The organism is Dulcicalothrix desertica PCC 7102, from assembly GCF_003991905.1.
GTDB classification, from domain to species: domain Bacteria; phylum Cyanobacteriota; class Cyanobacteriia; order Cyanobacteriales; family Nostocaceae; genus Dulcicalothrix; species Dulcicalothrix desertica.
This window is the reverse complement of the sequence record NZ_RSCL01000005.1, coordinates 376920-434590: the sequence shown is the minus strand read 5'-3', so window position 1 is coordinate 434590 and position 57671 is coordinate 376920. Positions and strand designations below refer to the sequence as shown.

Genomic DNA, 57671 nt, shown 5'->3' with positions numbered 1-57671 from the left:
AAGTGGATATTCTTGTGACTTGTGCTGGTGCAGCAATTTTTGGTGCAGTTGATACGGTACCAATGGAACAAGCAAAATCTCTTTTTGAAGGACGGTTCTTTGGTCAACTAGCAGCAGCGCACTATGCAGTACCTAAAATGCCACCGGGGAGTGTTATTATCTTCTGCTCTGGAATTGCAGCCAGAGTCGGGCTGCCCTACTATAGTGCAGGTTCTGCCCTTTGTGGTGCTGTTAACTCAATGGCACGTGCCCTTGCAGTTGAGCTAGCTCCTAGAGGCATCCGTGTAAATGCTATCTCACCGGGATACATCGAAGACACAAACATCCAATCTAATTTGTCAAAGGAAGAGTTGGAAAATTTTGTTTCCTCAATCAAAGCCACAGTTCCGCTTCAGCGCTCAGGTAAAAGTAATGAGGTGGCAGATGCAGCATTTTTCCTTGCTACATGCGGTTATGTGACAGGGCAAATAATTGAGGTTGATGGCGGGTGGACAGCATCTTAGAGGTATTTTATGACAGAGAAACTAGCAGGTAAGGTTGCACTCATTACTGGAGGCAATAGCGGTATTGGACTTGCCACAGCCCAACGGTTTGTTGAGTCAGGCGCCTACGTTTTCATCACTGGTCGTCGTCAAGATAGTCTTGATGCTGCCGTAGAGAAGATTGGTAAGAACGTCACCGCTATTAGGGGGGATGTCTCAAACCTGACAGACCTAGATCGGGTGGTTGCTATAGTCGAGCAAGAGCAAGGGCGCCTTGATGTGCTTTTTGCTAATGCTGGCAGTGTAGAATTTGCACCGCTCGGATCGATTACCGAAAAACACTTTGACAAGATTTTCAATACTAACGTTAAAGGTTTACTTTTCACCGTGCAGAAAGCGTTGCCTCTATTAACAGAGGGTGCTTCCATAATCCTGAATGCCTCGATTTCTTCCATCAAGGGCGCCCAAGCTTTGAGCGTGTACAGTGCCACCAAAGCCGCCGTGCGCTCATTTGCACGCAACTGGACACTCGACCTCAAAGAACGCAAAATTAGGGTTAACGCCATCAGCCCTGGCATAGTGCCTACTCCTGGCTACAATCTCATGGGACTGAGCGAGGAGCAGGTACAGAAATTCGTGGAAAGCCAAACTAGCAAAATTCCACTCGAACGAGTAGGCACGCCCGATGAGATCGCCAAAGCCGTTGTCTTTCTCGCCTCAGACGACAGTAGCTTTGTGAACGGTATCGAACTGTTTATTGATGGTGGCATGGCGCAGATTTGAAGCGTCTCAACAGTATAAAGTTGATTTTGCTATTATCAGCACTGGGTAGTATTGACATTTTAGCTAATAAAGCCCTCTGCATATCGTAAGATGCATAGGATTTGGAAGAAAGTTACAATCGCCCTATACCAAAGTTATGACTTCTGCTAGAGGAATGATTACCTTTTTACAACTAATCTTAAGAAGTATTTAAGAATGAACTAACGGAGTCAAGTCATGGCGAATTTAATTTCAAGCACAATCTCTCACATCAACCACGTGCTTAAACAATTTCAAGTAAAGCGTTTTCTAGCTGTTGCTCTAATTGGGTTTGTACTACTGACAACAAACGTCGCTCCTCAAAATAGTAGCAAAGCCATAACCAATAAGATTAACGAAATAGTACATCAAGATGATTCCGAAAGACCTAAAACAACCGGAGAGTGGAATAAAGAAGCTCGCGAAACCGAAGACGCTCCTGGTGAAAGAATTCAAAGAATAGGCAAACAATCCGCAGAAGCTGTAAAAGATTTCGGCTCAGTATACCCTGACACTGCTGAAAGAAGTGCTAATGCCGAACAGTAATAGTTAACATCCGATTCAATCTCTAAATCTGCACTGAGTGAAATCGGTGCAGATTTTTGTAATTTGGAACGCGCGCTAACGTTTTATCTAAATAATTTGTAAAAGCCGATTTGGAAGTTCCTGTAACACCCTTTCAAACGGAAGAGTGCTATTAAGTCCCCGCGTTAAAACTAAGGCGCCTTGAATTTGCATCACAGCATCTTCTGCTCTTTGACGTGCCTGTGTTTCTGACAATCCTGCTTCTTGTAGTACCTGCGCTAAACTATCAATCCAAGCATTTAATGCCTGACTTACCTGCTTGTGAAATAAATCATCTGACTCACCAAGACTAAACACCGCTAATAAACACGCATCTTGCCCACAATTGTAAAACTGTTTGAGGCTAGAGTTCATCGCCTGAATACGTTCTAGTGGTTCACCCCCAACGCGCAGAGGATTGAGAACTGTTTCATTAAACCACTGGTTTACATACTCTAATACCGCCTCTGCCATCCCTTGTTTTCCATTAGGAAAGTGATGGTAAAGACTTGCACGACCTAACCCCGTTGCTTTTGAGATGCGGGATAAAGTTGCACCTTCGTAACCGTACTGGCGAAACACGTTTACTAACCTTCGCGATGCTTCAATTTTATCCATTGATTTTTTTCCTCTAACCTATTGACATTGTACCAAACGTTCGGTAAATTAAATTGTATCGAATGTTCGGTACAAAGCAGCAATTAAAGGACGGGCGGGACGCCCATCCCACAAGATAGGTAATTCATTCATTCAAGATGGGTGATTTATTTATTGGAATATTTTTGTTGTGCCTTTCTATTGTACCGAATGTTCTGTTTAGTTGATTGAAACAAGGAGAATTTGAAGTGAAGGTTGCGATTGTGATTCTTTCAGACCCAAAAGCAGGTACAGAAGAAGCGCTTGGACGCTTGTTTAATGCATTTGCTTCTGCCTACGATTTTAAGCAAAATGGCGACGATGTTACCCTGTTATTCCAAGGTGCGGGTACTCGTTGGATTGGAGAGGTAAGTAAACTTGAGCATCCAGCGCATGATTTATTTGAGGCAATAAAAGACAACGTTGCAGGTGTATCCTGTGGTTGTGCGGATGTTTTCGGCGCCACCGAAGATGTTGTGAAATCGGGTTTTGACCTGATTAAAGATAATGCTGTACCAGGTACAACGGGGTTGCCGAGTCTGCGAAATTTGATTGCAGAGGGTTATCAGGTTCTTACGTTTTAGCAATCCAAAATCTATTCATGTCCGCAGGAAAATCCAACGGAGGCAATATCAATGTTAATTGCTAATCCTTTCCATGATGGTGAACGACTGGTGCAACAGCGCTTTGGTGAGTCAGAAACTGCCGAGCGCAATGGACGTATAATTGCTGACACAATTATGGAAGGCGCCTTGAAGTTTATTCAACAACAACCAATGGTGGTGTTAGGCAGTGTGGATGAGCAGCAAAATGTTTGGGCTTCAGTAATGTTTGGTTCTCCAAGCTTTATGACCGCAGTAAATCAACGTAGTGTTGAGTTTGATTTAACCATTGCTGCCCCTAATTGGCAAGACCTTTTTTGGGCAAATATTGACCGTAATTCTCAAATTGGGATGTTGGTAATTGAACTTGCAACTCGGCGCCGTCTTCGCATTAATGGTAAAGCGACTTGCCCATCAAAAGAAAGATTATATGTGGATGTCGCTGAATCATATCCAAATTGCCCAAAGTATATAACGCGGCGCCACATGACTCGCAACCAAGGAACTGTTAATAGCTTAGAAGAACCACGAACTGGACGAACGTTAGAACCTATTCAACGAGCATTTATTGCTACTGCTGACATGTTTTTTGTTGCCAGCGCGCATCCAAGTCGTGGTGTTGATGCATCGCACCGAGGTGGTAATCCTGGTTTTATTCGAGTTTTAGATGATAGCACTCTTAGAATTCCTGATTATACAGGCAATGGTATGTTTAACACTTTGGGCAATTTTGTTGAAAACCCTCGTGCAGGTTTAGTTTTTTTGGATTTTGAGCGCGGTCGAAGTTTGCAATTAATCGGGCGCCCAGAAATTTTATGGGAGTTAGACGACTCAACGCATGAAACGGGTGGTACTCAACGTTACTGGAATTTAAAAGTCGAAAAGTGGATAGAAACAAGTTTACCACAGTTGTTTGAGTGGGAATTGCTTGATTACTCACCCTACAACCCATCTTAGGGACTTCCAAATAAAAAAATATCCACTCATTTCTTGTGGCATTCGCATCCTTGCCCGTCCTACAGTTGGAACGGGCAAGGATGCCCATTCCACAATACAGCTCCGGTAGAGACGTTACATGTAACGTCTCTACACCTATGTTCTAAATAATCAAATTCAAATCACCAAACTCATGCCACAGGTAACGTTCTTTCACTGCTTGTTCATAAGCTGACCGAATTACTTGTTTCGGCAAAAAGCCAGTAAGTAAATCAAGATGGCTTGCTTCCGGTTCATGTAGTCCAGTTAATAAACCATCTACTGCTTTTAGCTTATGTTCGCTAGTTACATGAAGTCGCGTATAACCGTGTCCTGCATGTACCTTACTACTCAAATCAACTACTGATTCTAAAGCACGTACTACAGTAGTTCCTACAGCAATAATTCGTCCTCCAACAGCGCGCGTTTGGTTAATCTTGTTTGCTGTACTCTCACTAATCAAATACTCTTCTTCAGAAGCAGGATGTTTTGCGTCAAGCTCATCATCCATGTAAGAAGATAATCCAGTATGCAATGTAATATAAGCTGTTTGGATGAGTTGACGTTTGAGGCTAAACATTAATTCCCATGTGAACGCGCGTCCAGCAGAAGGCATTTCTGCCGAACCAGGTTCAGTAGCGTAAACAGTTTGATAATAATCTAAATCCCAAGGCGCCGACACATACTCATACCTGATTGGTTGTCCCAATTTATAAATTTTGTCAATTAACTGTGTTCCTCCTACAGAAAACCGCAGTTTCCAAAGTCGTGGAATATTATTGTCGCGCTCCAAGACAACTGCGCTTAATTCTGGACTAAATTTAATTTGCATTCCACTTTGTAAGGGGCAAGCAAAGTTTTCACCCGGTTGACAAAGCAAGAGTGCAAGCCAGTTATCATCTGGTAAATGTTGCGCTAAACGAACTTGTACTAATTGTCCGTGTGTTACTTCATACCCATCAATAGCAGCAGGTAACGTGCGGCTGGAATTAAACACCAACAAATCGTTAGGACGTAAAAAGGCGCCCAAATGATTAAATTTTGAATGTTCAACTTCGTAATTGTCTCTGTTAATAACCATTAGTCGCACATGGTCACGAGCAATACCTCGCCGTTCTGGTGGTAATGAAGCAGCTAGTTCATTTGGAAGTGTAAAAGAAAAAGGCGCTTTCATAATTAATTCTCAAACAACAAAGGTTTTTGATTAGGCAGCTTGTGATAATTCTTCTTCAACTTGTGCATGAAAGCGCTGCCCGTTTACATCCTTAGATTCATCCGATGCTAGATATACAAAAATTTCTGTCACATCTTCAGGATTAGCCCATTGTGTTGGGTCTTCCAAAGGTTCTGCTGCACGATGCATTGCAGTATTCATATTGCCTGGGTCTACCCAATTAACACGAACATTACTTTCTTCTAGCTCTGCTGCCCAGGTTTGTGAAAGTCCTTCTAACCCAAATTTAGAAATACCATATGCGCCCCAACCAGGATACCCAGTAATACCTGCATCACTTGTGACATTTATAATCGAGCCACCGTTTTCAATCATGGCTGGTAACACTTTCTTAATTAACAAAAACGGTGCAATCAGGTTTGTATTCAACACGTTGCGGAAATCTTCCAATGGATAATCAAGCAAAAATGGCATCGGGGATGGGCCAATAGTAGAAGCATTGTTCACTAATATATCTATACGTCCGCCAAATTCATTTAACGTAGTAGCCACAACCCGCTCAATATCTTGCGCTTGGCTCACATCAGCGGCAATTGCTAGTACACGAATCGGCGCCACTTCTTGAATTCTGACGCGCGCAACGTCCAGTAATGCTTTGTTACGTGCGACAATCGCAATTCCTGCTGCTCCAGCACGCGCGAATGCAATCGCTAGCTCAAAACCTAATCCCTGTGAAGCACCCGTAATTAATACGTATTTTCCTTGTAATCTGTTCATTTGTACTCGGTTCAAAATGAATAGCTGATCTTCTTAATCATAGTCGTAATGAATATGAGTTTCAACTATTTTTGAGATTATTTTTTGTTTATGTACCTTAAAATCTCTTAAAAAGGTTGCTGTGTAAAGGGATTGCTAGATATATGCACACATACTATTATTTACAAATCATAATATATTGCATTAAGTTTTTTTAGTCTTTAAATGGTTTATGCAAGTTTGACACATTGTTGTCATTTTTGTTCGCTATAGCTGAAAGGAGCTTGCTAATACCAATTTAATGTGAAGCTGCAAATAATTAAATCCCCCCCAGCCCCCCTTAATAAGGGGGGAGTAAGAGTAATAAAGCGCATCTTCATATAAAAATGGTATAAGACTAAATTTTATCGATTCTGGAAGCAACTAGTGTAGAAGTTGTCTCAATGCACCACCAATCAATACGTACTTTACCTACTGGATGGTGCCTTGCCGCGCGCGCACTTAAAATTAGAAATCAAAACAAACGCGCTTCTGAATATTTGCTTCGAGGTGTAAAATAGTTGTAGTCTCAGGAATTACTACAATAAAAATTATATTCTTTCTTTAGTTTGGCTGATATATACCTACGGCATGAAGTTTAACTATTGCAAATAAAAAATAATGTAAATGTATTCTAGAAAATTGTGATACAAGTAAACTTAGATTATGCAAAATACAGAAAGTACATTGTTTGATAAATTCTTCCGTGATAGCAATGGTAATATTGTTATAGCTCAACCACCTAATTTACCTATAATTATTTGGGGTGTTGTTAGTTTACTGAAATTAATTGTTACAAGCGGCCAAATAAACGTAGGTTTAGATGTAGTAGCTTTTGGCATCATATTTACCTGGGCATGGTTGGAATTATTTCAAGGAGTTAATTATTTTCGCAGAACGTTAGGTCTTATCGTGTTGGTTGGAGTTACTGCTTCAAGAATTTACGCACTAGCATATTAAAAGCACAGTAAAACAGAATATCTATGTTAATCTCTCTTATTGCTGACTATGGTACTGGCGACCCAGCTTTTACTGAGGTAACACAACGCTTATTGATGACGTTACCTCAAGCCCAAGTTCATCTGCTCTCAGTGCCAGCATTCAGTACACTCGCTACGGGTTTCTGGGTTGCTCAATTAGGCTTAAATCCAGGCCCTAAAGAACGATTGATCTATCATAATTGTGCCCCCCGTAAGGATGACCCTCAAGCTCGACGAGATAATGAAGGTGAGGGTTTGACTTATGCATTATTACCAAATGACACGAAGGTGGTAGGTGTATTTGCTGGGTATACATTGTCATTTATCAAGCACCACGCTAAAGAATTGAGAAGAGTCAACGTTTCACGCTCTGGTTCTCAATTTCGCTCGCGCGATGTGTTTCCAAGCGCTGCAACAGAATTAGCTTCTGGTGACTTTAGTTTATTAGGGGAAGAATTGAGTATAGAAGAAATTCCTGACCCTCCAAACGACCGTATTGCTTGGATTGATGGTTACGGAAATATTAAAACTACTATCCCAGACTATTCAGTTAACTTAGAGCCGCAAACTAAATGTGTTATTCGCATTGGTGGTGTAGTGAGTGACGCTATTTATTCAGATGGTAGCTTCCAAGTTCCCGAAGGCACTTTGGCTTTTGCTCCTGGTAGCGCTGGTTGGGTAAGTGCTGATGGTAAAGAACGAGTTCGTTGGATGGAACTATTTCTCCGAGGAGGCAGCGCTTGGGAACGATTTGGTAAACCACGAGTAAATGAAGTAGTTTATAAATAATTACAACTTATACAAAAATCCGTTCAGTAATTTTCAAAAATTGTCTACGTAGAGATGCGTAAACCGAAGGTTTTGATTTCAGCTTAAACTACGTCTTACCATACCACAACAGCATGTGTTCCTTTACCAACATCAATAATCTGGTTAGTTCGTTCGAGTCCAAACTTAGGTGAACGTGCTACACGCCAAATTTCTATTGCGCCGGTTTTTTTCGGTTTAAAGTAGTCAGATACCGCTATAGCCAAATGGTCTCCAGCTGCATCAAACTCAATTCCTTTGGACAATATTCCCTGCGCGCTCTGTTCAGCAACTTTGCTCAAGTGACCTGTTTGAGAGTCAAGCTTAAATAAGGATATAGAAAAATTTTGACTAAAACCCTTGGTATTTTCAGGATACGAACTAACAAGCTTATTCACTGTAGCTACCAAATCACTATCAGCACTTATAGCCATACCTTTTGGGGAATCTGCTACTGCCGTAGACACAATTTGGTGTTTGGCATTAGATGAAATATTTTTCTCCTTAGCAAGCTGTATAACAGATAGTGTTCCCTTCGGTTGTTTTTGAGTGCTTAACACCTGAGCATTATTGGTGATGAAAAAGCGACCATTTGGTGTGAATTTACCTGAAAATGGTTTGCTTCCAACTTCCACTGGTTTGCCCCATGCAACCAGCTTGATATCTGCATGATTCCGTTGCACTTTGTAGAAAACTACTTGGTTGCGAGCTTGCATAACTGCGGCAATATAACGACCGTTCGGATGCCATTCTATATGTGTAATTTCCGAGCCTGCTTTACAGTCTGCTTGAATACCAATTGTCCATGATTTTGGTACGCCAAATTGATTATTTTGTACGGGAACGAAAGTAATTTTTTGACCGATTTGGGTCGGAATTGCTAGTAAATCACCATTCGGATTTACACTGACTGATTTGGGATTTTGACCTAATTGGATTGTATCAGTAACTTTGGGAAGACCTAAGTCAGATAAGTCTATTGCTGTCAGCTTATTTACTGACGGTATCTGCTTCACATTTAAGGCGCCTTTTGCCTGCCCAAGTGTCTCAACAATAAATACAGTTTTTCCATCTGGGGAGGTAGCAAGAGGGGAAGTAGAAGTTTTCGCTGTGTTAGAAACATTAATTTGCGCCGCAGGCTTTTTTAAACCATCTAAAGGTAGGGGAATTATAGATAGTTTATCTGTGGCACGTTCTGAAGTTCTTGGGAGCTTTCCATTAATGTCGGTGCTGGTATAATCACCATCAGAAAGCGCAGCTATATAGCGTCCTGCAAAGTCGATGCTGCCAAATTTGTATTCCTCGTTAGAGGAGCGCGTTTGCCCAGAGGTAGTAAGCCCTACGACTGATAGCGCCATACTTCCAATCAGAGGAGTTAGAAAATTGGTGCAGAGTTTTCTGGATTTGTGTGTCATATAAAGTTAAGTTTAATATACATTAGACCTCTACAAAAGTTAAGTTATTTCAACGCTATTCTTGAGTATTAACACGTAATGGGGCAAAGCAAATTCAACGTTCGCGGCAAAAAATTGAATGTGCAAAGCTATAATCAGCCTTCGATGCAATCATGCTAGGTAAATACCAATATGGTAGTAAGTACTGAGCGTAATCATCATAACTATACATTAAAAATCGTCAAAAATTGAGAAATTAGTTGATTTTTTATCCAATTCTCAAATTTAGTTTACCTCAATTATTAAATTTTAATGTCAAGGATATTACATCATCTATCTTTAGTTAGACAAAGCTAGTTTATATACTTCAGTAAATATCTATCGTAGGTCAGATTGAAAATTTATAATTTTATTAATGATTATGACAGCAGTACCAAGTTTTGCGCTGCTATTGATGCTTCAATAGGCAAGGAATGAATTGGCGAAGTACGGTTTTTCAAAAAACCAGCATTGCGGTTAGAGAGTACTGCTTGAACTTCAGCAATAATTGCCATTGCTATTTGTTCTGGAGTTTCTGCCCCAATATCAATACCAATTGGAGCGTGTAGTTTTTCTAACATATCATTTGTATAGATTGCTTCTACTGAGCGTAAGTCAGTCAATAACCGTTCAATACGTTGCCTTGAACCCAAAACTCCTATATAGCGATTAGAAGATAAAAGCAACATCTTAACTATTTCAATGTCGTCAAGATAATTATGCGTCATGACAACAGTAGCTGTACGTTCAGTTATACATACTTGATGGATAGTTTCTCGACGTGCGAGAATTATTTCGTCAGCCATTGGGAAGCGTTCATAAGTCGCATTACTTGCACGGCAGTCAACAATTGTAACATGCCAGCCAAGTGTTTTTGCATATTCTGCTACGGGTACAGCGTCACGACCTGCACCAAAAATTACTAAGTGAGTAGGAGGTTGAATAACTTCGATGAAAACTTCTACAGAACCCTCACCTAACTGATATTTGTTAACTTTACATTTTTGATTGATAAGAGAAGTTTGAGCGTCAGTAATTAAAGATTTAGTTAGATTTATATCTTGAATATCAGTGTTAGTACTACCATTGTCATAAACAAACAAACGGGCGCCAGTTTTAATATTTACCTCACCTTCAATATGAAAAACAGTAGCGATAATACCAAAATGGTTATTATTTAAGCACTCTTTGATAAAGGATAATCCATTTATTGTATTATTTGTATCTAAAGATTCAATGAGAACTTGCACTACACCATTACAACCTAAACCAAAACCCCAAATAATATCTTCTGGCGCCGTGTTATCGTAGGTAACAACAATAGCTTTTGAATTTGACATTGATTGTCGAGTATGCTCAAACACATCATTTTCTAAACAACCACCGCTAATTGTTCCTACCATTTTACCTGTAGAAGTGATCAACATTTTGGCGCCTGCTCTACGGTAGGTTGAACCTTGAGTTTTAACGACAGTCGCTAAAAAAGCAGTTTCGCCACTTTTTTGACTTTCATCAAATGCTTCTAAAATTGCTTGTAACTCGTTCATATTATAGTTACCTTATTTGTAATCTAATTCTAATACCCGTTAAAATAGGTGTCTGGCCTGTCCGTGTGAATTTAGGACAGGCTTTCCATCCTATCCTACGAGTGTATCGGGTGTAATTGGTAACGAGCGAATCCGTTTACCTGTGGCGTGGTAAATAGCATTAGCAATCGCTGCGGCAACTCCTGTAATACCAATTTCACCTACACCCCGCGCGCCTAAAAGGCTAATGTGAGGGTCAGGTATATCAGTAAATAACACCTCTATATTGCCCATATCGGCATGTACTGGCACATGGTAATCTGCTAAATTACGTACTACAAGGCGCCCTGTTTGCTCATCAACAACAGTTTCTTCCATTAATGCCATACCCATACCCATAATGACACCACCCATAATTTGACTACGCGCGGTTTTATGGTTGAGAATTCTTCCTGCATCAATGGCACTTACTACACGACTTACCTGTACTCGACCTAAACGCTTATGCACGCGCAGTCGCCATATTTCGCAACTGTGCGCTGGCGCACAGCGCATCAAGTAAAGTTACACGCGGGTCTAGTTGCAATTTCTGTTCTACATTGTTGATACGTAATGTTACGGAAATAATATTGGCAACAGGAATAGAAGAGGTAAAGCTAGAGTTAGGTAAAGGTATTTGTTCTAATATTGAGACACGCGCTTCTTGGGAAGGACTACCGATATTTATGTTTTCCATACTCTTAGTCGCTTGATATTTTTTATACAAATATGTCAAAATAATCTTTTTTAAACGGCAATCCTCCCATTACAACAATGAACGCTCTTTAATTGGGTATTTTTTAAAAGATTATTGACATGATAAGCAGAATATAAGCCAAAGGGTTTATAAGTCTTCTAACTATAGAGTTAAGTCTTTTTATCTAGCCCTAAAGATATAATTTACAAATTATCATCAAATATCAGTCTATAGCTAGATGGTAATACTTGTTATTTTATTTATGTAACTCGTGATAATAATAATCGTTAACACTTATATTGCATTACATCCTTTCTAATACATAAAAAAAAGCCTGATATTAGACAAAATAAGAATCAACTTAGCCGCAAAGTTAATTTAATATACATAGTGTTGGTAAATATGGCGATTAAAAACGACATCAAAGGCTGCGGTGTATACCGCTGCCCTAAGTGATGTCTTGGATATAGGCGCCGAACGTTATTGCCGATAACATCAGCAATAACGTGCTTTACCAAATATTAATAGTACCTAAATTTATTTTTGAATAACTTTATGTATAAGAAAAAAAGTATAGCAAAAGACAAGTATTTATACTTAAAAGATCAGTATAACTTCGATTAATAGCTATATGGTAGTTATTAAAAGTATCTTTAGCGTAGTTTTATAAGCAGTAGGATATAAAATGCATTCAGATTTTTCTCTAGTATCGGTAATAATTCCTGCTTACAACGCAGAGGTGTTTATTGGTCGAACTTTAGAATCAGTTATCTCTCAAACCTACAAGAATCTTGAAATTATAGTAGTTGATGATGGCTCACAAGATAGAACTGCGTCCATTGTAGAGTCATTTATGGAAATAGATAGTCGTATTGTTTTATTCAAACAAGCTAATGCAGGAGTAGCAGCAGCACGTAATTTAGCGATAGCCAAATCTAGTGGTGAATTTATTGCTCCAATTGATGCTGATGATATTTGGTATCCAGAAAAAATAGAAAAGCAAGTGCAATGCTTGTTGGCGAGTCATCCAAACGTTGGCTTAGTTTATAATTGGTCAGTGTTACTTGATGAAAAAGATGTAATTTTAGGTCAATACGAACCTCAGCATTATTTCAAATTTTTAACTGCGGAAGGTAATGCTTATCCAGCATTGCTGTATATGAATATTGTTGGTAATGCGAGCGTACCTTTGATTCGCAGAAGTTGTTTTGAAAAAGTTGGAGGTTACAATTGTGAGTTAAAACAGCAGAATGCTCAAGGTTGTGAAGATTGGGATATTTACTTACGTATAGCTGATTTTTACGAGTATAGAGTTGTACCAGAATTTCTAGTTGGTTATCGTCAAGTTAAAGGCAGTATGTCAAGAGCAACTAAATCAATGGCTAAGTCTTTTGAGTTAGTCATAACAGATGCTCGGCAACGTCGTCTAGAATTCCCCCAGGATACATATCAGCAAATATATAACTGGTCTGCTAGTTCCTTTTTCGTTTACCTGTTAGTAAATTGTTTTGAGTGTGGTGACTACTGGAGTACTTTAGTCTGGTTGTATAAAGCAATACAAAAAGATTACGTTATTCTATTGCGTCGTAGTACATATCAAATTATTGCTGTTTGCGCTCTTAATATTCTTGGCTTACCAATAATATCTTCAATTGTAAATCTTCGTCTTCGGCGCCGTCATCAAAACAAAATATCTGAACCAATATCAGCACCAATAACGATTAATGAAATTAATCAAAGAATGCAAAAGCCGCAAAAAGTGGTAACATGGAAGCCATATGAAAAGTTAACATGGCAAAGGTGGCTAACAATTTTGCAACATTGTAACAGTACATCATTATTATTAAACTCATCTGAGCGCCAAATAGCTTATTTATCATCTGGTTCATTGCTTAAAAAAGGGGTGAATTAATGAAAAATAAAAATGTTATTACCAGTCTGTTACCACTCCTCAAGCTATATCCTTGGGCAATACCCACAATTATAATTCTTGGAATTATTTCCTCATTTTCTGAAGGGTTAGGAATAAGCTTATTTATCCCTTTACTGCAAAGTGTTTCTGAGCCAAGTTCCCAGTTATCAAATCAATTAGGACATTCAAATTATTTAGTAGATACTTTAAATACGTTGTTTGTAAATTACTCTTCGCAAACGCGGTTACTAATTATCGCTTTGTGTATTCTTGCCAGTATCATAATTAAAAATGGTCTGTCCTATATTAATAGCATTTTATTTTCTTGGTTTAATGCTCGCATCGGTCATCGACTACGGTCAAAAATTTTTGAACAGCTTTTAAATGTCAGCTACAGTTTTTTAGAAACGAACGAATCAGGCAAGTTAATGAATACGCTGGCAAGCGAAACTTGGCGTACTAGTCAAGCTTTATCTACGTTAGTCGGTTTAATTATTACTACTTGTACAATTACTGTTTATGTATTTTTATTAATACTCATTTCCTGGCGATTGACTTTATTAGTTACTGTTTGCATGGCGTTGATATCGTTTGTAATTCAATTATTAACGCGGCAAATAAAAACTTTAGGAGAACAAGCGGTAGAAGCTAATTCTAATTTAGCTATTCGGATGTGGGAAGGGTTTTCGGGAATGAAGACAATTCGCGCGTTTGGAAGAGAAAGATATGAGCAAAGGCAATTTGATGAGACATCAAATAAAGTGCGTACTACTTTTTTCAAGCTTGATATTCTCTCCGGTATTGTTAGTCCATTATCAGAAGTTTTATCTGCCGTTTTATTATTGTGTATTCTTGTAGTGGCGTTACTGCAAGACAAAACTGCTTTACCAACGCTATTAACTTTTATCTTCATTTTATATCGTCTTCAACCACAGGTAAAACAATTAGACGGCGCCCGTGTTGGTTTAATGGCTTTGACAAGTGCAGTAGACGAAGTAATCTCACTTTTAGATTGTTCTGATAAACCTTACATTCGTTCTGGGTCGATTCGTTTTCCGAGTTTAACACAAGGAATTTGTTTAAAATCGGTAGACTTTTATTATAATCCTGACGAAAAGCCTGCCCTTGAGGATATGTCGCTTTCTATACCAGCGTGTAAAACTACTGCGATAGTTGGCCCTTCCGGCGCCGGTAAATCAACTTTAATAGGTTTGATTTGTCGTTTTTATGATGCGACATCAGGAGAAATCTATGTTGATGATTACCCGATACAAGAATTAAAGCTTGATGACTGGCGCCATCAAATCGCCATCGTTAGTCAAGATGTACATATGTTTAGTACAACCGTGTTAGAAAATATTGCTTATGGTAGATTAGACGCAACAGAAAAAGAAATAATAGCAGCGGCAAAATTAGCGAATGCTCATAATTTTATTACTCAACTACCTCAAGGTTATGACACAAAAGTTGGAGACCGTGGTATTCGGCTTTCAGGAGGACAAAAACAACGTATTGCCTTAGCAAGAGCAATTGTCCGTGACCCACAAATTTTAATTTTAGATGAAGCAACCAATGCCCTTGATAGTATTTCTGAACATTTAATTCAAGAAGCTTTAAATACCTTAAGTCAAAATCGTACAGTAATTGTCATTGCTCACCGTTTATCAACGATTGAACAAGCTGACCAAATTATTGTACTCAATGAAGGACGTGTGACTGAACAAGGTAACTTAAAACAACTACTTAAATTAAACGGACTGTTTGCTCGTCTTTATAATTTACAACACCGTAATGTACATAATTAATTTATAATTTCAAAATATCTATGTCTTATATTATTCAAGATATTGAAGTAACGCAGCCATTACCGACTATCTCACTCAGTGAAAATGACACAGGTCTTGCATTGATTTTACGTCGGAAAGATAGACCTATTGGTTTTGTGATGCAAGCGCTACCAGAAAAAAGCGTATTCACATCAGATGAGCTAACGCAAATCATTACTAAAGAGGTAGGAAAAAAGCTAGTTGAAGAAAGTTTGAAAGAAGAATTAAAAGTTAAAACTGCTAATCTAGCAGATTTTCCCTCACTGACTGTTGCTATTTGTACTAAAGACCGTCCAGATAATTTAACACGCTGTTTAAATTCTTTACTTAAATTACAAGAAAAATCTTACTTTGAAATTTTAGTAGTAGATAATGCACCTTCTGACCAACGTACTCAAGATGTCGTTGCTGCACTACCGACAGTTCGTTATGTCCGTGAACCGAAACCAGGATTAGATTTTGCGCGGAATTTAGCTATATCATCTGCTACAGGTGAAATTCTTGCTTATATTGATGATGATGTCGTTGTAGACCGTCAATGGTTAGATGGACTAAAGGAAGCATGGGGAGAAAACCCAGATGCTTCGGCATTCACTGGATTAATATTACCATTTGAATTAAATACAGAAGCCCAAATTCTGTTTGAGCTTGCTGGAGGTTTTCGACGCGGTTTTGAAAAAATTCGCTACGGTCAAGTTTTACCAGGTAATGAATTGTATCCTTGTGGTTCCGGTATCTTCGGCGCCGGATGTAACATGGCATTTCGTCGCGACATGTTAATTAAGCTGGGTGGTTTTGATGAAGCGTTAGATACAGGCGCCCCGCTTCCTGGTGGTGGTGACTTGGATATTTTTTACCGCGTAATTCGTGCAGGTTATGTACTTGTATATGAGCCACGTTATTTAATTTATCACCAACATCGCCGAGAAACAGCAAAATTACGTCATCAGTACTGGACTTGGGGTTTGGGATTAATGGCTTTTATCATAAAGTCTTACCAAAGTGATTTACCACAACGTGCAAATCTACGACGGTTAATATTGTGGTGGTTTCAGTACGAATTCGACCGCTTAAAACAATCTATAAAGGGAAAACACCCACTGCCAATATCTATGTTGTTGGCGGAATTATGGGGTGGAATTGTAGGACTATGGGGCGAATATCCCCGTTCGGTAAAACGCATTGAACAAATTCGGAGGCAATACTCATGAGTTGGAAAATAGTTCATATAGATTTAAGTCAAGATATTCCTGCGCTGTCGAGCGATAACAACATACATGTTGTGTTTTGGTGGCGCCATATTCCTTTAGCTCACACCGAGATTTTAGCCACTCAGTTACCAATGCCCGCAACGCAGGTAACAAATTTAGCAGCATCTGCCATTACGCCGACAGTTGGCGCCTATGTGCTAAAACAAAATTTATTAGAAGATACACTAATTGATTTTGAGGCTTTAGTTGGGTTAACACACCCTTTAACGAAGTTAGAATATATTTCTCAACAGCCTAATAATAAAACAGTTTCTATTGTCATTTGTACAAGAAATCGTCCTGAACAACTCGCGCGCTGTTTGCACTCTCTACAAAACTTATCTCAACCTCCTCACGAAATTATAGTTGTAGATAATGCTCCAACGAACGATGCAACAATGCAAGTCGCAAAAATGCCAGGTGTAAAATATGTAAAAGAACCACGTCCTGGTTTGAGTATTGCTCGAAATACAGGTATTCGTCACAGCACAGGTGAAATTATTGCTTTTACTGATGATGATGTGGTTGTTCATCCTGATTGGATTATGCGCTTACAGCAAGCTTTTGATGACCCCAAAGTTATGTCTGTAACTGGATTAGTATTACCTGGTGAGCTAGAAACAGAAGCGCAAGTTGTGTTTGAAAAACATCTTGGCTTTTTTAACTTTGGGTATCAGCCAAAAACCTATGATAGTGCATTTTTCCAATCAACGAAAGTTTTCGGCGCCCCAGTTTGGCGTATTGGTGCGGGTGCTAATATGGCGATTTTACGTCAAGCTGTTAATTTGGTGGGTGAATTTGATGAACGTCTTGGCGCCGGAGCAGCTGGTTGTAGTGAAGATTCAGAATTTTGGTATCGACTTTTAGCAGCAGGTTGGATATGTCGTTATTACCCTGCATCTGTAGTATATCATTACCATCGCGGCAGTGTGGATAGTTTGAAACAGCAAATGTATTGTTATATGCGCGGTCATGTAACGGCGTTGTTGGTGCAGTACGAAAAGTATAATGACCGGGGCAATTTACGCCGATTATTCCGAACTATGCCGAAGTGGTATATCAAGACTATTATTAAAGGTAATAAGTATAAGCATAATACTTTAATTGCAGAAATAATAGGCTGTCTTTCAGGTGTTATTTATTATATTCAGAATTATAAATCCCCCCAACCCCCCTTAATAAGGGGGGCTAAGAATAGGCTCTTGTCCCCCCCTTATTAAGGGGGGCTAGGGGGGATTAAACCACAAAGTACGCAAAGAAAGAGGAAGAAGAGATTATTATATGAAAGTATCTATTATTATACCAGCTTACAATGCGGCGCCGACAATTAGTGAAACACTGTTGTCTTTGCAGGCACAAACTTATTCTGATTGGGAAGCAATTGTAATTGATGATGGTTCGAGTGATGATACGTTTACAGTAGCGTCGGAATTTGCGATACAAGATTCACGTATTCGAGTAATTAATCAACTAAATCAAGGTGTAAGTGCTGCGCGCAATTTTGGAGTTAAAGAAGCTTTGTTTGATTGGGTGTTATTTCTTGACGCTGATGATTGGATTTTACCTCAACATTTAGAAAAATTAACAGATGTTATTAAGCAAGATGCAAATGTTGATGCTGTTTACTCAGGTTGGGTAAGAGTTACACCTGATGGTAAATTTATAAATTACGACTTTTCTAACCAAGCTAGTCAGATGTTCGCTGCATTTGCTGGTAGCTGTGTGTTTGCAATTCATAGTTGTATTGTTCGCCGTAATATTATATTAGATGTTGGTGGATTTGAGGCTGAATTACCAACTTGTGAAGAATGGGATTTATGGCAAAGAATTGCTCGTACTGGCGCCCGTTTCGCTGCAATACCTGAGAAGAGCGCGTGTTATCGAATGCGTCCAAATTCGGCTTCTGCAAATACACGCCAACTTTTATATGATGGGTTAAAAGTAATTACTCAGGGACATTCTCCTGACTCACGAGTTAAAAATCCATCTGTTGCTTATGCTACTGGAATGCCATTTCAGGAATTATCTGGCGCCAAACTTATATTTGTTTGTTGGGTAGCTGGACTTGCACTCGGTTCGGGTGGTGACTTTTTGCCAATACTTTCTGCTGTAGAAAACGAGCTTGAACCTGGACTCAACCCAGAAATTGTTGCTCTATCAATTTTTTGGTCTACATTTTTACCTACTGGTCAAACACCATCAGATTGGTATGAGTTATGGTTGAAACTAGAATCAAAAATTACAGAATTCTTAACAGCATTAGAGAAATTATCTCTGGCGCCTGCTTTAACTATTCGTGCATCTAAAAAATTACAAGATTTAATTTTAGAACACACAACTGCCACAAAACCATTGACTTTAGGCACTACTTATGCAATAGAGCAAGAAGTTACGGAATCTTTTACAGATATTGTGGCGCCATCTGAAACAGAACGCTTGCATTGTTCCGTTACCATACAAGGTAAGTATTTAGGAAATGTTATTTTACCTATCTGTGACGGAGTTGTTTCTAGTCACGTTCTCAAAGATGCTATTGCTGTAAAATTTGCTTGGGAAATTCTAAGGAGTTACTTTAACAACACAGTATACCGTCAACTCACCACTAAACGCACTTCCACAGGGTTATCAATTTGGCGGGGTAATATTCATCTTGCCTCAATGCCCGAAAATGAAGTATTACACAACCACATCGGATGGATAGTTTTTCTCCAAGAACTTTGGGGAGTTAACTGGGAGCAAAGCTATTTTTATAACCCAATGACAAAGCTGCAACAACTCAAAGCAGTTGTGAAGAGTTTACAGCAAAGCAATATTAAGTCGATAGCAGAAAATTTTATCCCGACTATAAAGCAAGTTGAAAATTGGGTAACAGTTGAAGTTAGTCAAAAATTACCTACGCTGAGAACTAGTGCAGATAAACTACAAATTATTCCTACTGTTGGTGGAGTTGCTTTAGGGACAATAGCTTATCAAGTACTAGATAACAAAGTCACATCTCAACAACTACGAACCGTTATCATACAGGAAGCTCGGTATGAACTAGCTGTTGCTGCTGTCCGAGAAGGATTACTAGGAATGCCGCTAACTGGTAATTTAAGAGAACGGTTAGCCAAAAAACCATTGCTTCAAAATCATGATGATACTAATATAATGCTTGGGCGCCGTACTGGAGCAATCGGAACAAGTAGCTCACGACTAGCGACTCTCCCGCAAGCTGCAAAACAAGACTTACTTGTAGCAGCATTACATACAGATGAAAAGTTAGTAGCAAAAAATAAGAGTGAGCATGCACAGCAAAAAATTAACCTGCGCTCGAATTTTGAAACACTGTTTGCCAAAAACCCTGACCCTTGGAAATATACTAGCCCATACGAACAGACAAAATATGAGCAAACTTTAGAATTGCTACCAAATGTCAAATTTGAGCATGTGTTGGAATTAGCATGTGCAGAAGGACATTTTACAGCACAACTGGCGCCGAAAGTTGGTAATTTACTTACAACAGATATTTCTCAAATTGCTTTAGAAAGAACAGCAGAGAGATGTAAAGAATTAAACAACATTAGCTACGAGCGTCTTGATGTAATTACAGAGTCAATTAAAGGTAAATACGATTTAATTATTTGTAGCGAGGTTCTGTATTATACCGAAAAAGTTGAAATACTTTCTTTAGTTGCAAACAAAATAGCTAATGCTCTCAAACCAGGTGGTTACTTTATTACAGCACACGCTAACTTAGTTCGAGATGAACCAAACCGACCAGGTTATAATTGGGGTTATGCATTTGGAGCAAAAGTTATTGGTAAAACGTTTGCTAACACTCCACCACTACAATTAATTAAAGAGCTACACACCCCTTTATATCGAATTCAACTTTTTCAAGCTTTAGCTAATTCGGCACCGATAACATCAGAAATAATCGAAATACCTCAACCCACACCACCGCCTACTAAGGTAGCAAATACTGTATTATGGCATGGTGGCAAGCCGCAAGATTACTGGCACGAAGAAATCGTCACCGAAAAACTACCAATTCTCATGTATCATCGTGTATACCCAGAAGGAAAAGCAGAGACTGCACGTTGGCGAGTTACACCCGATGCATTTGAGCAACAACTAAAATATTTACAAGAAGCTGGGTATTACAGTGTCAGTTTAGCAGACTGGGGTGAAGCAATACTCAAAAAGAAACCGCTTCCAGGTCGAGCAATTTTAATTACGTTTGACGATGGTTATCAAGACTTTTATGACTACGCTTTTCCTTTATTAAAGCATTATGGTTTTTCTGCTACCGTCTTTCTCGTTGCCAATAACATCGGAAAAACTAATACTTGGGATAGTTTTTATAACGAAGAATTATCTTTAATGGGGTGGGATAGTATAAAAGAACTCCAATCTCAAGGCATTGAATTCGGCGCCCATACAGCTACACATCCGCATTTAACAGCACTTTCACCCCTTGAAATTGTCACTGAAGCCTTGAGGGCACGAATCATATTACAACAAGGTTTAGGTAGAACACCTCTAACTTTTGCTTATCCATATGGCGATACAGATACAGTTGTACAGCATTTAGTTGGCGCCTGTGGTTATATATATGGTGTTTCCTGTAAATCTGGGTTAAGCAGCTTTCAAGATTCTTTACTCGCACTGTCAAGAGTTGAAGTTACAGGAAGTGATACTTTGAGAGAATTTATAGCCAAACTAAGTTAAACATTGTAGGTTGGGTGTCCGATTGGAACCCAACATTAAACATTAATTAATAAGAGTGTTGGGTTATGTAAAGCCTCCAGCCAACCCAATACTGCTCGGCGCGCGCAAATTACGAAACGTCAAACCCTTGTAGAGACCGTACATGTACGGTCTTTACATCCGTTAACTCACCGGAATGCACGAGTCCGAGAAACCGGGCTTCTTTACGATAAACTAGGGTTTTTAGCAAAATCTTTATCAAGAAGCCCGGTTTCTTTGAGCTTGCCCTTGAATGGTGCAAGATATAAGTTAACCGAGCAGTATTGCCACCCAACCTACGTTTCATGTACTTGTATGCGACAACTGAGATTTAGGAAGTTCATTTACATTTTGTTTCGCCAAAGAATGATTGTCAAAGCTATTTAAAACATTTTCCAAAGTTGGTAGTAAGTGATTAACTTGCTTTAATCGTATTAGCATGTCCCATATCGGTTCAGCTTTTTTCCAGGCGCCAGTATAAGCTAAATGTCGTAAACGGTCGGCTAAATTATCTTTTGTCCAGACGCCTTTAAAAATAGAACTCCACCGATAAAAGTCTCGATATGAACGCCAATATCCGTTTTCTAGCGTTTCAACACTCATCTGTGTAGGACTATATACAGCATGACGAGTATCATATAAATCCCAATTGTGAATCGTAATTCGATTTTGCGCTAACATTCGCTTATATAAAAGTGTACCAGGATAAGGAGTTAGAATGTGAAAAGTAGCCGTTTCTATTCCTTGTGTAATAGCCCATTCAATAGTTCGGTCAAATACAGTATCATCATCGCTATCCATACCATAAACAAAACTACCATTAACCATTACGCCAAATTCTCGTAAACGCTTAATGGCGCCGCTATAGTCTCGATTTAAATTATGATATTTGTGTTGCTCTCTTAAATTATGAGGGTTAAGCGTTTCAAACCCCACAAACATACTTCGTAGTCCAGCTTCCGCAGCTTTTTCTAAAAGTCCAGGTTTAAAAATTGACTGTACAGTTGCTGCAGCTTGCCATACCCTACCCATCCCTTTCATTCCCTCAAATAACTCCGCAGCAAAAGCTTCATGTCCAAAAATATGGTCATCAAGGAAGTATAGATGTTTACCTGGTAATCTTTCAATTTCCGCAAGAGCATCATCAACAGGTTGGGTATAAAAAGACTTACCACCTTTATAAAAAGCATCTTTATAACAAAAGTCACAATGATGCGGGCAACCTCTAGAAACCACTATAGAATTAGGAACAAGATAATGATGTCGCTTAATTAAATCCCTACGAATTGGCGGACTACCTACTAATGTACGAATTTTAGACTCATACATTTTAGCAGGATGTCCCGTGCGGAAATCTTGAAGAAACTGGCGCCAAGTATCCTCACCTGGGCCCAAAAATATAGTATCCGCATGTTGAGCAGCTTCTTCAGGCAGGGATGTAACATGTAAACCACCCAAAGCAATATAGGCGCCTTTGCTTTTATAGTGGTCTGCCAACTCATAAGCACGGTAAGCCGAAGTAATATAAACCTGAATCACTACCAAATCAGGTTCATCATTAAGATTAAGAACTTCCACATGTTCATCTTGTAAATCAATTTCATCATCTTCATCAAAAAACGAAGCAATAGTAGCTAAACCTAACGGTGGAAAAAGATGATACTTGATTGGGCGCCAAAAAGGACTAAGAGCTTCAGTCAAAGCAGGCAAAATCATTTTTACTTTCATACAAACTCTCCATCTTGTGGAATGGGCATCCTTGCCCGTTCTTAATTCTCTGTATATATAATGACTTCAGCCACACGGCTAATATTTGTTGTAAATCAAAATAAACATGTAAAGCAAAGTTTCTATATATTAAATTTGATTAAATTACAAATCAAAATTCCACTCTTTAGGTAAATTGCTATCGCACACACCACAATAAAACCAATCATATTTAACAATATTTGTCGTACTACAAACTTCACATTTACGAAAAACAAACTTACTAGTAAAGTCAAATGGATACACTAAATTAGCTTCTGCTAGTGCAGATGCAACCACTTTCCATGATTCGCTTTCAGGACAATAACCTGTAGACTGATTTGTTATTGCAGAAACTACCAAACTTAATAACGTAAGCGTAAAAGTTATTTTTCCAGCAGACAACACTGCTTGACCACGCGCGCATTGTACATGTTCAGAATGTCTATCAGCTATCCACAACTGCTTATCAGTATCAACAATAAAAGTTGCAAAAATGCGGTGCCTGTAATTGGATAAAATTATGTAAGTTAGCTGACTTGTTGAGTTGTGGTTTTGTCTTCCCAAGGATCTTCGTCAACATTTACAGGCTCACCCGTGTAAACAAACGCTTGTTCAACTTCGTATGCATGGGGTTGTGGAGTTTCTGTTGCTGGGGATGGCGCCTTTTCTGGTGTAGGGGGTGGTTCAACGGGTGGGGCAAGTTGTACAACTGCTTGTTCGAGTTGCGCTAACATAGCTTGGCACGAAATTTTTTTGTATTTGTAGGTGACAATTATAGATTCAGCTTGGGGGTTTATCCGAATGTCTGTGACAAAGTTTATGGATTGAACTAAGCTTTGAAGTTTATCGTTATAGTTTGTTTCTTCTGCTAATAAAGGTATCCGAATACGTATTCGCCCTTCGATTGCATGAACGATTTGATAATCCATAATTGTAAAGGTATTTATAAAATTCAATTTGAACATGCCGTGGAGACCGAATATATCCGGTCTCTACATAATTTGCAAAATGTGTATTATGCTGCTATTGGTACAAATGCATTTCTAATTAAAGCGATTAGCTGCACGAATAGTTTTGATACTACTTCCATTATCCACTCGGCGAGTATGGCAGCTACGAATTCTACGAAGAAGGTCACAAATGCCTCAGCTAGTACTTCAATCACCCACTTGGCAACGTATTCGGCAATGAATCCGGCAATTACCTCTGTTAACGATACAATTAAACAAACCATAAGTTTACCCTAATATGAATGATTAGAGAATAATCACTAAGATGTTGGATTCCCCCGAAGCTAACTTACGAGTTTTAATGTTTAGTTTATTTTTGTTGCTTTTGCTAATAGTACCAAACTTGGTTGGCTTTGATTGTCACAGTTTGTAACAATTTTTGTTGTAGGACATCTCAGACAGATATCCTACAGGGGTTTGACTAGTAGTTCGTGTCATTAGTTTTGATGTGTTGACGCAGATTTTTGATCCCCCCTAACCCCCCTTAATAAGGGGGGAACAAGAGAGCTATTCTTAGCCCCCCCTTATTAAGGGGGGTTGGGGGGATTTAACTCTTTCTTAGTTCAGGCGCCGGGTCGGTTAATAAACGTTTTGCTACATAGGGATATGCGGATACTAAAACTTTAAAGTCTGGGTCTATTTTCATAGCAATTCCTTCTAATGCTACCAGCGCGCGGATGATAAGGGCGTAGTATGCTGGTACTTGGAAGGAGTGTTCGTACATTAACTCAGAAAGTTTTTGGATAATAACTTGAAAATTTAGCTCGGCTACATTGGAGGTGAGTGCATCATTAAATAATGTGGTCAAGGCGCCACGAACGGGAGCTACATCTACATCGGGTGGTAAAAAATCTAAGTCGATATAATCTTGAATTAGGGCTGTAAAGTCTCGATTAACTATATGAACTAGGGCATTTATTAAAGCATATCGTTGATATGGTTCTATGTAGCTCATCATGCCGAAGTCTAGATAAGCTAGTTTACTGTTTTCCATCGCTAGTAAATTACCTGGGTGGGGGTCTGCGTGGAAAAAGCCGTGTTCTAGTAGTTGCCGTAGGGTACATTGGATACCAACTTCAACTAAATGACGCGCGTTTATACCTTGAGCATTAATTTCTGATATGTGAGTTAATTTAGTTCCTTGTATCCATTCCATCGTTAATACACGACGGTTGGTATATTGCCAATAAATTTTTGGCACATAAATATCAGTAATATTACTATATAAACTGGCAAATTTTTCGGCGTTGTTACCTTCCTGAATATAGTCCATTTCTTCAAATAAACGGGCACCTAATTCATCTAAAATAGCAACTAAATTAGTGCGAATTTTACTGAAACGTTTTTCTAACCAGACAGTTAATACTCGCAGAATGTACAAATCTAAAGCTATCTTGTCTGCTAAGTCGGGTCGTTGTACTTTTACGGCAACTATTTCTCCAGTTTTTAATTTGCCTTTATATACTTGTCCTAGGGATGCTGCAGCTATAGGTAGTTCGGTTAATTCGGCGTATATTTCCTGTGGTGCGGCGCCTAATTCTTCTAGTATAAATTGATGTGCTATTTTTGTAGGAAACGCTGGTAATTCATCTTGAAGTTTAGTAAGTTCATCAAGGTATACTGTAGGTAGTAAGTCAGGACGGGTAGATAGTGCTTGACCTACTTTAATGTAAGCGGTTCCAAGGTTTGTTAGGTGTTGTCGTAGTTTTATTGCTAGATGGTGGTGTTTAATGTGGGGTTTTAATCGTATTATTCTATACCACCACCATTGAGCGGCGAAGCTAATTATAGGAAGCAATATTTCTAGCCACCGTTTTATTACTCGTATTTTGTTTGAATCAAATTTATGCGCTATTGCTTCTGGGTTATAGCGGAGTGGTTGTTCAGAAATTTGAATTGCGATGGGCTGATTTTTTACTTCCATAATTATTTCTTCTATAATTTAATCCCCCCAACCCCCCTTACTAAGGGGGGCTAAGATTGGGTTTCTTTTTTGTTCTAAGATTTGTTTCCTTTCTTGTTCTGAGATTTGTTTCCTTTCTTGTTCTAAGATTTGTTTCCTTTCTTGTCCCCCCCTTATTAAGGGGGGCTAGGGGGGATTAAAATCTTCAAACATTCTCTAATCATCTTCATCCTCATCATCATCGTCATCGTCTTCGTCATCGTCTTCATTACGTTCATTTCTGAAGTTTATATTTTCCCTGTCTTCGTCATCTTTGTTTGACTGACCAAATATACCTCCCATTGCATCTTCAGTTTTTTGCTTGATGCCATCAAAAAAATTAGTTTCGGATTCTTGTCTTTCTTTCTTAGCCATTTTTTGTTACCTCTAATAATGATTGTGGGTTGTGGAGGAGATGTGACATGTCACGTCTCTACGTTTGTTTAGGGACTTCCAAATAAAAAAATACCCAAAAATTTCTTGTGGGGTGGGCATCCTTGCCCGCCCTAGATAAAGAACGGGCAAGGATGCCCATTCCACAACATGGAGAATTAAATTTTTGGAAGTCTCTTATTTGCGGGCTTTTAGGAACCAACGGGTGAATAGTTTTTCTGCTTCAATCCATACAAAGATGATGGCACTGAAGCCAACACATATCATTAATTCTGTGAATGTTAGATAATGGGTGCTGAAGAAGTTCCGTAATGGTTCAACGTAAATTAAAAGCAGTTGCAGTATTGATGTGAATACTACTGAAAGCAGGATATATGGGTTGGAGAAGGGGTTAATTTCTATAAGCAAGCGAGTGTTTGACCGAATGGCTAATGCATGTCCCATTTGTGCTAAACACAAGGTCGTAAATACCATTGTTTTCCATCGGTCTGGGTCGAGTCCACCTTCTGTGTATGACCTGGTGTAACCGTAAGCCCAAGACATCATCGCAATTGTCACTACTGCTAACACGATTCCAATCCGAATCATGTATGTTCCTAACCCCCGTGCAAAAATGCTTTCTTTAGGATTTTTAGGCGGTTGTTGCATCACAATTGGTCTACCAGGTTCAACTGCTAGAGCTAATGCTGGGACTCCATCTGTTACCAGGTTCATCCAAAGAATTTGCAATGGTGATAATGGTACACCCCCTAATCCCATCAACGGCGCCGCTGCAATGGTTAATACTTCTCCAATATTACTTCCTAGAATATACCGAATGAAGCGACGAATGTTGATATAAACAACACGTCCCTCTTCTGTAGCTGCAACAATAGTTGAAAAGTTGTCATCTAACAGCACCATGTCACTAGCTTCTTTACTGACATCGGTTCCTGTTATTCCCATTGCAACACCGATATCCGCTTGCTTCAGTGCTGGAGCGTCGTTGACTCCATCTCCTGTCATTGCTACTACATGACCCCGACGTTGGAGTGCTTGAACTATTTTGAGTTTGTGTTCTGGAGAAACGCGCGCGTATACACTTACTCGGTCTACATGTTGCTCTAGTTGAGCCATGTCGAATTTCTCTAACTCACGACCTGTAAGAACTTCGTCCTCTGGTCTGGCAATACCCAAGTCTTCAGCGACTGCTTTCGCTGTTAATTGGTGGTCACCTGTAATCATTACTGGACGAATACCCGCACTTCGACAACGCGCGACAGCATCTCGCACTTCTGGACGGGGTGCATCGAGCATTCCTACTAACCCCAACCAAGTTAAGCCATTTTCAGAAGTTTCTTCAGAACCTTCTGGTGGTAACTCTTTTAATAGTTTGTTGGAAAATCCTAAAACTCTTAATCCTCGTCCTGCCATTTGGTTGTTTTGTTCCAAAATTTGCGAACGCTGTTGTGAAGTTAAGGGTTCTATTTCATGCCCAACTTGAATGTGGGTGCATCGCTCTAAGGTTAATTCGGGTGAACCTTTGGTAAACATTAAATAATTTGTAGCCTGGAGATGGAAAGCACTTATGCCGGCGCCAGAACCTCCTGCTTCTACCATTACACTCATGCGTTTGCGTTCTGAAGAAAATGGAAATTCAGCTACACGAGCAAATCTATTATCTTGTTCGTCTTTACGGAAACCTCCTTTACCTGCTACTGATAATAAGGCGCCTTCTGTAGGGTCACCTAAAATTGACCAATCACCATTTTCCTTCTGTAAAATGGCATCATTACATAGCACACAAGCTAGTAACAAAGCTTGAAGTTCTGGATGTGCATTAGAAAGTTGGGTTTTATTTTGCCATTGAAATTCACCATTCGGTGTATATCCTTCTCCTGTAACACGCGCTGTATTGCTATTGGTACAAACATTTTGCACCACCATTTTGTTTTGGGTTAAAGTTCCGGTTTTGTCAGAACAAATGGTAGTTACAGAACCAAGAGTTTCCACTGCTGGTAATTTACGTATAAGCGCGTTCCGCTTCACCATGCGTTGCGTTCCTAGTGCAAGCGTCACTGTAATAACAGCAGGTAAACCTTCTGGTACTACTGCTACTGCCATACTCAAAGAAACTTTTACCAGTTCTTCAAACAAACTTGGATTATATAGAGTACCACCCGCAATTACCAACACTACTAACACTAAGGCGCCTGTCACCAAAACGTTACCTAGTTGGTTCATGCGTTTTTGCAGTGGTGTAGGTTCAGACTCTACCGACTGCAAAGCACTAGCAATTTTTCCCAATTCGGTTTGCATTCCTGTGCTTGTTACCAAAACAGTTGCTCGTCCCTGCACTACTTCTGTTCCAGAAAACACAAGATTAATGCGGTCACCTAGAGGTGCATCTTCAGGTAGCTGTACTTCGGCTTGTTTGTTAACCGCGTGTGCTTCTCCCGTTAAAGCAGACTCTCGAACTTGCAAATTAGCAGCTTCTAATAACCGTCCATCAGCAGGAACTTTAACCCCCGCTTCAAGTAACATTACATCCCCTGGTACAAGTTCTTTCGATTCGATTTCTAGTGTTTTTCCATCGCGAATTACTCGTACCTTAGATGATGCCAGATTTTTTAAAGCAGCTAGAGCTTTTTCGGCGCCGCTTTCTTGGATGTAACCTAACACCCCGTTCAAAATCACTACTACAAAAATAGCGACAGCATCTTTAGGAAATACAAACTTGCCTAGAGTGAGAGCTTCGCGTACATCCAAAACAGCAGAAATAATTGCTACAGCAATCAACATCAATAACATGATGTTTTTGAACTGGTCCCAAAGAATTTCTGCGGGAGTACGTGTTCCGCTTTCTACCAGTTCATTTGAGCCATAGCGCTTGAAATATTCTCCAACTTTTGATGTCGTTAAACCAAATGTGCGGTCGCTTCCCAACCGCTTAAGAGCTTTAACAACTTCTAAGGTATGCCAAGCAGACGTTTCGGTCGGTTGAGCAAACCCAGAGTCTGAAGCAGTAGAAGTCATAAAATATTCTCTTCTAATTGAATAAGGAAGATGAAATTAGAAAGAAGCTATTGACATGTGGCATAGGCATACTGCCTGTGCTATTTAATTTGGGTGGATAAAAGATTGGCAACGGATGATCAACGGATGTAACGGATAGGTTACTTTTTATAACTAGACTTTAATTGTAATCAATTATTTATCCTTTATATCCGCGCTTATCTGTTGCAAAACAACACCTTAAAGCTTGAAGACTTGCTTTTTCTCTGTCTTTACTTCTTTCTAGTACAAAATACCTCAATGTTCTCAGCACTATAAATAAGTGCTAATAACATTTCTAATCGGCATTATTAGATATTACAATGAATGGTAACTCAATAGTGTAATGTAAACATAAATAAACATAAATTTTTCCTGCTTAATTAGAATATTGATTTAGCTGTTCTATATTGTGAATACAGGTATATTTATTTACCACGGAGACACAGAGAGAAGAGTTTTAAATATTGCTATGGAAATGGGAACCATTGGTTCCATTTTCGTTCTTTCATTATTTAAGCAAATTTAAAACATTCCCATTCACCATAGACGGTTTCAGTATTTAGCTTAATTTGACCAGCAGTTAATTCTATACCCTTTGAAGCAGCATAGGCGCCAAATGTTCGTAGAAAAAGCGGCATTGCTATTACACCTCCTGGTACGCATCCAGCCAATAGCACAGAGGCGCCAGCCATCATAAGAGATTGTATAAAAGCTTTTAATACTTCTTCGTTGATATTCTCAGTGCGCTCTATAACAACAGTAGCTATTAAAGTTGTTTTTCTTGTTTCAACTATTGGCATTGGTAAAATGTTAGCATCATTCATCACAACTCTAAACTCTGGCAAGCCGCCGATGCTTCCTAGTTCAACTATTTTAGTTGCCATAATTATGGTTTTTAATTGCTGTTTTTTCAGATACCTGTATATTGTGTAGAGACGTTACATGTAACGTCTCTACAACATGATTATATATTGCAACGTAAATTCAGGTTGGGTCATAGTAGAACAATACAGAGATAACCCCAAAGAAAATTAGCATTTGCAGTCCATTCAACCAGTTACACCGTCCATCTTGGGATATCTGAGTCATAATCATAACACTACCAATTAGTGCTGCGATTTGAGGAGGCGAGAAAAGGAAATCGACTGGTTTCCCAACTATGCTAGAGGCAATGATTAACGTTGGAATTACGAGTAATGCAATTTGAGAGGCAGCATTCATGCCGATTTCAAAGCTTAAGTCTACTTTACTTCTATATGCCACAATCACAGCACTCATTATGGCGCCCACATTACCAATTATGCCAATGACTATGGCGCCTACAAAAATCTCTGTCCAACCAAATCCAGCTGTAACAGAATCGACGCAATCCGCAACAAAATTAGAAAGAAAAGCCATGAACACGCTAGAAACAGCGAGTACACCAATACAGAAAGAGATGCTCCAAGAAAGTTCATTATTCTGCTCCATTTCAAACGCTTCGTTTAGATTAGTAGCCTTTTGATCTGGTTCTGAGTGCCTAAACCTGGCAAAATAATTTTGATACTTGCTTATCCTGCCATGTCAGGGTGTAAAAAGAATGCTGTAGCTAGCATGGAATAAGTCATTAGCAGGAGTATTCCTTCTAACCAGTTAGAGCGACTGTTAGGTCTGACTGAGTTGGTCATCAAAACTGCAATACCCATTCCTAAGACTGTAAAGTTATCAAAATCAAGATTCATTGGTTTTCCTAACGCTAGACCAGCAAAAACCAAAATCGGAGTTACAAACATTGCTATTTGTAAACTAGAACCTATTGCCACAGACGAGGCTAAATTAACTTTATTTTTTACTCCACAGATACCACAGGTAATGATTTCAACGGCGGCGCCAAAGATAGGAAGTAGAATTACACCAGTAAACAGACTTGTCATGCCAGTAGTAGCAATTGCCTCTCCTAAGCTATCTACCAGTACTTCTGAAACGAACACCAAAACAACTGTTGTTGCTAGCAGTAATCCAATATGCAGTTTTAAGTTATACTTTTCACCTCTCGCTTCACTACCATAGCTTTCTGGTTCTGCGTCCTCATCAAGTCCATAGAGATGACTATGGGTTTTCATTGAGAACAGCAGCATTAATAAGTAAGATGCCAGCAGTAATCCAGAGGCAATGTATGAAAACTCATTCGTAGTTTTGATATGTAGCGCCATTGATGTAACTTCTATCGCAGTTGGCGCCAATAAAAACACAACTACTAAGTTCAGTAGAGAAGCATTAACGCGCGCAACAGTGCTTAGATGCTCGTGGTTAACACGTGTACATGAAGAGCGATTACGCGTTCCACCTAAAAACAGAGCAAAACCTAAACCTAAGAGTAGGTTGGCAATCATCGAACCCATTAAGCTAGCTTTTACCACGTCTATTAAGCCAGCATTGAGCGCAACAACTGAAACAATCATTTCAGTAGCATTACCGAAAGTTGCATTTAGCAAACCACCCAAAGCAGGTCCAATTTGACTAGCTATAGCTTCTGTAAAGTTGGCTGTCCACGCAGCTAAAGGAATAATTGCTAACCCAGCCGTTAAGAATACAATCTTAGGACTGACATTTAAATGGTGTAAAATCAAGCAAATTGGAACAAATACCAGCATCCGTAATAGAAAAGCATCCTTACGCGACATGGAAGCTGGTTTAGCGGATTTTTTCCTTGTTGATAGTTTATTTAACTTTGTAGTAGACATTGCTTTGCCTTAATAATCTGGTTACTAGTGGTCTATGTCATTAAAATAACTAGTATTTATATTTACCACAGAGAGGCGTAGAGACCGAATTAATTCGGTCTCTACACAGAGAAGAGAGCAAGATTGGCAACGGATTATGAGCGGATGTAACGGATGGTTAATTTTAAATAACTAGATTTTGTTTATAACCAATAACTTATCCGTTACATCCGTTGCCAGCATTGATAGCAACGTTAAATCAAAGCTATAATTGGATGTAAACATCTTCGCTGCAACAATAAAATCCTGACATCCGTTCTTGAAATGCTACAAAATTTCTAAGAGAATAGTAAAAAACTCTTTTCTCTCTTCCTCTGTGTATTCTGTGTAAGAGTGGTAAATTCGCGCGTGCTAGATAACAAAGATATGCGCTAACTAGCGTTCATAAATACTAGCTGGATGTATATTATGAAAACGTAGCGGCTTCGTGAACTCGAATATTGGAAGCGCTAAAGTTTTCTGGCCCTTGCACTATCATTACTGAGCATGGAGCGTAATGGGTGACATAGTTACTTACACTACCCAAAATTAGTTCGCTCATTCCTGAAAGTCCGCGTCGTCCAATCACAATTAGTCCAGCTTCCCATCTTCTTGCGGTTTCACAGATAATATGTCCTGGTCTACCTAAAGTTTGGTAATATTCTGTCACTACCCCTGCTGCTATTGCTTCTTGAGCTAGAGACTTTAGTAAGTCTAGACCTGGTTTCTCAAATTCTTCCCAATGTTTTTTGTTTTCTGGGGTGTTTATTAAGCTTAAGATGCTTGGACTGTCATTTTCATCTACTGATAGAACATGCAGTAATTTTAAAGATGCTTTGGTGGCAAGTGCGAGCGAGAGCGCTTCTTTAAATACATGCTTGCTCATATCATCTGAGCGATGGAGTGCTACTAAAATTTTACGATACATACAAGTCTCACAAAATAAATTTATTCGGGTTGTGGAATGGTCTTGTGGAATGGGTGTCAAAAGCCCGTTCCAGTGCCTCCAAGTGCGTTGGTTTTGTTTGAGGCGGGCAAGGATGCCCGCTCCACAAGATTAGACCATGCTTGCAGCAACTGGTTCTTCCTCATTCATAGTTTCAACCGTGTAGAAGCATTTTGTATTTGGCTCATAAGCCCATGCTATTCCTTCAGGGTCTTGGGTCATGCTCCAATTAGCGAAATCTTCTCTGGTTCGATTACTTGCTAATGTTTGGCTTGGTAATCCTAAGCGTTTTGCTAAGGCGTTTTGTTTGAGTTGCACACCCTTGTTAAAGAGGTTTTTTACTTCAAGGTTCATGTTGTCCAACTCAGATAAAATAGCGTTGGCTTCTTCACCGTTGGTTGAGTGACCGTTGGAAAGTATTACTACTTCTGTTTCAAACTGTTGTGGTGTTAGTGTAATACTGCTTGGTTCGGTGTAGGGCTGAGTCTGTTCGTGCTGGTCTAATGGAATGGAAGCACTGAAGTGCTTATTACGGGCTGGTTCGGTGTTTTGATGAGTAGCTTCATGCAGGCGCCGCTCTTCTTCAATAAGTTCGGCTGGATTGAGTCGATGTTGTAAAGGTGCAACTTCGCCAGGACCAATAAGTGGACGTAAACCATTTAGTTCTGCCAAAATTGCAGTACCGTTGTTTATTACCACTGCCAAAAGTGGGTCGAGGGCAAAGAAGATACCTGAAACTAATGCACCTAAGTTGGGAATTGCTACAATTGCTGTGTTCTGCCAAATGATATCCATTGCTTGCCGCGCGCATTTAACTGCCATGATTAAACCGCGTAAGTCGTCTTCCATTAACACAACATCAGCAGTTTCTCTTGCAATGTCGGTAGCACCAGCAAACGATATAGATACATCGGCATAAGCTAAAGCCGCAGAGTCATTAATACCATCTCCACAGAATGCTACTGTTTTACCACTGTCATGCACTGCTTTGACAACTTCTACTTTCTTCTCTGGGAAAGCTTCAGCAGTTACGTTGTTAGGATGAATACCAAGATTATTTGCAATGGAATCAGCAACCCGTTTAACGTCACCTGTAAGCATGTGAACGGTTATGCCCATTTCCTTAAGTTCTTGGATAACTTCTTTACTTTCTGGACGTGGTGGGTCACTGTAACGAATTACACCAAGTAGTTCACCGTCACCTGCTACATAAACGAGCGATTGTCCACCTGCTTTTGCATCAGGATAACGAAGGTCATAAGCTTCTAAATCAACATTTTCCTGCTTCATAAAGCGGGGACTACCGACAAGAATATTTATACCGTCAATTTTGGCAACGGCGCCTAAACCAACTTTATATTCCCATTCTTCGCATTCCTTGAGCGCAACTCCCGTATCTTTAGCGTGGTGAACAATTGCTTCAGCGATTGGGTGTGTTAAACCTTTTTCTGCACTTGCGGCGTAGCATAGAACTTCTTCTTTGCTAAAGTGTGTCATGATATCAATATCATTTACACCTGCGTGACCAATCGTTAATGTTCCTGTCTTATCGCATACAACGGTGTCTATCTTCGCTAAGATTTCAATCGCGCGACCACTACGTATTAATACACCATTACGTGCTGCAAAGGTTAGTACTGATAAAATTGTTGTTGGAACTGATACCCGAATACCTGTACCAAAGTCTAAGGTTAAAAGTGCAATCGCTCGTGCTAAGTTGCCGCTGGCTAATCCCACACCTGTACCAATTAGTAAGGTTGGAATTACCATTTGGTTTGCTACAGATGCTGCATAGTTTTCTACACGAGTATCATGTACAGGCGCCGCTTGCATTAAGTTGACAATTACACCAGCACGTGTGTTGTTACCAACTCGTTCAGCAAGGATAGTTAACGTTCCATCTACTAATAAGGTAGATGCAAATACTTCTTCACCTATGGTGCGCGTTACAGGAACTGATTCACCAGTAAGTTTGCATTGGTCTAGAATACCTGTACCTTCAGTGATTACACCGTCAACAGGAATTTGGTCACCCGGATAAACAATTACATGGTCTCCAACAACTACTTGTTCGGTGGGAATTTCCACTACTTGCCCATCACGCAGTACAAATGCAGTTTTGCTCAAGCAATCTAATAAATCTAAAGATGCTCGCTCACTGCCTCGTGCCGTCATATCACGAATCGCTTCACCACCTTCTACTAAACCCAACATAAATGATGGTGCAAAGAAGTGTCCTGTGGCTGTATGTAATGCAATTGCTAAACCATCTAAGAAGTCAATTGTTAACTGACGCTCTTGCTGAATAGCTTCCCATGCTCGTTTAAATACTGGTATTGCACCAACAAATATAACCGCACCAACTAAAACAGGAGGAATTGGCGCCCCAGCCATGACAGATAGCGAAAGTGCTAAACCTGCCATAGGATAACCTAAGCGCTCAACAAAATCTACTTCGTTATTCGCTTTCTCATGACCCTCTGCGCTATCAACTGTTGGTGCCCATCCTATAGGAACTTCAGTGCTAGATGCTTTTTGAATAGAATCAAATAATTTTTCTTGAATCGTTGCAATCGCCACAGCAGTACATTCATGATTGTAATTAACAGTTAATGAACTAGCTTGTGGGTTAATTTGAGATTCAGTGACAAAACTCTGTTTATCTAAAACATATTTCAGTTGGTTTGCATATTCTTCGTCCCACGCCAATTGAGGAATGCGAACACGAAACCGTCCTGGAATCCAGTGAACTACTTCGTAATATACAGTTTCAACGTGACTGGAGTATGTCTCAATAACTGTTCTTTCGAGCCTTTGATCAGTAGTTTGAAGTGACATATGGCTATTAATCCGCTTCTTTGTGAATGGGTTTACATTTGGTGAAAATTGCACAGCAATAGAAACGTGCGTTGAATATTCTTACCTCTGCCCATTTGCGAGCTTCTAGGACATTTATCCTAAATTCAGGCGCATTGAAAAGTAATAAACAACTGTTTGCTAGTCCTTATACAGGGCAAATGCTTGTGTAAATTTCAATTGATAATTTTGATGATTGCAATTTAATATCCTAATACTTTCCTCTAAATCACTACGTACCAAAATCTGATAGATAGCGCTGATTAAAAATATTTAGATTACTAATCAATGAGGGAAGTATCTGCAATACAGAGTTGCTATTAAGTTTAATGCTTCTGCTGCGATTGTATTCATTCTACAGTAAATTCTTAACAGTAATCAAAAAACTTTAGAAAAGTAAATCACTTGAAGTTATATGTATTTATATTGAAATAAAGTCCTGATTAATGCAGAAATAACTGTAGCGTTGAAATTTTCACGAAAATTGGCTAATTAAGGTCAATAAGTTTTCTTTAATGTAAACTTCGACTTCTTTTGAGGTGAAGCTATAACCATATTCCCCGCCTAATTGTACAATTAACTTTACAAAACTGTCTCGGTCGGATGCACTTTTTAGCCTTTTTAGCAGAGGCGGGTTCTGCATCACCATTTGGTGAAATTGTTTGACGTGTTTTGACATATCTTGTCTCACTTCTTTCATACTGAGAACACTACTCGAAAACTAATACCGCTTCCTCCGTGGTTTGCTTCATCCCAGTGTCGTTGTGCTGAACGACATAAACAAGGTAAGCAATACCAGGCGCCACCTCGCAAGAGACGGCGATTTTGACTTCCTCCTTCTTCCCAAACACTACCATCACAGGTAGCTCCATGATAGTTGTCGTGCCAAGGGTCATAGCACCACTCCCACACATTGCCATGCATATCAACAAGTCCAAATGCATTTGCAATTTTGTAACTATCTACAGCTACTGCTCGTTGACAATATTGACCCGGCGCCTCCAAGTTATATGTATAGTTACCATCATAATTTGCAAGGGTCGATGTAATAGTTTCGCCAAAGTGAAAGGGAGTTGAAGTCCCAGCACGGCAAGCATATTCCCATTCAGCTTCGCTAGGCAGTCTGTAATTTTTTCCTGTGGCATGAGCCAGTCTTTCACAAAATTCAACTGCATCATACCAGGACACTTGTTCTACAGGTTGATTGTCACCTTTAATATTAGATGGGTCAGGATTAAGCGAACGATTAATAGTAGGCAAATTAGCAATTACTCGCCATTGTGACTGGGTAATAGGAAATCTGCTCATATAAAAAGGTTCGATTTTGACGAGATGCTGAGGTTCTTCATGAATTTCTCGTCCTTGCTCCGTCGTTTGAGAACCCATCCAAAATTCACCCTTTGGTAACTCAACAAGTTCTAAATCTAAATCAAAATTTTCCAACTTTTCTTGGAAATAAGAGACTTGATTTTGATAACAATCTATTTGGTTTCCCCAAGCATCAACATTTACTATATAAATAGTCAATGTTTGCTTGTTAATTGTTAAAGCTGGTACAACTTCAGGCTGAATGTGAACTATTTTCTCTTCTTTCTCTTCTTCTTTCTCCTCATGAACTTGAGACTCAACTAATAAAACTGTTTCTATTGGAACTTCAGCTTCCAAGTGGTTCTGCGCTTCTTTAACTTTTTCAAGTTCTGAACGCAAATGAATCAACTCTTGGTTTACTCGCTCTGACTGATAAAGCAGGTTTGCTTGATTTGATTCTTTTTGTTGCAATGTTGCTAGAAGCTGGTCATGGGTTTGATTTGCCTGTTCTAGCAATAAGCGCAGGTGTGCAAGGTCTAATTCCCTTTGATTAAGGTTTGTCTGAAATTGGTCGCGCGTTCGTTTTACTTGCTCTAACTCAGAACGAAGTTGGACTGTTGTTTGCTCTGTGTCTTTGAGTTTGAGTTGAAACTGCTGTATTTGTTCTCGATAAAATTTGACGCTTGCCCATAGTGCTTGTGCCCATTCTAACCGAGTTTGCTCTTTGAGCATAACTTCTGGTACTAACCCTAAAACAAGGGAGTATGGCTGAAGGTTCCAACCACAAAGTGAACAGTTATCAACTTTACCTACAACGTATTTCGTTCGGCAAACAGGACATCGAGGCATACTAATTTCCTCTGAACCTGAACCAGCATTTGCAATAATCTCAAAATTCGATATTGCAACTTAATAACTATAGTACAACGCACATTTTCTAAATTTGGAAAATATGCAATAAAGCTTAAACTTCACTAAATACCCTGTGGGCGTGAGACTTAAGAATTTCTTTACTATTTGAACTATGTACTTAAGTATAAGACTATTTTTAACCTACAAGATCAATATGGTTAACAAAAATTAACCTATAAATATAACCAAAGAATGATTAAGGGATGTAATGATAGTGGATTGAAATGAATGAGGTGTTTTACGGAATTAATTTTGATAGGTTGGTTAAACAACAAAACATTGTAGAGACGTTACATGTAACGTCTCTACATCTATCATATTTAATGACAGCGAACAACAATTAAACTGGACTAGGTGTTAAAGCTTCTATTCCTTTAGATAGAGAAGAAGATTCAGGTGTAGGTGAAGATTTGACGGGTTCTGGGTTGAAAGTCGGAAAACCACTTTCAAACAGAGGTCGGAAACTATTTAACTCAGCAACCAAAGCTGAACCGTTACTGATGATAACGCCTAATACTGGGTCGAAGGCAAATAAGACTCCTGCTAACACTACACCAATATTGGGGATGGCAATGAGCGCAGTATTTTGATAGACAATATCCATTGCTTGTTTGGCAATGGCGATAGCTGATGCTATACCACGTAGGTCATCTTCTAATAACACTACATCGGCGGTTTCTCTAGCAATATCAATACCACTTGCAAAAGAAATAGAAACGTCAGCATGAGCTAAGGCAGCAGCATCATTTATTCCTTCACCAATAAAAGCAACGGTACGTTCTTGACTTTGGAACTGTCGAATGACTTCAACTTTTTGGTCAGGGAAAGATTCTGCATAAACATGGTTGTTTTTAATACCTAACTGTTTTGCAACATGATTCGCAACCCGTTTACTATCACCCGTTAACATATAGGTCTCGTTTCCAAGGTTTTCTAAAGTGGAAATGACTTCGGCACTTTCCGCACGGGCTGGGTCTGTATATAAAATTACGCCAAGTAATTCGCCGCCTTTGGCAACATAAACTGTTGAGTGACTTCCTGTTTGTAATTGTGGATGATATTTATAGATGGGATTTAAATCAATACCTTCTTGAGAAATTAAACGATGACTACCTGCCAAAATCTTTTCACCGCCAATTTCGGCAACTACACCAAAACCGATGCGATAATCCCATGCTGAACAAGGTTGAGTTTGAATATTTTGGGCTTCAGCATAACGGAGAATGGCGCCTGCGACAGGATGGGTGTTACCTTGTTCTGCTGAGGCTGCAACTTCTAATACCTCAGTTGATGAAATAGTTGAACTTGCCGTTAAAATCTCTACAACTTCGGCGTTCCCTTGGGTAAGTGTTCCTGTTTTATCAAATACTATTGTATCTATTCGCGCTAACATTTCTAAAGCACGACCGCTACGAATATAAACTCCGTGTCGTGCAGCAAAGGTGAGAGCAGCAATAATGGTAGAGGGTACGGCAATACGGATGTTATGACTAAAATCAAGGTGCAGTGGCGCCAGCGACCGAGAAACATCCTGAGTCAAAACAAAAATGGCGCCGCTTAACAACATGCTAGGAACAATTGTGGCATCTGCAACTTTTGCGGCGTAGTCTTCAACGCGAGTATCGTGAACTGGAGCGGACTGTAAAAGTTGTACTGTTAATCCTACGCGCGTATTTGAACCAAGTCGTTTTGTTAAAACGCTGATTTTACCTTCTAAAACTAATGTAGACGCATGAACTACCTGCCCTTCTGAGCGAGATACTAAAGTAGATTCTCCTGTCAAGCGATGTTCGTCAATTAGTGCAGTTCCTCGCAGTACCCTGCCACTCACCGGAATTATTTCACCTGGATAAACTACAACGCGGTCTCCCTTTTGTACTTCCTTAAGTGGAACTAATACCTCAACTCCGTCGCGTTCTAAGCGAGCAAATTTATCCATGCTACTTAGCAAATCAAATACCTGTCGCTCTGATGCGCGGGCAGTGACATCTCGAAGTGCATCTCCGGTATACATTAAACTCAGCATCAGCGATGGACCGACAAAATCTCCTTTTAATGTATATAAACCTAGCCAAATAGCATCGAGAATATCAGAATCGAGGCGCCGTTCCTTGATTACTATTTCTATGATTCGACTTACGAAGGGAATTGCGGCAGTTGTGACTAAGGCGCCGAGTGCAACAGCTGGTATGGGCATGACCTGAGTTGATAGCACAGCCAAGCTCAAACTCAGAATCGGTAATCCCAATCGTTCTATCCAGTCAATTTCTGGTCTAGATTCGGTTTTAATTGGCACAATACCCGCAGGAACTTCCGCTTGGCTTGCCTTTTCAATACACTTTAACAAGCTTGACTGAACGGTTGTAACTGGTACATCTGGGTCATAATTGACGATGAGCGAGCTACTGAGCAAGCTAATACGGACACTAAGTACAAAATCTTCATATTCAACTAACCAAGTTAACTTACTAGCGTACTCTGGGTCAGAGGCTAGTCTGGATATGCGGATGCGAAACCGCTCTCTTGTAACGTGAATAATTTCGTAGTCTTGTATTGGCGATTGCTTTAGTATCAGAGTTTCATATTCCGGTAAGACTGGCATAAATTTCTGCCTCAGTAGTAATACTAGCTTAACTTTTTGTTACTAGAAACCCGGTTTCTTGAGTATTTAAATTTATTATATTGTGAGATATCTTAACTTATATTTACATTCGTTGATATTACGACATCTATCTTTCTACTGATAGAGGCGTTAAGCAAAAATTATCTTTACTATGGGTTATATATATAGACTTGATGATTAAAAGTGTTTGTAATTTATTAATCTATTTTTTCTTTATAAACACTTTCTCAGCAACTCTCGTTTAAAAAAAACCAACTTTACTTACTTTTAGCTGTTTGACCTGAGACCGAAAGCAGTGTAAATTAACGCTTGGGGATTAGTATTTCGTCCCCAAGGTAGATGCATATGCATAAAACTCGGCTATAATCAGCGATTCGACTTAAAATAAGGCAAAGATTTGATTTTAAAAGTCATTTCATATATAGTACTGAATTTAAGGTGAGTCTCGGATGTAACAGTCCAATATTTAACCAAATCCTAAGAATATCAAGCTTCTGGATTTGTTGTCTCTGTATCGCCAGTTGATTATTTGGTAATTTTTATGTCCCTTGTTGCCATTGACCGGGTTAGTATCCATTCCAACAGGCGTCCTCTGAATGACCAGAAAGTTGCAGAGTTGATGCAGTCAATTAAAGCGAATGGACTCTTAAATCCTATTACTATCGACCAAAACCTCAATCTTGTCGCTGGACTCCACCGACTTACTGCCTGTAAGTTATTGGGGTTAGACCAAATTGAGTGTCATGTTGTTACCTGCGTTGACACAGACCACGCACGATTGGCTGAAATTGACGAAAATTTAATTCGCAACGAACTAGAGGCTTTAGAGCGGGCTGAACTTTGGTTGGAGCGAGATAAAATTTTAGAGCGTATTGGTTTACGCGCTCAATCTGGAGAGAACCAATATACGAAAAAAGGGGGTGAATTGATTTCATCCCCAAGTAAAACAACACAGCAGCTTGCTCAAGAAACTGGTTACAATAAGCGTACTTACCAATTAGGTAAACAAATTGCCAAAAATATAGACCCAGAAGTTAAAGAAGTTATTAAGAAGACACCTGTTGCAAAAAGTCATTCAAATCTACTCAAAATAGCGAGAGCAGGAACTAAAGAGCGAGAAATTGCAGAACAGGCAGAAGAAAAGGCCTTAGAAGCTGGGCGCCAACAAAAGCGTCTAGAACAGGAAAAACACGAAAAGCTAGCAGCAGAGGCAAGAGCTAAATATAAGGAGCAACAACTAATGGCACTTCAAAGTACTACCGCCGAAATTGAGGCGAAACAATCCGTTAAACTCCATAGGACGAAACCAAGTTTTGAAGAGAAACACTCTAGATATAAAGCTTCACCCGAAGTAAATATTGGCGACGAGTGGATGCTTGAGCGTCATTTAGTTTATTGTGGCGACACAGCAGATGGTAAATTTGTAAATAAATTATTGCCTTCAAATGCGTCTTTAGCAATTGCCACGGTTTCTTCACCTTGGAATCATGATTATTTGGTTGATGAAGCTCATGTTGTTGCTGTAATTGCTCGTGAAGGTCAAATTCAAGATTTTTGCACTCGTCACCGAATGCCTTTAAGGTTCGAGTGGATTTTAGATAATACGTATATAGGGGTTTACTCTCGTAAACCTATGCTAAAGCCAGAAAAACCTATTGCGATTGAGGGAATCGAAGGTATTGTCTCTTATTTAATGAGTTTGTATACTAAGGCTGAGAACTTTGTTTTGGCGCCTTTTTTAGGAAACGCTGAGGTACTAATGGCCTGCGAGCGGATGGGGAGGATTTGTTTCAGCGGAGATAAAAACCTTGAAAACGTCGAACGAGCTATTGAGCGTTGGCAAAAGTGGACTGGTCAAGAAGCAAGAAAAGAAAATGCCAGCTATGCATAAAAAAAACCGGGTTTCTAAACAAACCCGGTTTCTGGATTCATTAGCTTTTACTAATCAATAGTTATGAAGAATTAAACTCGAATAGTTCAATATTGCGATTCCAGCAGCTTATAATAGCGTAACTTGTGAGGAGGTGTCACTAGAATTACTGTAGCTGCTGGTATTTTTTGTCCAAAAATTGCTATGAATCTGTACCTAAAGCAGTATATGCAATTTTCACATAGTTTGTAATTCCGGCAGACTTCAAAAATTTTAATTAAAAACCAAGACTTTCATCTATTGTTCTTTTACCCACAAACATTTAAATATATGGCATTTATCAGAGTTGATAATATGATCATCAATACTACTTACATCGCTGCCGTTAGACTAGAGGGTCAAGACCCTTATGGTGAAGAAAAAGTGTCTCTACTTCTTGCTATACCTACTTGTTCTATGCCTCTAGAGCAAGCTAACCCAACTAACTTATTCCAGTACGAATGGATTGAATTTACTGGTTGTTCAGCCATTGCTCTCATAGACTACTTCAGCAGCTTTAATAATGTAATTGATTTAATGCCGACTAACAATAGACGCCATCAGCAAATCAAATAGATATTTCCGCAAAACACGTGAGACAGAATAAATTACGTAGAGACCGTATTCATACGGTCTCTACAAAGGTTATGGAACAACGAAGTATTCATATATACCAATGATAATCACTAACGCTCCTGAAACAATTCCAGACCAATATCCAGATATTCTGCTTGTAAAGCGATTGCCTAGAAAATATCCCATTGATATTCCCAAGATACTAAGTACAAAAACTAATAAGCTGGTTAATATCTTTGCCAACAGCAACCGATAAATATGTACCAATAGCAGAAACAAAAGCAATGAATAGATTTGTCAGAATACCGATTTTGAGTTTTTTAACTCCATAAGCGATTCCGACGGCAAAGTTATCTATATTTGAGGCGATAGCAAGTAATAAAGCTGAGATGAGATGCATAATTGTAATCCTGCCACTTTCAAATGAGTCCAGAAATAATACTGATAGTCAAAGCCAAAATCACACTGTAGAAAAAGAATGCCATTACTGTGTGTCCCAAAGCCAAACGTCTTATGCTAGATGTGACAAGCGCTGTATCTGAAGTTTGGGAGGTCATTGCCAAAGTAAAGGTGAAATACATAAAGTCTAAATAGTCAGGTGGTTCCTCGTTAGAAAAGTTCAACCCCCCACTGTATTCTGTTTCTGGATCCAACGGCAGCTTACGGTAATAAAACGCTGCGTAGTGTAACGCGAACATTGTGTGTGCCAAAAGCCAAGAACAAACAATTGCGACGATAGACATGCCAACTTCTGGTGTAAAAGTATCTTTATGTTTTGCTAGCACTGCTGCAATAATAAATAAACTCGTAAAAGCTACCGAGACAACTAGAATAAAAATTGCTAGATGGTCTATTCCTTGAGTTTGGGCGCATTTTTTGGTTTTTTGAGAATTGGCGCCAACTATCATCAATCCAAGTAGTGCTAAGAAACATACAATTCCTGTATCCCAAGTAGCGAGTAGACGAAATTCCAAAGTCGCCCTAGACATGATGAGGAAAACAACCCCTGCCATTATCAACGATAGCAGCAAGCGTGGAAGTGGTCGTTCAATTACGTTAAGTAAAACTTGTGTCATAGCTTTATCAGGGTGTTAAAGTAATCCGGATGCAATATTAACGCTCGAAGCTAAAATCACCATGTAGAAGAAAAAAGAAATCATTCCGTGTCCTAAAGCGAGTCTTCGCATGGATAAAGATGGAATCGAAACATCTGAAGTTTGAGCAGTCATTCCCAAAGTGAAAGAGAAATACATAAAATCCCAGTAGTCAGGTAAGTCATCACCAGGAAAATCTAAGCCCCCAGCATACCCAAATTCCTTGTTCATGAAATCTTGACGGTAGTAACAAGTGGCGTAATGCAGGGCAAACATTGTATGAGTCAGAAACCAAGAACCAATAACTGCTATTAAAGACAAACTAACTTCGATTGCTTGGGTAGAAGCTGGAATATTTTTGGTGTTGCTTACTGCCTGCATTAACCCAATGGCGAAGATACTAGTGCAAGCTGTCATTACCACCAACATAAAGACAGCTAAATGCTGTGCTTCTTGACGTTGGGCACGGTAGCGCGTTTTTTGGGGAGTTGCATTGCATATCATTAACACTACCAAGCTTAGGAAGCAGAGAATTCCTGAAATCCAACTGATTAGGATACGGTTATCAAAATGCATGGAATCTGGCATTACTAAAAAAGCAATCATCCCCAACATAATAGATAACCCTAGTCGAGTTTTGGAATCCAAATGGCTTAACAAGCTGTGTGCGAGCCTCAAACTTGTTGTTAATAGATTCTTAAAAGACCCTATGCGTTGAGGAGAACTGATATTTTGCGCTTGTTCAGAATTATGTTTGTTACGTGGAGAAGCTTTCATGGTCTTTTTGCTTTTAGTTAAAGTGGAAACTGCTATACCTTTAGATAGAGAAGAATAGGCGCCGTTAAGCAAAGAAACCCGGTTTCTACGCAAAATCGTTATTTTATTACAGGATTTCAACAAAGAAACCCGGTTTCTGACTATTGGCAGATAGTGCAAAATCTTGGTAGTGCTACGGTAATTATAGGATAGATACTTACAAACAATAACTATATTTTTCTTCAAAGTTTACTAAAATGTCACAAACTGTATCATCATAAATAATTATTGATGATATATGCAAAAAATGTTGTATCGATTGATTAACAATTCTTAATCTCCAAAACATCTGCAATACTTGTATTATTAGTGAGTAGGAACACAGAATCAAAACAAGTAGTGATTCTTTCCACTTAGTAATCGTCTTTCGCATTAGCTATTATCCTGGGACACACTATAGCCTGTCGGCTTTTTTCCATATAAGCTTGGATAAAGTTGAATCAACAAGCCACTAGATTTACGGAAAATTAGTTTGCCGTCATCTATAGTGCGGTAGTTAAACGAATGATGGTTTGTAACATCCTTATTATCGGAGCCTGAATTGATATGTTTGAGTTAGAAGCTTTATTGCTAGGACTAGAACCAATGACTGCTGCTGTAATTGGTGTTGGCGCCTTAGTTGCTGCACCAGTACTTGGCGCCATAGATGCTGCGACAGGTCATAATGTTTCCGAGGCAGCAAGAACATCAGCTAAAACTGGCTTGGTATGGGTTTTCCAAGCATTCGATAAAGTTCAGTCGAGTGCAGCTGAAGCGAGTGAATCTTTCCAAGATTTAGTAGCAGAAGCAAAAGCAGATCTTAGATCATCGAAGAATGGTACTGGCGATTTATCCCCGCGTGAAGTGACAATCGGTTAGACTCTTTCCAACACAGTTGCTCTATTCTGAATATCCATTCAGGCTGATAACTTTTAGTTAATTCAGTTATCAGCCTTTTACTTCATTTTGTGAGACATATAATGGTTAACTATCCAGATTTCTTGAATGTGCGTAAACTCGCATTCATGCTTGTTGTTGGGCCTTTAGCGTTGCTAATGTTATTTGCAATGCTTGACCTTTCCATACACCCCAGTAAAGTATTAAAAGTTTCCGAGCAATCTTGTGCAAGGCTTGAAAATCAAAGTGGAATTCAAAATGTTGATTGCCCTTAACCTATATACTGTAAGGGTTTAATCTATGCGAAAATTAATAGCTGGTCTACACGAATTCCAAACTAAGTATTTTAGCCAACATCGAGACCTTTTCGAGCAACTCTCTACTGAACAGCATCCCAGAGCATTATTTATTACTTGCTCAGACTCCAGAATTGACCCAAATTTATTGACTCAAACCGAACCAGGTGAACTCTTTATTATTCGTAACGCGGGTAATATAATTCCTCCTTACGGTGCAACGAATGGTGGTGAAGGAGCAGCGGTTGAGTATGCAGTGCAAGTTTTAGGAATAAGACAAATAATTGTCTGCGGTCATTCTAACTGTGGCGCCATGAAAGGTTTATTGCAACTTGGTAGGTTAGCCGAAGATATGCCTTTAGTGTACGACTGGTTGAAACATGCCGAAGCAACTCGTCGATTAATTAAAGAAAATTATCAAGACTACGAGGGAGAAGAACTATTAAATGCCACAATCGAAGAGAATGTTTTAACCCAGTTAGAAAACTTACGGACTTATCCTGTAATTCATTCTAAACTTCATAAGGGTGAAATCAATCTCTATGGTTGGGTTTATAAAATTGATACAGGAGGAGTTTTTGTTTACAGCATGGAGCGCTGTAACATCCAAGCTGAACATGAAGTCCTCGTTTAACACATCAAAACTCTTGTGGAAATTAATCATTGTGGAATGGGCATCCTTGCCCGTTCCATTCCAATTAATAAGGCGGGCAAGGATGCCCACCCCACAAGATTGCTAAGTAGCATGGCGCCAGCGCTCGGAACCTATAGTAACAGGCAAAGCCAATTCTGCTGAACCAGGTGCAATTGCAAGCATACTTGGTTTTTTCTGCTGTTTATAACAACTTAAAGATGCAGGCGCCGGAATTGAGTCAAAATCTGTACGTGCGCTGTTTATAAACTCAGCGATGAATGCAGAACTATTGTTGACAATAACGTTCCAAACGGGATTAATACCCAGTACCATACCCCCACCTATTTGCATCATCAAGTTGGGGACAACAATTGTTGCTGTATTTTCGTAAACTACCTGCATTGCTTTTTTGGCAATTGCAATTCCATAAATTAATCCCCACAGTTGAGAATCTAGTAGTACCACATCTGCTGTTTCTTCTGCAACAGACTCATTACGAGCAATTGAGATAGAAACATCACCAATTTTAAACTCTGGTTTGTAATTATACCTATCTTGCAGTACTGCTACAGTTCTTCCCTGATGTTGAAGTCCACGAACCAGATTTAAATGTTTTTGTGGATTAGCTTCACTCAATATATAGTCAGGGTGAAGGGCAATTTGTTGATTTAAATTGTAGCTAACGATATAAATAGAAATACCCTGTTGTTGTAAAGCGTTGATTACTCCAGTAACATCAGAACCAATAGCATGTAAATACATTAGTACTGACTCATCAATCACCAAAGTATCCATTTGTGATAGTACTTCTAAAGCGCGACCACTACGGATGTACACTCCATTTTCGGTGGCATAAGTTAAAGCAGTAAGGAATGTAGTAGAGATAGAAATAGGAATACCGCTACCAAAGTCAAATTGGAATGGAGAAATTGCTGCTCCTAAGTTACCAGTTGCTGCAAAAATCGTGCCTCCTAATAATAAAGTTGGTAAAATTGCATTTTTAACAAATTCGGCTTGGTGCAGTCCTATTTGCGTATCATACACAGGTTCAGTTTGCATGATATTAGCGACAAGTCCAATACGAGTATTATCGAGCGTTCGCTTGACTTCGATAAATAATTCTCCTTCTAACAAAATAGAAGAAGCATAAACTTTTTTACCTGCACCACAATGAACAGGGGTAGCTTTTCTAGTTAGATGATAGCAATCTATTAAACCGGCGCCTGAAATAATCACCCCATCTACAGGAATGAAATCACCCGTGCTAACCTTAATACAATCCCCAACTTCTAACTCACTAGCTTTCAGGCTTAGTTCAACATTATCACGTTCCACCAAAACATCTTGATTTAGACAATCTAACAAATCCCAAGCCTTTTGCTCTCGACTTTTCTCACCTTGACCACGAAAACTGCGGCGAATTTCTACCAAACTTGTTTTGAGTGCTGGGGCAATATACTGTCCTTGCAGAGTTTGCATAGTCATCCATACCGAATCAAGCAGGTCAATATTAGGATGACGATGCTTAATAAGGCTATCTGCCGCACGGTTAAACCAAGGTAATGCGGCGCCTGCAATAGCTGTACCTACTATTAAAGGTGGCACTTCCAACGGAGCAGCCATCATAGCCAGAGTAAAACTGAGCAAAGGCATACCCAAATCTTTCCATTGGTTAACCTCTGGAATTTGGTCTAAATCATCAAATGAGTCTGTTGCAGTTTGTTTAGAATCAGAATCATTTGCTTGCTTCGTATAGCTTGCCTGCTCTATGCAACTCAAAATAACTTCTTGAATTTTGCTATGGCTCGTACTATCCCTAGCCGCACTGGCTTTACAGTCAACAACAACAGAGCTAGCTGCGGAATTAATACGAACCTCCTTAACAAACTGCAATGATTCAAGTAAATTACTGACAGCTTCAGCAAACTGTAAATCATCAGCTAATCTAGGCACTCGGATGCGATAGCGTCCCAATGTGCTATGAACAACTTCATACATAATTTTCAAATTAATTAGCCCACAAAAACCTGGTTTTTCCAGAAAACCAGGTTTCTAAAGAGTTACAGCATAATAAAGAAAAAAGGAATCACCGGAATTCCAAAGGCAGCATTCAGCGAATAAGCTAAACCAGTTAAAACAACAGAAGCAGCAACCGAAACAACTAACGAAACAACTACATTCGGAATTGCAACCTTAAGAGTATCAATTGCTCTATGTACAAAAGAAGAATTAGCCGGACTTGCAGAATAAGACATAAGCGCCTCACCGAGTAAATTATTAAGTGAATGAAATCCTATGGAATGAAACCTTGTGAAATCAAATCTTGTGGGATGGGCATCCTGCCCGTCCTCTAACATCCAAAACTGCTCATAACATAATCATCACTTAACATGCCAAATAAAACAAGCACTTTTAACAACTCGTAGGAATAAACGGCGCCCCGAAACAAAAATCAGCAAGGCGCCGTTTTACAAGGGTGAACTTCTATTTTAACGATATTTTAGCCGTTTGGAAATAGCTTTAGTTTCCTGAACATAATTATGAACGACCCAAGCGGTCATACAGAACAGAACAACATAAGTAACTAAAGCAACTACAACCATAGTATCCATAATCTTTTCCTCGATTTTATTATGATTTACGTATTTGATTTTTGTTTTGTTTTCTTATTTTATTTACCATGTACTGGCGCAACGTTTAACAAACCTTAAAGTAATTTTACGTTGCTAAATATTTTATTCAACTTGTTACATATTACTTTATATAAATTTACCTATCTTGTCTTCTGCTTAAATGTGTAGACTTAATCAGTCATAAGAAATAAAATACTGATTAAATTTTGTATATCAGTAGTAATATCAAGTAAATTACCCATAATAAAAATGTAGAGACTAAACATGTTTAGTCTCTACGTGCGGTCTGATTATAGGAAGGCGCCATATTAAAAAGAAATAATCAAATATGGTTCTTCAAATTTGCCTCCGACAACAGGTTGATTTCGTAGCTCTTTTGGTAAAACAATATTTCGTCGTTGTTCTCCAGCTTCAACGGTCAGCTCTGTACCCAAAATAGTAAGCTTAACTTGTTGCTTAGTAAATCCTGGTAAAAATACTTTTACTTGACGTTGCTGTAAATCAAAAGTTAAAGGTTGAGGAATATGCGGAATATTGTTGAAATCAGGTAGTGCTTGTAGCAAAGGTTCCCAGTCAAGTTTTTGTAATCTTGGAATCAAGTTGACTTCTAATGGAGAAAAAGCTTCATCGAGTAAAGCTTTATTTTCTACAGCGTGACTTTGATACAAAAGAACACCACTCACCCTCAAATCAATTTGCTGGGCACTACCCCATAACCAACGAGCTTCCCTCGTGGCGCCTACTTCATCTGTTGTCACCAGATATGCAGTTAACCGTTTAGCATCTCCAACTACAGCAAGACTTTTAGTAATCCAACTTTGGATTTGTCCGATTGCTTCGTGTACTTTTCGACTGTCCATATTTGCTGCAACAAAAGCGCTAGCAATTGGGCCACCGATAGAGTCAGCAATTTTGCTCAAGTCTAAAGATTCAAAAACTTCGCGAAATCGTCGGAAATACCAATCTGCGCTCTCTGGGAGTCCAAATAATCGCAAAGACTCTAAATCTCCCCGTCCATCATATATAATCACATCATAATCATCACTTTGATAGTACTGTTGCAAAGCATTGAAGCCAAGAAGACTATCAAATCCTGGTAATATGACGACCTCTCCCGAATAGACATCTACTTTTACAGAGTCAGGAATATAAAGAGCCAACCATTTTTTGACTTCATCCCAAACTTGTTCTAATAAAACCGTAGTTTGCAACTGCACCACATCAAGTAATGGTGCAATATGCAGGGGAACTGGTTTTAAAGATGTTTCTAACAGAACTTCTGCATAGGGACTAGGATTATGAGTAACGAGTAGAACCCGTTGAGAATTTTTAGCAAACCACTTGGCAGTTGCAACTGCGAGTGTAGTTTGCCCAGTACACGCTTTGCCTAAAAATGTAATAATTCTGCTCATTTACGCATAGCCTTTATGTTTTTTAAAGGACTGCAAGTAAGTCCTTATTGGCGCCGCAACGCGCGTTATGGCTCTAAGGTGAAAAAGCAAGCACCAGCTACTAAAAGAAAAGGAGTACCAGGCAGAAGAGGAAGTAATACCCCTATTATACCTATGACAGTACATACGGAACCGACAACAATTCTTGCTGTGTTTCTAATTTGTTTGAACATATCAAACTATCCAAATTGTTAATATTGCCTGTCAAATTGGTTACATCCCATATCTTCAAACTTTTGGAATGTTCCCGTTTAATATAGCTTATCAGCTATTACTGTAATTATGAGTAGTATTTTCATTCAACTGTATGACTTTTAACGTACTGTAACATTTAATCTTCTTATGGCATTGTGGCACAGGATATTGTGGCACAGGCATCCTGCCTGTGCAGTCAATAACTTAATCAGGTAAAGCAAAACCAGTCCTAGGATCACCAATATATAGTCCTAACGTAAGCGAGCGTATCACCTCATCCCAGTGAGGTATTAACTGTTCAGCCTGGTCAGCCCAATAATCGAATGTAATCAAACATTGAATATTTGACCCAATACCAACACAAGTTCGCGAAAAAGCCTCACGTGGTTCAGCTTGAGTATCAATAAATTTAATTTCCATCCAAACAATGCGCGCAGTTTGACGTTTAACGCTAATAACTTCTCCCCGCTCAATTATATTACGATCATCTTCTTCCATTGCTTGTCTCAAAACCGACTTAAGCGGAAACAAGCTCCAATCACGTGATGAAGGTAAACGATTAAAAGATACTTCCAAACAGCAATCATCATCAGGCGGTTCTTTATCGGTAAACTTAAATGACTTTTCTTTTGGCTCGAAAGCCCAGTCACGGGGGACATTGAAACGAACGGCGCCTCTATCAGCCACAAAAATTTTATAGCCTGGTGGACCATCCCAGCCGTGGTCTGGCTTTAACTCAAGCGTTTTTTTAATCCACTGGAGATTGTCTTTCTTACGCTTAGACATAGTGCTAATGTATTACTCACATATGTTTGCCCACTTAGTCTATAATATCAAACTACTAAATTTTTAATGTAAATCGTTTAAGAGCAAGTTTTGGAGGATTTTTGACTTTCGACGGTGCTTGAACATAAGTTTAATATATGATAAAACAATCATGTGTGTATTAAATTATATTAAACTATGAATAAAATATGACTAATTTAGGATTTAACAGATTTAGTTATGTCGTCGGTGCAGATTAAGTAACACAGGACGAATTAATCAACTGGGTAGCAAAATCATTACAATATATTAACGAGTTTTTTGAAAGAGATAGAAGTAGAATTGCAAGAACAAAATTTGGAGATTGTGTTAGTAAAATTGAATACTTAGCAGATGTAGTGACATATTTAGATAATAGTTCTTCGTTTAGAGGAGTGAGGGATATAAGTGGCAGATTACAAGCAGGTACGATAATATCAAGGGAGTATGGAATAATATATCCTTATAGCGAACTTAGACAGTATCTATCTTTAGACCCATTTACGTCGGCACCCTGGAATTGTTTAGAAGGTAGAACTTTTGTCGAAACAGTTAAAGGGGCAGGAACTTGGTTAATGTCAGAAATCGTTGAGGAGGTAATCGATACTGAGATAGAAGGTATAATTAAAATATTAGCGATTGATCGAGCTAAGGATTTTTACTCAAATATTTGATTTGAAGAAAATCCTGATTATGAGAGAGAAATGATTTTAACACGTGAAGCCTCACAATCTTTTATAAGAAAATATAAAATTCAAAAGGAAGCGGCGCAATGACTCAACAAGCAAACAATCAAAACAAGCTAGAAAACATTTCAGCATGGGTTGAACACCTGCACGAACTTGAAAGCAGTGCAAGCGCTGGTAAAATTATGACGGATGAAGAATACAACTTTAGACTTCAATCTGTAATAGATGGTAGTTGTTTTCAAAAATATTTAAATAACATTTTACAACAAAAAGAAGAAACGTTAAAAAAACTAGCTGCGCTAGAAAAGACCGAAAATTATTTGCGAAAAACAATTTCAGAAGTTCAATCTTTTATCAAAACTCAGGATTCTTAGCAAATAAACTGAAGCCCACAGCCGAAATAAGCTTCAGTCGTGCTGTGGCAGGCAATGAAGGGCATGTTAACTTGAATGATTTTTATTTTGGCTCAAAAACTTATTCATGGAAACGTTGAAGCAAACAGCACCTTTATCTGCCACATAAATCTTATTTCTAGATCAAGTATACTAACTGCTACATTTAGTCATTATCTGTAATACGCTGGCGCCAGCTATTCAAATATTATCGTCAGCAAGAAAATTGATATACGCTTCAATGTCTTTATTGTCAATATCCTCTAAGTATGAAAGATACCACTCATAGACTTCAGGCGCCAGTTGATTAATTTTGAGATTATGGGTTTTCATAAATTATTCTTCTTAATATTTTTGCTTATTAGTAATATAATTCAAGACTGTACGATGCGTCATACAAGCTCAAAGAAACCGGGCTTTTATACGATGATTTGCTTTTTTAGCACAATATTTGGCAAAAAGCCCGGTTTCTAGTCTTGCTGAAAAGTAGATAATGATACAGGATAAATTAAAAATGACAACAAAGGATAAAATCTTACTTGGGATGCTGGTGTTTGTGCCAATTTGTTTTATAACTGAATGGCTACATTTAAATCCTGTGATTGTTTTCCTTGCTTCTGGCTTGGCAATTGTTCCTTTAGCTGCTCGTATTGCTAATTCTACAGAAGAAATTGCTAGTGTTATTGGGTCTTCTTTGGGAGGGTTGCTTAATGCTACCTTTGGTAATGCAACTGAGATGATTATTTCTATCGTTGCTCTTAAAGCTGGTTTAGTAGATGTGGTCAAAGCTAGTATTACGGGGACTATCATTGCTAATTTGCTCTTGGCTTTAGGCGCCGCAATTACTTTAGGAGGGTTACGGTTCAAAGAGCAAAATTTTCAGCCTACGGTAGCAAGAATGAATGCTTCTTCGCTCAATTTAGCACTAGTTGTACTACTAACCCCTACAGCAATTGATTTTACATCACAAGGATTGGAGCTTGCAACTATCAACAATTTCTCCGCAGTCGCTTCTGTTCTTTTATTGCTATTTTACGTTTTGTCGCTGTTGTTCTCCATAAAAACTCATAAGTATGTATATGAGGTGGGAACAACTGAAGGAGAAGAAGTTGATTATACTACTCATGAAAGTAAACCTTTATGGCAACCAATCATTATTTTATTAGTATGTACTATTGTACTGGTATTTGTTTCTGATATATTAGTTGAGAGCTTAGAAAAAGCCATTACGACTTTAGGTCTTAGTGAATTATTTACAGGGGTAATTTTAATTCCACTGTTTGGAGGCGCCGTTGAGTACATAACTGCCGCGACCTTTGCCATTAAAAACAAAATGGATTTAGCGGTGGCAGTAGCGATGGGTTCAAGCCTACAAATTGCCATGTTTGTTGCCCCAGTTCTAGTACTAGTCGGTCAGTTTATAGGGCAACCGATGAATTTGGAATTTAATCCTTTTGAAGTATTGACAGTTGCAATTGCGGTTGTTATTACTAACTCTATTAGCACCGATGGAAAGACTAATTGGCTAGAGGGCGCCTTGCTACTTATTACCTACGCGGTTTTAGGAACAGCATTTTATTTCCATCCTTAGTACTTCATGTCAAAAGTTTTGGTTCGTTGTAGGGTGGCAAAAGCCACCATACTATTATTTTTTGATGAGCGCATTTGTTATTGTCACTGCTGAACATTATGCCATATGTTAATATCCAAATTACAAAAGGTGCAACAAGAGAGCAAAAAGCTCAACTTGTAAAAGAAGTAACCAATTCGCTTGTGCGTATATTGGGTAAAAAACCAGAGCATACGCATATCGTTATTCAAGAAATTGCAGATGAAGACTGGCGATTCTGCGGTCTATTAACTGATGATTGGAAAAAGCAGCAAAACTCTGATTCACAAACTTAAACTGATTTGTAAGTTCAAATTATCTACATTACACTTATAAATTACTCTCGTACAGACACGATTAATCCCTACGGGAAAACCTCCGGTTTACGTGTCTCTACTCTGTGAACTCTGCGTCTCTATGGTAAAAAGAAATACTACCAAAATTAATGACATTGTCATACCGCAAGTTCTGCTAACCCAGCATCACGATTGATTATCGGTGTATAACCAAGCTCTGTTCTAGCTTTGTAATCGCTAAATGTTAACTCTTGACCAATCAACCTCACCATCGTTCGCGTAATTGGTGGAGTGTCTTTACGTTTAGTCGTCTTCCAAACCATCTCCATAAATCCGGCAACATTCCAAGCTAACCACCGAGGGATACTTTGCTTCCCCGGTCTAACCCCCTCAATATTTAACAACATTGTTACCCACTCCCGAAATTGCACTACATCACCGTCACTTAGAAAATAGGACTGTCCACCAGGACTTTTCTCTGCTGCTAAAATGGCGCCATGACAAACGTTGGTAACATGAGTTGTCATATAAGGATAATTTCCTTGATTAATCCAAATAAACTTCCCTGTACGAACTGCTTTTACTAATTGTGGTAGGGTGTGATCTCCTTTACCCCAAATCCATGAAGGACGAACGACAGAAGTTGTAAAACCAGTCTGATTTGCTGCAATTACTTTTTGTTCGGCAATGCTTTTAGTTGCAATATAAGGAGAAAAAGCGGGTTGTTGGAGTGGCGCCAGTTCATCAATATTAGATAGTGGTTTGTGATTGAAGACTGAAGCAGCAGCACCAATTTGAACGAACCGTGATACACCCGCTTTATTTGCCGCAGCAAGTACGTATTCTGTTCCCAGTACATTAGTTTCATAGAATGCTTTATAGGCGCCCCAAATACTCAAAAATCCAGCTACATGAAAAACAACATCGCAAAACTAACGATTTTTCAGTACTTTCAGGCATCCAAACATAAATAATGCTCAAAATATGCTTATTTAAGTTAGGTTGGGTACCATTTTGAGGCTTTTCAGGGTACATCAGTTCTAAGTTAGTACATTAGAAAAATGCTCGCTTGATGCTCAAAAAAGTATTTTATCAGCTAAAAACCCTACAAATAGGGGTTAATGTTAGGCTTAAAATCGGTTCATGTTAGGAAATAATGTTAAGTTGCTTGTTATCTATATAATGTGGCAGTCGAACAGCAAATTTTTAAAATCATTTCTTAAAATAAAAGTTTTTATAGAGGTCGGTAGCTTGGAATCTTACCAACCAAGTTTTCCCCCAAATCGAGACAGGCGCATTGCAACCTCAAAAATACCGCAAAAAATTTCTAGGGTTGAACGAAAGAATCAGGGTTTCAGCCGATAGGTTAGGGGTGTTTGTAGATGTAAAAAAAGATGGCATCATTGATGCCATCAATCATGGCATCTTTTTTTATAACTACCTACTCTATCAAAATACGGCGCCTGAATTTACCAACTTGGCCCATTTGAGATTACCAACCTATTCTTCTTTTTCTTTCTCTTGACTATTAAGCCATTCAACAATTAACGCTCGAAGCTTTTCTCTATATTGAGGGATGCTTGTAAGCGCGTCGTAGTCGGCTTTTGTAAATCGGATGGTTATTTGTTCGCTTAATGGGTTATTTTTTTTAGGTAATGTCATTTGTAAAGTTTTGTAACAAAAGCTTGTAAGTGTATGAGTTCATATATTTACATAAAGGTGGATAGAGACACAAGGCTACCAACCGCTCTCTATCCACCTATCACGGAAACAGTACCATGACAACTTATATTATGAACGATTTGGAATTGTTTGCACTTAAGCGTTCTCATTACTTGGGCGCCAATGTTGCTCAACTTCGCATTCTAGCGAAACTTTACAATATCCAACCCGCTGGTAGTCCAAACTATAAAATTAATTGGGTTGATAACCTAGTTGCTTTTATGCCACGACCAGCAAAAATCTGGAATTTAGGCTTTGCATCCAATGAGTCTAAGCACTGTTTAGCGGATGTTTTGGACGGCGCCGACTTATTTTGTGCTGTAAACACTTTTAATCATCCATCGATAATTGAAAAAGCGATTATTGGTAGATGCATAGAGTTAGGAGCCGAACTTAAGTACTCTGATTGGTGGTTAACTGAGGAAGATTCCGATTCTAAGCTAATTACCATATACAACGCTTTACATCCTGATGACAAAAATTACCTTGATAAAATCTGGTCAATTTATGTAATCAAAAAATTAGCAACAGAGACGCACTTTCTTTTAGCTAAATACTGGCACGTCGGTTTACCAAACAACTCTATCCAATAAATAAAAACAAAAGGGGGTCAATTACACCCCCTTTTTTATTGCCTATTTACACTAGTACTACTGAATTACTTAAAAAGGAATATCAAAATCATCAGTTAATTCATCCAAAAACAACTGCCAGTTACCTTGCACACTACGTTCTACCATTTGCATCTCACCTTTATTTATCGAGCTTAAGTACTTAGTTAAAGCATCGAAGCTACTAGGGCTTATATGCATTTGCAACAATGATGTACCACGATTGCTGCACAGTGCAATGTTATTTACTAAGCTAGTAATTGCATCTCCTATTGGTTTATTAAACTGATAAGTTAGAAGATAAGTACAAAACTTTTTAGCG

At 38.9% G+C, this 57671-nt stretch carries 55 protein-coding genes and 2 pseudogenes (1 of these 57 only partly in view); 22 read left to right on the top strand and 35 right to left on the bottom strand.

Features of this window, described 5'->3' with window-relative positions:
* The 3 genes from DSM106972_RS13365 to DSM106972_RS13355 all read left to right on the top strand — a co-directional run.
* On the top strand, positions 1–503 hold the 3' portion of the coding sequence (locus tag DSM106972_RS13365; protein WP_201800721.1) for an SDR family NAD(P)-dependent oxidoreductase. The gene continues 229 nt to the left of window position 1, outside the view; the window shows 503 of its 732 coding nt (coding positions 230–732); its start codon lies off the left edge, out of view; the stop codon is at positions 501–503.
* Positions 504–512: 9 nt separating this feature from the next.
* Positions 513–1265 (top strand): glucose 1-dehydrogenase, encoded by a 753-nt coding sequence (locus tag DSM106972_RS13360; protein WP_127081169.1) that lies wholly within the window; start codon positions 513–515, stop codon positions 1263–1265.
* Between the two features lie 216 nt (positions 1266–1481).
* Positions 1482–1829: a hypothetical protein gene (locus DSM106972_RS13355; RefSeq protein ID WP_127081168.1), complete on the top strand. Its 348-nt coding sequence runs from the start codon at positions 1482–1484 to the stop codon at positions 1827–1829.
* A gap of 87 nt (positions 1830–1916) precedes the next feature.
* Here the strand turns inward: DSM106972_RS13355 and DSM106972_RS13350 are convergent, their stop codons facing one another.
* On the bottom strand, positions 1917–2465 hold the full coding sequence (locus tag DSM106972_RS13350) for a TetR/AcrR family transcriptional regulator (RefSeq protein ID WP_127081167.1): 549 nt from the start codon (positions 2463–2465) through the stop codon (positions 1917–1919).
* Between the two features lie 227 nt (positions 2466–2692).
* On the opposite strand from DSM106972_RS13350, the gene DSM106972_RS13345 reads away from it, so the two are divergent.
* A complete protein-coding gene (locus tag DSM106972_RS13345) occupies positions 2693–3067 on the top strand; it encodes a DsrE family protein (protein ID WP_127081166.1) in 375 nt (124 codons plus the stop codon).
* Positions 3068–3118: 51 nt separating this feature from the next.
* Positions 3119–4042 carry a pyridoxamine 5'-phosphate oxidase family protein gene (locus DSM106972_RS13340; protein ID WP_127081165.1) on the top strand — a complete coding sequence of 308 codons (924 nt, stop codon included), beginning with the start codon at positions 3119–3121 and terminating at the stop codon, positions 4040–4042.
* 142 nt (positions 4043–4184) lie between these two features.
* Here the strand turns inward: DSM106972_RS13340 and DSM106972_RS13335 are convergent, their stop codons facing one another.
* Entirely contained in the window at positions 4185–5234 is a 1050-nt protein-coding gene (locus DSM106972_RS13335; protein WP_127081164.1) for an S-adenosylmethionine:tRNA ribosyltransferase-isomerase, read from the bottom strand.
* A gap of 30 nt (positions 5235–5264) precedes the next feature.
* Positions 5265–6011, bottom strand: a complete 747-nt coding sequence (locus DSM106972_RS13330; protein ID WP_127081163.1) for an SDR family NAD(P)-dependent oxidoreductase — start codon at positions 6009–6011, stop codon at positions 5265–5267.
* A 684-nt stretch (positions 6012–6695) separates the two neighbouring features.
* Here DSM106972_RS13330 and DSM106972_RS13320 point away from each other — a divergent pair.
* The gene (locus tag DSM106972_RS13320; protein ID WP_127081162.1) at positions 6696–6989 is read left to right on the top strand and encodes a hypothetical protein; all 294 of its coding nucleotides are present in this window, start codon (positions 6696–6698) and stop codon (positions 6987–6989) included.
* A gap of 23 nt (positions 6990–7012) precedes the next feature.
* Positions 7013–7798, top strand: coding sequence for an SAM hydrolase/SAM-dependent halogenase family protein (locus DSM106972_RS13315; protein WP_127081161.1), 786 nt, complete (start codon positions 7013–7015; stop codon positions 7796–7798).
* A 95-nt stretch (positions 7799–7893) separates the two neighbouring features.
* Here DSM106972_RS13315 and DSM106972_RS13310 read toward each other — a convergent pair whose 3' ends face one another.
* The 4 genes from DSM106972_RS13310 to DSM106972_RS13295 form a co-directional block, all read right to left on the bottom strand.
* Positions 7894–9174 (bottom strand): beta-propeller fold lactonase family protein, encoded by a 1281-nt coding sequence (locus DSM106972_RS13310; protein WP_127081160.1) that lies wholly within the window; start codon positions 9172–9174, stop codon positions 7894–7896.
* A 455-nt stretch (positions 9175–9629) separates the two neighbouring features.
* Complete coding sequence (locus tag DSM106972_RS13305) at positions 9630–10796, bottom strand: XdhC family protein (RefSeq protein ID WP_127081159.1); 1167 nt, start codon at positions 10794–10796, stop codon at positions 9630–9632.
* A gap of 90 nt (positions 10797–10886) precedes the next feature.
* Positions 10887–11285: a molybdopterin cofactor-binding domain-containing protein gene (locus tag DSM106972_RS13300; RefSeq protein ID WP_233787182.1), complete on the bottom strand. Its 399-nt coding sequence runs from the start codon at positions 11283–11285 to the stop codon at positions 10887–10889.
* Complete coding sequence (locus DSM106972_RS13295; protein ID WP_127081157.1) at positions 11278–11511, bottom strand: hypothetical protein; 234 nt, start codon at positions 11509–11511, stop codon at positions 11278–11280. The genes DSM106972_RS13300 and DSM106972_RS13295 overlap by 8 nt, the downstream gene beginning before the upstream one ends.
* 685 nt (positions 11512–12196) lie before the next feature.
* Here DSM106972_RS13295 and DSM106972_RS13290 point away from each other — a divergent pair.
* The 5 genes from DSM106972_RS13290 to DSM106972_RS13270 all read left to right on the top strand — a co-directional run bounded on the left by DSM106972_RS13290 (position 12197) and on the right by DSM106972_RS13270 (position 21212).
* Positions 12197–13423, top strand: coding sequence for a glycosyltransferase family 2 protein (locus DSM106972_RS13290; protein ID WP_127081156.1), 1227 nt, complete (start codon positions 12197–12199; stop codon positions 13421–13423).
* Entirely contained in the window at positions 13423–15228 is a 1806-nt protein-coding gene (locus DSM106972_RS13285; protein ID WP_127081155.1) for an ABC transporter ATP-binding protein, read from the top strand. The genes DSM106972_RS13290 and DSM106972_RS13285 overlap by 1 nt, the downstream gene beginning before the upstream one ends.
* Before the next feature lie 20 nt (positions 15229–15248).
* Positions 15249–16460: a glycosyltransferase family 2 protein gene (locus DSM106972_RS13280; RefSeq protein ID WP_127081154.1), complete on the top strand. Its 1212-nt coding sequence runs from the start codon at positions 15249–15251 to the stop codon at positions 16458–16460.
* Positions 16457–17719, top strand: coding sequence for a glycosyltransferase family 2 protein (locus DSM106972_RS13275; RefSeq protein ID WP_127081153.1), 1263 nt, complete (start codon positions 16457–16459; stop codon positions 17717–17719). Before DSM106972_RS13280 ends, DSM106972_RS13275 begins: the two co-directional genes overlap by 4 nt.
* Positions 17720–17780: 61 nt before the next feature.
* Entirely contained in the window at positions 17781–21212 is a 3432-nt protein-coding gene (locus tag DSM106972_RS13270; protein WP_127081152.1) for a trifunctional glycosyltransferase/class I SAM-dependent methyltransferase/polysaccharide deacetylase, read from the top strand.
* 321 nt (positions 21213–21533) lie between these two features.
* On the opposite strand, the gene DSM106972_RS13265 is transcribed toward DSM106972_RS13270, so the two are convergent.
* The 15 genes and pseudogenes from DSM106972_RS13265 to DSM106972_RS13195 all read right to left on the bottom strand — a co-directional run bounded on the left by DSM106972_RS13265 (position 21534) and on the right by DSM106972_RS13195 (position 40725).
* Positions 21534–22958 carry a B12-binding domain-containing radical SAM protein gene (locus DSM106972_RS13265; protein ID WP_127081151.1) on the bottom strand — a complete coding sequence of 475 codons (1425 nt, stop codon included), beginning with the start codon at positions 22956–22958 and terminating at the stop codon, positions 21534–21536.
* A 144-nt stretch (positions 22959–23102) separates the two neighbouring features.
* A complete protein-coding gene (locus DSM106972_RS13260; RefSeq protein ID WP_127081150.1) occupies positions 23103–23543 on the bottom strand; it encodes a hypothetical protein in 441 nt (146 codons plus the stop codon).
* Positions 23507–23908 (bottom strand): HMA2 domain-containing protein, encoded by a 402-nt coding sequence (locus DSM106972_RS13255; protein WP_127081149.1) that lies wholly within the window; start codon positions 23906–23908, stop codon positions 23507–23509. The genes DSM106972_RS13260 and DSM106972_RS13255 overlap by 37 nt, the downstream gene beginning before the upstream one ends.
* 86 nt (positions 23909–23994) lie before the next feature.
* Entirely contained in the window at positions 23995–24213 is a 219-nt protein-coding gene (locus tag DSM106972_RS13250) for a hypothetical protein (RefSeq protein ID WP_127081148.1), read from the bottom strand.
* Between the two features lie 326 nt (positions 24214–24539).
* Positions 24540–25880: pseudogene (locus DSM106972_RS13245) on the bottom strand (ABC1 kinase family protein); the annotation flags it as partial.
* A 228-nt stretch (positions 25881–26108) separates the two neighbouring features.
* Complete coding sequence (locus DSM106972_RS13240; protein WP_127081146.1) at positions 26109–26306, bottom strand: hypothetical protein; 198 nt, start codon at positions 26304–26306, stop codon at positions 26109–26111.
* 195 nt (positions 26307–26501) lie between these two features.
* On the bottom strand, positions 26502–29339 hold the full coding sequence (locus DSM106972_RS13235; protein ID WP_127081145.1) for a cation-translocating P-type ATPase: 2838 nt from the start codon (positions 29337–29339) through the stop codon (positions 26502–26504).
* 533 nt (positions 29340–29872) lie between these two features.
* Complete coding sequence (locus tag DSM106972_RS13230; protein ID WP_127081144.1) at positions 29873–30244, bottom strand: hypothetical protein; 372 nt, start codon at positions 30242–30244, stop codon at positions 29873–29875.
* Positions 30245–30344: 100 nt separating this feature from the next.
* Entirely contained in the window at positions 30345–30830 is a 486-nt protein-coding gene (locus tag DSM106972_RS13225) for a calcium:cation antiporter family protein (protein ID WP_127081143.1), read from the bottom strand.
* 80 nt (positions 30831–30910) lie between these two features.
* Positions 30911–32023, bottom strand: coding sequence for a calcium/proton exchanger (gene cax / locus DSM106972_RS13220; RefSeq protein ID WP_127081211.1), 1113 nt, complete (start codon positions 32021–32023; stop codon positions 30911–30913).
* Positions 32024–32528: 505 nt separating this feature from the next.
* A complete protein-coding gene (locus tag DSM106972_RS13215; protein WP_127081142.1) occupies positions 32529–33029 on the bottom strand; it encodes a universal stress protein in 501 nt (166 codons plus the stop codon).
* Positions 33030–33158: 129 nt separating this feature from the next.
* The gene (locus tag DSM106972_RS13210; RefSeq protein WP_127081141.1) at positions 33159–35885 is read right to left on the bottom strand and encodes a heavy metal translocating P-type ATPase; all 2727 of its coding nucleotides are present in this window, start codon (positions 35883–35885) and stop codon (positions 33159–33161) included.
* 493 nt (positions 35886–36378) lie between these two features.
* Positions 36379–36603: a Nif11-like leader peptide family natural product precursor gene (locus DSM106972_RS13205; RefSeq protein WP_233787183.1), complete on the bottom strand. Its 225-nt coding sequence runs from the start codon at positions 36601–36603 to the stop codon at positions 36379–36381.
* Entirely contained in the window at positions 36600–38060 is a 1461-nt protein-coding gene (locus tag DSM106972_RS13200) for a formylglycine-generating enzyme family protein (RefSeq protein ID WP_127081140.1), read from the bottom strand. Before DSM106972_RS13200 ends, DSM106972_RS13205 begins: the two co-directional genes overlap by 4 nt.
* 403 nt (positions 38061–38463) lie before the next feature.
* Positions 38464–40725, bottom strand: coding sequence for a heavy metal translocating P-type ATPase (locus tag DSM106972_RS13195; RefSeq protein WP_127081139.1), 2262 nt, complete (start codon positions 40723–40725; stop codon positions 38464–38466).
* Between the two features lie 562 nt (positions 40726–41287).
* Here DSM106972_RS13195 and DSM106972_RS13190 point away from each other — a divergent pair.
* Together DSM106972_RS13190 and DSM106972_RS13185 are read left to right on the top strand one after the other, a co-directional pair.
* Positions 41288–42637 (top strand): ParB/RepB/Spo0J family partition protein, encoded by a 1350-nt coding sequence (locus tag DSM106972_RS13190; RefSeq protein ID WP_127081138.1) that lies wholly within the window; start codon positions 41288–41290, stop codon positions 42635–42637.
* A 309-nt stretch (positions 42638–42946) separates the two neighbouring features.
* Complete coding sequence (locus DSM106972_RS13185) at positions 42947–43231, top strand: hypothetical protein (RefSeq protein WP_127081137.1); 285 nt, start codon at positions 42947–42949, stop codon at positions 43229–43231.
* Positions 43232–43433: 202 nt separating this feature from the next.
* On the opposite strand, the gene DSM106972_RS13180 is transcribed toward DSM106972_RS13185, so the two are convergent.
* The 3 genes from DSM106972_RS13180 to DSM106972_RS13170 are packed head-to-tail and all read right to left on the bottom strand — an operon-like array spanning position 43434 to position 45195.
* Positions 43434–43631, bottom strand: coding sequence for a manganese efflux pump (locus DSM106972_RS13180; RefSeq protein ID WP_127081136.1), 198 nt, complete (start codon positions 43629–43631; stop codon positions 43434–43436).
* Between the two features lie 19 nt (positions 43632–43650).
* Complete coding sequence (locus DSM106972_RS13175; protein ID WP_127081135.1) at positions 43651–44307, bottom strand: DUF1345 domain-containing protein; 657 nt, start codon at positions 44305–44307, stop codon at positions 43651–43653.
* A 15-nt stretch (positions 44308–44322) separates the two neighbouring features.
* The gene (locus DSM106972_RS13170) at positions 44323–45195 is read right to left on the bottom strand and encodes a DUF1345 domain-containing protein (RefSeq protein WP_233787887.1); all 873 of its coding nucleotides are present in this window, start codon (positions 45193–45195) and stop codon (positions 44323–44325) included.
* A 492-nt stretch (positions 45196–45687) separates the two neighbouring features.
* Here DSM106972_RS13170 and DSM106972_RS13165 point away from each other — a divergent pair, with 492 nt between their 5' ends.
* From DSM106972_RS13165 to DSM106972_RS13155, 3 genes are all read left to right on the top strand, one after another.
* The gene (locus tag DSM106972_RS13165) at positions 45688–45999 is read left to right on the top strand and encodes a DUF5132 domain-containing protein (protein ID WP_127081133.1); all 312 of its coding nucleotides are present in this window, start codon (positions 45688–45690) and stop codon (positions 45997–45999) included.
* A gap of 101 nt (positions 46000–46100) precedes the next feature.
* The gene (locus DSM106972_RS13160; RefSeq protein WP_127081132.1) at positions 46101–46292 is read left to right on the top strand and encodes a hypothetical protein; all 192 of its coding nucleotides are present in this window, start codon (positions 46101–46103) and stop codon (positions 46290–46292) included.
* A gap of 25 nt (positions 46293–46317) precedes the next feature.
* A complete protein-coding gene (locus DSM106972_RS13155; RefSeq protein ID WP_127081131.1) occupies positions 46318–46947 on the top strand; it encodes a carbonic anhydrase in 630 nt (209 codons plus the stop codon).
* Positions 46948–47049: 102 nt separating this feature from the next.
* Here the strand turns inward: DSM106972_RS13155 and DSM106972_RS13150 are convergent, their stop codons facing one another.
* From DSM106972_RS13150 to DSM106972_RS13130, 6 genes are all read right to left on the bottom strand, one after another.
* The gene (locus tag DSM106972_RS13150) at positions 47050–48945 is read right to left on the bottom strand and encodes a P-type ATPase actuator domain-containing protein (RefSeq protein ID WP_127081130.1); all 1896 of its coding nucleotides are present in this window, start codon (positions 48943–48945) and stop codon (positions 47050–47052) included.
* Between the two features lie 62 nt (positions 48946–49007).
* Complete coding sequence (locus DSM106972_RS13145) at positions 49008–49202, bottom strand: hypothetical protein (RefSeq protein ID WP_127081129.1); 195 nt, start codon at positions 49200–49202, stop codon at positions 49008–49010.
* A gap of 234 nt (positions 49203–49436) precedes the next feature.
* Positions 49437–49559 carry a hypothetical protein gene (locus tag DSM106972_RS54875; RefSeq protein WP_267901104.1) on the bottom strand — a complete coding sequence of 41 codons (123 nt, stop codon included), beginning with the start codon at positions 49557–49559 and terminating at the stop codon, positions 49437–49439.
* A 329-nt stretch (positions 49560–49888) separates the two neighbouring features.
* Positions 49889–50992 carry a Get3/ArsA fold putative tail anchor-mediating ATPase NosAFP gene (locus DSM106972_RS13140; RefSeq protein ID WP_127081128.1) on the bottom strand — a complete coding sequence of 368 codons (1104 nt, stop codon included), beginning with the start codon at positions 50990–50992 and terminating at the stop codon, positions 49889–49891.
* 65 nt (positions 50993–51057) lie between these two features.
* Positions 51058–51204 (bottom strand): DUF454 family protein, encoded by a 147-nt coding sequence (locus tag DSM106972_RS55780; protein ID WP_127081127.1) that lies wholly within the window; start codon positions 51202–51204, stop codon positions 51058–51060.
* 226 nt (positions 51205–51430) lie between these two features.
* Entirely contained in the window at positions 51431–52012 is a 582-nt protein-coding gene (locus tag DSM106972_RS13130; RefSeq protein ID WP_127081126.1) for an Alr1449 family protein, read from the bottom strand.
* Between the two features lie 377 nt (positions 52013–52389).
* Between DSM106972_RS13130 and DSM106972_RS13125 the strand changes: the two genes are divergently transcribed.
* Both DSM106972_RS13125 and DSM106972_RS13120 read left to right on the top strand, forming a co-directional pair.
* Positions 52390–52704: a hypothetical protein gene (locus DSM106972_RS13125; RefSeq protein WP_127081125.1), complete on the top strand. Its 315-nt coding sequence runs from the start codon at positions 52390–52392 to the stop codon at positions 52702–52704.
* 98 nt (positions 52705–52802) lie between these two features.
* Positions 52803–53093: a hypothetical protein gene (locus DSM106972_RS13120; protein ID WP_127081124.1), complete on the top strand. Its 291-nt coding sequence runs from the start codon at positions 52803–52805 to the stop codon at positions 53091–53093.
* Positions 53094–53312: 219 nt separating this feature from the next.
* On the opposite strand, the gene DSM106972_RS54870 is transcribed toward DSM106972_RS13120, so the two are convergent.
* Positions 53313–53444 carry a hypothetical protein gene (locus DSM106972_RS54870; RefSeq protein WP_267901103.1) on the bottom strand — a complete coding sequence of 44 codons (132 nt, stop codon included), beginning with the start codon at positions 53442–53444 and terminating at the stop codon, positions 53313–53315.
* Between the two features lie 181 nt (positions 53445–53625).
* Here DSM106972_RS54870 and cax (DSM106972_RS13115) point away from each other — a divergent pair, with 181 nt between their 5' ends.
* Positions 53626–54702: a calcium/proton exchanger gene (gene cax, locus DSM106972_RS13115; RefSeq protein WP_127081123.1), complete on the top strand. Its 1077-nt coding sequence runs from the start codon at positions 53626–53628 to the stop codon at positions 54700–54702.
* 98 nt (positions 54703–54800) lie between these two features.
* Entirely contained in the window at positions 54801–55016 is a 216-nt protein-coding gene (locus DSM106972_RS13110; protein WP_127081122.1) for a tautomerase family protein, read from the top strand.
* A gap of 158 nt (positions 55017–55174) precedes the next feature.
* On the opposite strand, the pseudogene DSM106972_RS13105 reads toward DSM106972_RS13110, so the two are convergent.
* Together DSM106972_RS13105 and DSM106972_RS51365 are read right to left on the bottom strand one after the other, a co-directional pair.
* Positions 55175–55933, bottom strand: a pseudogene (locus DSM106972_RS13105) (NAD-dependent epimerase/dehydratase family protein); the annotation flags it as partial.
* A gap of 583 nt (positions 55934–56516) precedes the next feature.
* Complete coding sequence (locus tag DSM106972_RS51365; RefSeq protein WP_158632816.1) at positions 56517–56678, bottom strand: hypothetical protein; 162 nt, start codon at positions 56676–56678, stop codon at positions 56517–56519.
* A gap of 116 nt (positions 56679–56794) precedes the next feature.
* Here DSM106972_RS51365 and DSM106972_RS13100 point away from each other — a divergent pair, with 116 nt between their 5' ends.
* Positions 56795–57331, top strand: coding sequence for a hypothetical protein (locus DSM106972_RS13100; protein ID WP_127081120.1), 537 nt, complete (start codon positions 56795–56797; stop codon positions 57329–57331).
* Between the two features lie 69 nt (positions 57332–57400).
* Here DSM106972_RS13100 and DSM106972_RS13095 read toward each other — a convergent pair.
* Positions 57401–57671: hypothetical protein (locus tag DSM106972_RS13095; RefSeq protein ID WP_201800720.1), on the bottom strand; the 271-nt coding region annotated here is incomplete at its 5' end.

Bases quoted from the DNA above. Each gene is read 5' to 3' on its own strand.
- DSM106972_RS13360 (WP_127081169.1), top strand. From the start codon at position 513: ATGACAGAGAAACTAGCAGGTAAGGTTGCACTCATTACTGGAGGCAAT.
- DSM106972_RS13355 (WP_127081168.1), top strand. From the start codon at position 1,482: ATGGCGAATTTAATTTCAAGCACAATCTCTCACATCAACCACGTGCTT.
- DSM106972_RS13350 (WP_127081167.1), bottom strand. From the start codon at position 2,465: ATGGATAAAATTGAAGCATCGCGAAGGTTAGTAAACGTGTTTCGCCAG.
- DSM106972_RS13340 (WP_127081165.1), top strand. From the start codon at position 3,119: ATGTTAATTGCTAATCCTTTCCATGATGGTGAACGACTGGTGCAACAG.
- DSM106972_RS13335 (WP_127081164.1), bottom strand. From the start codon at position 5,234: ATGAAAGCGCCTTTTTCTTTTACACTTCCAAATGAACTAGCTGCTTCA.
- DSM106972_RS13330 (WP_127081163.1), bottom strand. From the start codon at position 6,011: ATGAACAGATTACAAGGAAAATACGTATTAATTACGGGTGCTTCACAG.
- DSM106972_RS13320 (WP_127081162.1), top strand. From the start codon at position 6,696: ATGCAAAATACAGAAAGTACATTGTTTGATAAATTCTTCCGTGATAGC.
- DSM106972_RS13315 (WP_127081161.1), top strand. From the start codon at position 7,013: ATGTTAATCTCTCTTATTGCTGACTATGGTACTGGCGACCCAGCTTTT.
- DSM106972_RS13310 (WP_127081160.1), bottom strand. From the start codon at position 9,174: ATGGCGCTATCAGTCGTAGGGCTTACTACCTCTGGGCAAACGCGCTCC.
- DSM106972_RS13305 (WP_127081159.1), bottom strand. From the start codon at position 10,796: ATGAACGAGTTACAAGCAATTTTAGAAGCATTTGATGAAAGTCAAAAA.
- DSM106972_RS13295 (WP_127081157.1), bottom strand. From the start codon at position 11,511: ATGGAAAACATAAATATCGGTAGTCCTTCCCAAGAAGCGCGTGTCTCA.
- DSM106972_RS13290 (WP_127081156.1), top strand. From the start codon at position 12,197: ATGCATTCAGATTTTTCTCTAGTATCGGTAATAATTCCTGCTTACAAC.
- DSM106972_RS13285 (WP_127081155.1), top strand. From the start codon at position 13,423: ATGAAAAATAAAAATGTTATTACCAGTCTGTTACCACTCCTCAAGCTA.
- DSM106972_RS13280 (WP_127081154.1), top strand. From the start codon at position 15,249: ATGTCTTATATTATTCAAGATATTGAAGTAACGCAGCCATTACCGACT.
- DSM106972_RS13275 (WP_127081153.1), top strand. From the start codon at position 16,457: ATGAGTTGGAAAATAGTTCATATAGATTTAAGTCAAGATATTCCTGCG.
- DSM106972_RS13270 (WP_127081152.1), top strand. From the start codon at position 17,781: ATGAAAGTATCTATTATTATACCAGCTTACAATGCGGCGCCGACAATT.
- DSM106972_RS13265 (WP_127081151.1), bottom strand. From the start codon at position 22,958: ATGAAAGTAAAAATGATTTTGCCTGCTTTGACTGAAGCTCTTAGTCCT.
- DSM106972_RS13255 (WP_127081149.1), bottom strand. From the start codon at position 23,908: ATGGATTATCAAATCGTTCATGCAATCGAAGGGCGAATACGTATTCGG.
- DSM106972_RS13250 (WP_127081148.1), bottom strand. From the start codon at position 24,213: ATGGTTTGTTTAATTGTATCGTTAACAGAGGTAATTGCCGGATTCATT.
- DSM106972_RS13240 (WP_127081146.1), bottom strand. From the start codon at position 26,306: ATGGCTAAGAAAGAAAGACAAGAATCCGAAACTAATTTTTTTGATGGC.
- DSM106972_RS13235 (WP_127081145.1), bottom strand. From the start codon at position 29,339: ATGACTTCTACTGCTTCAGACTCTGGGTTTGCTCAACCGACCGAAACG.
- DSM106972_RS13230 (WP_127081144.1), bottom strand. From the start codon at position 30,244: ATGGCAACTAAAATAGTTGAACTAGGAAGCATCGGCGGCTTGCCAGAG.
- DSM106972_RS13225 (WP_127081143.1), bottom strand. From the start codon at position 30,830: ATGGAGCAGAATAATGAACTTTCTTGGAGCATCTCTTTCTGTATTGGT.
- cax (WP_127081211.1), bottom strand. From the start codon at position 32,023: ATGTCGCGTAAGGATGCTTTTCTATTACGGATGCTGGTATTTGTTCCA.
- DSM106972_RS13215 (WP_127081142.1), bottom strand. From the start codon at position 33,029: ATGTATCGTAAAATTTTAGTAGCACTCCATCGCTCAGATGATATGAGC.
- DSM106972_RS13210 (WP_127081141.1), bottom strand. From the start codon at position 35,885: ATGTCACTTCAAACTACTGATCAAAGGCTCGAAAGAACAGTTATTGAG.
- DSM106972_RS13205 (WP_233787183.1), bottom strand. From the start codon at position 36,603: ATGAAAGAAGTGAGACAAGATATGTCAAAACACGTCAAACAATTTCAC.
- DSM106972_RS13200 (WP_127081140.1), bottom strand. From the start codon at position 38,060: ATGCCTCGATGTCCTGTTTGCCGAACGAAATACGTTGTAGGTAAAGTT.
- DSM106972_RS13195 (WP_127081139.1), bottom strand. From the start codon at position 40,725: ATGCCAGTCTTACCGGAATATGAAACTCTGATACTAAAGCAATCGCCA.
- DSM106972_RS13190 (WP_127081138.1), top strand. From the start codon at position 41,288: ATGTCCCTTGTTGCCATTGACCGGGTTAGTATCCATTCCAACAGGCGT.
- DSM106972_RS13185 (WP_127081137.1), top strand. From the start codon at position 42,947: ATGGCATTTATCAGAGTTGATAATATGATCATCAATACTACTTACATC.
- DSM106972_RS13180 (WP_127081136.1), bottom strand. From the start codon at position 43,631: ATGCATCTCATCTCAGCTTTATTACTTGCTATCGCCTCAAATATAGAT.
- DSM106972_RS13175 (WP_127081135.1), bottom strand. From the start codon at position 44,307: ATGACACAAGTTTTACTTAACGTAATTGAACGACCACTTCCACGCTTG.
- DSM106972_RS13165 (WP_127081133.1), top strand. From the start codon at position 45,688: ATGTTTGAGTTAGAAGCTTTATTGCTAGGACTAGAACCAATGACTGCT.
- DSM106972_RS13160 (WP_127081132.1), top strand. From the start codon at position 46,101: ATGGTTAACTATCCAGATTTCTTGAATGTGCGTAAACTCGCATTCATG.
- DSM106972_RS13155 (WP_127081131.1), top strand. From the start codon at position 46,318: ATGCGAAAATTAATAGCTGGTCTACACGAATTCCAAACTAAGTATTTT.
- DSM106972_RS13150 (WP_127081130.1), bottom strand. From the start codon at position 48,945: ATGTATGAAGTTGTTCATAGCACATTGGGACGCTATCGCATCCGAGTG.
- DSM106972_RS13145 (WP_127081129.1), bottom strand. From the start codon at position 49,202: ATGTCTTATTCTGCAAGTCCGGCTAATTCTTCTTTTGTACATAGAGCA.
- DSM106972_RS54875 (WP_267901104.1), bottom strand. From the start codon at position 49,559: ATGGATACTATGGTTGTAGTTGCTTTAGTTACTTATGTTGTTCTGTTC.
- DSM106972_RS13140 (WP_127081128.1), bottom strand. From the start codon at position 50,992: ATGAGCAGAATTATTACATTTTTAGGCAAAGCGTGTACTGGGCAAACT.
- DSM106972_RS55780 (WP_127081127.1), bottom strand. From the start codon at position 51,204: ATGTTCAAACAAATTAGAAACACAGCAAGAATTGTTGTCGGTTCCGTA.
- DSM106972_RS13130 (WP_127081126.1), bottom strand. From the start codon at position 52,012: ATGTCTAAGCGTAAGAAAGACAATCTCCAGTGGATTAAAAAAACGCTT.
- DSM106972_RS13120 (WP_127081124.1), top strand. From the start codon at position 52,803: ATGACTCAACAAGCAAACAATCAAAACAAGCTAGAAAACATTTCAGCA.
- DSM106972_RS54870 (WP_267901103.1), bottom strand. From the start codon at position 53,444: ATGAAAACCCATAATCTCAAAATTAATCAACTGGCGCCTGAAGTCTAT.
- cax (WP_127081123.1), top strand. From the start codon at position 53,626: ATGACAACAAAGGATAAAATCTTACTTGGGATGCTGGTGTTTGTGCCA.
- DSM106972_RS13110 (WP_127081122.1), top strand. From the start codon at position 54,801: ATGCCATATGTTAATATCCAAATTACAAAAGGTGCAACAAGAGAGCAA.
- DSM106972_RS51365 (WP_158632816.1), bottom strand. From the start codon at position 56,678: ATGACATTACCTAAAAAAAATAACCCATTAAGCGAACAAATAACCATC.
- DSM106972_RS13100 (WP_127081120.1), top strand. From the start codon at position 56,795: ATGACAACTTATATTATGAACGATTTGGAATTGTTTGCACTTAAGCGT.